Genomic DNA, 57,671 nt, shown 5'->3' with positions numbered 1-57,671 from the left:
TGCGCAGCAAGGGTATTGATGTATTGCTGATGGACGAAGCCAAAGCGCGACTGGGTGCTATGCTCGCCGATGTGGAGCTGATCGGTATTCCCCATCGCATTGTTATCGGCGATCGCGGCCTGGAAAAAGGTGTGGTGGAATATAAAGGTCGCGGAGATGCGGAAAGCCAGGAGTTTGCCGTATCCCAGCTCGAAGAAGTGTTATTGGAAAAATTTAATCAATAATTGTCGAGCCGCCCGGTCTGCCCCCAAGCAGGCCGGGACCTCTTACGGCAAAAGTGCTTTTTATCGGCGGCGTCACAAAATCACGCTGCCCATTTTGCCGGGCTTTTCGTAGAATCACCCCATGATAAAAAAAGCCACCGCCCTCTTGTTGCTCTGCCTTACCTGCTGTGCCGCCCAGGCTCAAAGCAGTAGAGCCGAGATCGACCCGGAGTTGCGCCTCGCCCTGCAGGACGCAGTTACCCAGGCCGACAGCTTTGTGGACCGCTTCGATGCGGAAGTGTGGCTAATGTCTAAATCCCAGCCTCTGTCCCGCTATATCAAAGATCCCAAGCGGCGGATGCACGTACTGAAAGCAGTCCACCGGGAGGCAACTCGGGCCGGGCTGCGCCCGGAAATTGTATTGGCGGTTATCCAGATTGAGAGTGCTTTTGACCCCTATGCGATATCCCGCGTTGGCGCTCTGGGTATGATGCAGGTAATGCCATTCTGGAAAAATGAAATCGGTCGACCCGACGATAACCTGATCGATATGGACACCAATCTAAGGTACGGATGTACCATTCTTAAACACTACATCAAAAAAGCCAAAGGCAATCTAGCCAACGCCCTCGCCTATTACAATGGTAGCTACGGCCGCCATACTTATAGCAGCAAGGTCCTGGATGCCTGGGCCGAGCGCTGGAGATAAACGATGACCGCCGGCTACTTATTTTTCTCCGGCGGCGCATGCGCTCTTCTTTTATTGGCGGCAACCAAGGTTGCTATACATCACTACCGGCTTGTTGCCGGGCGCTGCTTACTGGCCCTGCTGATAGCCGTGATCTGCTATTTACTCTGGCCCATCCTGCCACAATTGAGTGGACCTACTGCGCTCTTGCTTAACCTGCCAATTACTCTGATTCCCGCAATTTTTTGGCTGTTTACTCACCTGTTATGCCGCGAGGAAGAGCCTTTTCCCCTGTGGGGCTGGATTCCGATTGGTATTACCCTGGTCATCGGCATAGTGGCCTACCACGCACCGTTGCCATTGACGTCAGATCAGCAATCCCCACTATTTACCCTTTCGCAGCTACTCAAACTCGGCTTAATCAGCCTCGGCCTACTGACACTACAACGGCAGTTTCACCTGGACTTGGTCGCAGAGCGCCGACGCCTGCGCACAACCCTACTTATCGCCGTCGGCGCCTATATGCTGGTGGTAATTGGCGCAGAATCTATCTTTGCTTACCGCCCGCTTCCCAACGGTGTGCCGACACTGCACGCACTATTTGCCAGCCTGTTGTCACTGGTTGCCTGCCTATGGTTGCTGGCCCTTTCCCCCAGCGCTCTGGGAGAATCCCTGCCGCGCCCGAAGAGCAGCGAGCCAGAGGAGGAAGAACAGCCTTTAGCTCCGCCACCTGAACTGGATGAACAACAGCAAACCCAGCTGCAAAAATTACAGGAACATATGCACAACGGTGGTTATCGCCACACCGGACTCACCATCAGGGAGCTCGCGGAGCAGTTGGATATTCGCGAACATGTGCTGCGTGTGCTGATTAATCGCCACCTGGGTTATCGCAATTTTAACGAATACCTAAATCAGTTTCGTATTGATGAAGCCAGCAACCGGTTGGCAGATCCGGAACAGGCCCATTTGCCAGTACTCACCATTGCTCTGGACATCGGCTATCGCTCCTTGAGCCCATTTAACGCTGCTTTCAAGCGCCGTCACAGCCAAACCCCCACTGAGTACCGCCGGGAAAAGCTGCCCGCCTGAATCTCCTCTCCTGAAAGAATCCGTCAGCATTTTTTCATATTCCGTAAGCCCGCAAAGTAAAAGGCTCCCAGACTGGGAGCGCGGTGAAAGCGATTTTCCCGCTGCGTGCCCGGCTCACCGAGACCCGATTTAACACCGGTGAGTCTCCCTTCAATAGAAGAATAATGATGGTGAGAATATGGATTTTTTAGTCGACATATCCCAGGACGGAGCCAAACATTTCCAGTTGAGTTTATTTCGCTATGTGCTGGCCGCTTCAGTAATGAGTATTTTGGCCGGCTGGCTATTTCGCTCCTGGATGAACCGGCGCCGTATCCAAAAGCGTCGTGCCGAGTGGAAAGATATTCGGCGGGAGGTGAGTTATTCACTATTAACGGTGTGTATCTTTACCCTGGTAGGGGTTATTACCACCATGATGCACGATCTGGGACTGACCAAATTTTACTGGCAGTGGAGCGATTATCCACTCTGGTGGAGTATTGCCAGCCTGCCAGTGGTGATTTTGATCCACGACGCTTATTTTTACTGGACCCACCGAGGTATGCACCATCCCAAGGTGTTTAAACACTTCCACCGCCTACACCATCAGTCCAGAACACCCACGCCCTGGACGGCATACAGTTTTTCCGTAGGTGAAGCGGTCCTGATGGGCGCTTTCTCTCCCCTAATTGCGCTGATACTGCCGCTTAATCCAACTATTTGGTTCACCTTTTTATTTATCAGCATCTTCCGCAACGCCATGCTGCACACTGGCCGCGAGTTCCACCCGCGCAGCTGGGTCGACGGCCCTATGGACAGGCTCACCACCACGACTCACCACGACTTGCACCACCAGCGCTTCCAGGGCAACTACGGCTTTTACTTCACTTGGTGGGATCGCTGGATGGGCACAGAATTTAAGGACTACAAGCAGGTCTTCCGGCAAGCGGTGGATGGGCAATTACACGGGGGAGAAAAAGAGATGGAAATAGACAATGGCGCAGCGGAAGGCGCAAAAGCTCACGCTTAACCCACTCAAATTACTTAAATGGGTGCCGGGGTTCCCCCGGCTCCTTTCTACTAGCCGTAACAACCGTGTTAATGGCCATGCTGTAAAGGCAACCAGCGGGATTCTCGGTAACAGTAAAGTCCCCAGATAACAAAGACGACTTCGATAGCAAAAAGCACTAAATTGCGCTGGTCAAAACCACTGATAAATAACATTCCGTAGAGGCGCCCAAGAGCGAAGCCGATATAGGCGATAGACATCGCAGCGTAAGCAACCCTGCGGTGCGGGCGCATAGCCAAGGCCACCAGTAGAATCACCGCGATGGCCAACATAAACCCGCCATAAGTGGCCATAAACTCGGGCATGGCTTCGGGGGTATCAAATGAAAAATCCACTTCATTCGCAAGGCTCTGCGGTTTAAACAGGGCCCAGAGGCCAATAGAAGCAAAAACCAATAGATTGAGTGTCAAATAGACTCTTCCCAAATATTTCAATCGATTCTCCCCTCTAATTTCTGTTACTCACCCCTATACAAGGGGAACACCGCTTTGGAGTACTGTCACAGTATATATGAGCCACACCCCGCCATACGCCGGAACAATTCACCAATTTGGTACAAAGCGATGGATTTATCAATATTTTCTTACTGGCAAACTGAGAATGTCTTTCCATAATTAGAATCCACAGCGCAACTCCGACCCAATCCAAAATAAGGGCCGCGCTTTTGAATACCACTACCTTCCTCAAGTCATTGGCGAAAGAGCCCCTGCTGTATTTTATTGCGATCGCCCTAATCCTATTGGGATTGGGAGAAATCCTGGAGCCGCCTGCACAAGAGATTGTTATCAGCGAGGGGCGCGTCGAACATCTACGTTCGGTTTTTGAGCGCAAGTGGCACAGGCACCCCACTGATAGCGAGCTGGAGCAACTTATTGAGAATTACCTAAGAGAGGAAATACTTTACAGGGAAGCGCTTGCCTTGGGATTAGCCGAGAACGACACAGTAATCCGCCGCCGCCTGCGAATGAAAATGGAACTTACGGCGCGTAATTTCGCTGACACTCAAGACCCAGGCGATCGAGTATTGGAGAAATTCCTTCAAGGCCAGGCCGATAAATACCAGCTTCCCCCCACCCTATCTTTCCAACAACGATTTTTCTCAGTGGATCTGGCCTCATCAGATTCACGTGATTTTAACGACTTACTCATGCAGCTAAACAGCGGTCAGGCTTCGCCAATGATTGGAGACTCAACCCTACTGCCAGCTGCTTTTATCGACACTTCAGAGCCACGAATAGACAGGCAATTTGGGCTGGGATTTTCCGCTCAATTGTCCAAGTTGCCTATAGGCAAGTGGAGTGGTCCAGTCCGCTCGACCTTCGGCGATCACCTGGTCCTCCTTGAGGAAATCAAGTCCACCCAGCTACCGGCATTGGCTGAAATACGCAGCCGCGTACTAAATGATTGGCAATCCCAGGCGCAAAAGAAGATTCTGCAGGAGCAGTATCTCCAATACCGTAAAAACTACGAGGTCACTGTCCACAAGCCGGATAACTTCTCAGCCGAGGTTGCCGTCAAGTGATGCACATCCGGCCACTCCTGTTCATTCTGCTCCTCAGCTTTACCCCAATACTATCTGCCCACGAACTGCGCCCGGCTTACCTGGGCATAACTCAAGTTGATGCACAATTATTTAAAGTACTTTGGCGATTGCCCGCACAAGGCGATCTTCGCCTAGCTCTGAATGTCCATTTGGACCAAGCTGCCTCCCCCCTAAGCCAACCCAGAGCGCAAATAAGTAAGGGCTACTACACAGAGCACTGGACCATCCATCACCCCAGGGAGCTACAACAGCTATCTATTCATATCGATGGCCTACAGAGCACAATGACCGATGCGCTAGTGTGGCTCTCCTGGCTAGATGGGCGCGAGCAAGTTATCCGACTGACACCGGACCAGCCAGAATGGACCCTTGACCAACCCACCAGCGAGTTCCAAATCGCTCAAACTTACTTTGTGCTGGGCGTTGAACATATTCTTCTCGGTGTCGATCACTTGCTGTTCGTTTTGGCCCTGATCTTACTCAAACAAAGCCTTCGCCAGCTGATCGGCACTATCACTGCTTTCACTATCGCCCACAGTATTACCTTGGCAGCTGCCGTACTGGGCTATATCCATCTGCCATCAGCGCCAGTGGAGGCGATTATCGCCCTCAGTATTTTACTGGCAGCCAGAGAGGCTGTACGCCAGAGGCATGGTGTTTTCAGTTTGACCAGTCGCTACCCATGGGCAGTTGCCTTTGCTTTTGGACTTTTACACGGTTTGGGTTTTGCCGGTGTACTGGGGGAAATTGGGCTTCCCCAGGGGGCTATTCCCCAGGCATTACTGACTTTTAATCTCGGTGTGGAAGTGGGGCAATTAGTATTTATCACTGCTGTTCTTACAGCAATCAACTTGTATCAAAAGCTCCTTAAACTCTGGCCAGGGTATGCCATTCGGAACCGCGAACAATACTCTTTCGGGGAGGGTGGAGGTATCGGAATACCAGTCGCTACGGTGGTCGCGTATACGCTGGGGGGCATTGCCTGCTACTGGGTGATTGAGCGCATCCTGCTTATTGTTTTCCCATAACAGAGAACATTAACCGGCGCCCTGCAAATCACGGGCACCGGTTAATTTAAGGCTCAGTCCTGAAACAAGAGTTCCAGTGGGTAGCCGGTAAAAGGCTTGGTTTTCTCAATCACCAAATGAGAAGTCATACGGGAAATCGCCGCCTCTTCATTGGCCAACAACTGCTCTGAGACTCGATTAAAATCTGCCGCGTCCGGGCAGACGAAATGCAGCATATAGTCGAACTCACCAGACATCTTCACACAGGAAACAATCTGTGGAATATCGCTAATAATGCGGCGAAAGTTCTCACTGGTACGGGCATCCTGCCGCTTAAGCGCAACGTTTACATAAAACTCTGCATGCCGAACTTTATCCAGGTTTATCTCGGCAAAGAACTCGCGGATATAGCGCTCACTGGTCAGGCGTTTAACCCGGGCCAGGCAGGCACTTTCCGATAATCCAATTTTTTCACTCAAATTCAGGTTACTTGTACGTGCGTTTGATTGCAGGGCCTGCAAAATACGCAAATTATGCCGGTCAATTTTCACGGAGCTATTTTCTTTTGAATCTGAAAGGGGGCAAGGATAGCGGTATTCGCCGGTGGCATAAACATTACAGCCACCGGCATGGGAAACTTGTCATCACTTCAAAGGCGAATTTGGCGACAACCAGCCTCCCGGCAAAGGCCTAACCGGCCTGGCGGTTACCACTGGTGACGAACTGTTCAATGCGATCCAAGGCCCGCGACAACTCGGCCTCATCAGCCGCCAGGGTGAGGCGAACATGATTCACTGAACTGCTACCAAAGGGCGCGCCAGGCAGTACCGAGACCCGCTCAGCATCCAAAAGAGCTTCAGCGAAGGTTTGCCCGGAGCTGGATACCTTGGAGACATCCACCATTACAAACATCCCAGCCTCAGGGCTGTAGCAACTCAAGCCTGGTATCTGGCCAATCCTCTCAACAATCAGGTCTCGACGCTGCTGATAGGCATCCCGCATCTGCTTGACGAAGTAGCTATCAAACTCCAGGGCAAAGGCTGCAGCCTCCTGGATGAACTGAGGGCATCCAAAAATTGTCGCCCCTGCAAAAGCAATCAAACGATCTACCAGGGGACCACGAGCCACTGCCCACCCCAGGCGCCAGCCACTCATGGCGTGGGATTTGGACAAGCCATCAACCACAACAATATTATCCAGCGACTCCGCTGCCGTACGCAGAGAGGTGTGGCGGCGGGCAAAGGTGATCATTGAATAAACTTCATCACACACCAGCCAAATATTGCGCTCGCGGCAGTATGCCGCCAACTCGCGCAATTGTTCAGGGGTAGCCATCGCGCCAGTCGGGTTTACCGGCGTATTGATCATAACGACCTTGGTCTGCTCACTGATGGAGGCCTTGATAGCATCAACATCAAAAGCGAAATTGGTCTCCGCCGGGCAAGTCACTCGCTTTACGGAGAGGCGCAAGGCATCACAAATGGGGACATAGCCGATATACATCGGCTCGGGAATTACTATCTCCTCACCGGGGTTTAGCAGGCAGGCAAGTACTGCGTAGATAGCGTTGGTTCCACCGGGGAAAACAACAACATCATCCGGATTACAGGGGTGGGGAGAGACCTTGCTCTCGATATCCGCGATAGCCCTGCGCAACATTGGCTCCCCGGCCGCAGGGGAATAGTGGGTGCGCCCCACTCCCAGGCGAGCGCGGGCAAAGTCGAGGATCGGCTCGGGGGTGTCAAAGTTGGGATCACCTACACAGAGAAAGATGACATCCTCCCCTTTATTGGCGAGATCGTGAGCCCGGTCACTCACAGCCCAAACATTGGCGTCCTCACCATTCAAAGCCTCACTTTGCAAGCTGAACCTGGGGGTAAAATTTGTCACGTTTTTCACTATTTAGCAGCCATTTATAGGGGCTAAGGTAACAACCATCTGGGTAATCGGTGCCGCTATATGACCGTCAATTTCGCATTAGAGGGAGCTTTTCTCAGGTATTCCCGCAGATAATGCGGGGGCCAGTGTGTTCGCGCGGATCGCGACTAGAAATAGATTTTTAGTCTCAGTTACTCAGGTCGATCCTGGCGCCCCAGAGAGAGCGAGTAATGAGTAAAACTTAAGCAAGGTATCACCCCATCCCACTGCAATTGAATACTATTAACCGGAGCCAGGAAAATCCCAGGGCTATGGACAAAGCTTCATTACGATATTCTTTTTTGACATCCCGTCCGCGCCCCATACCCCCTTTCACCTGGCTCGCAGCAATCTCCCTCAAGTTTTCGCTGTATTTAGATTAACTTTAATCTTCAAAGATGGAGGGCAAGCTCCAATCCCGGTATAGGTGCAAAGCTGGCCCCTTAGCGCCTCTGGATATACTTAATGTTAACCAGCTTTGGGCTTCGGAGACTATCTATTACGGCTTGATTGCGTGTTATCGTTAACACCTGAAAACCAATAAGTAAATATAAATCATGGATAAGATGAAACAATTACTAACCTAACTTTTGCTCTCCTGTTCACTTACGGCAATCGGCACTGAAATTTCTCAGTAAAGGAAGTTGAAGCTTATTAAATCTATCGAAAAAAAGATTGCCTCCAACTATGTCTTGCAAGAAAACCTGGAAGCGATTCACTCTTCATTAGATAAAATAGCAATCCCTATCGCCAAGGCAGTCAATCCGATCACCAAAACTAACTGGGAGGGGACTGGTGTAAAACCAGATATCGAGACATCTCGGGAGAAAGCACTTTCAACAGCCTATAGACTCGCTTTACAAGAGGCCAAAATCTCTACTGCACACCCGGAACATTTAAAAGAAATCCAGCAAAAGCTACAAGATCTCGTTAGCCTTTAAATTACCTCACCCTCCTTACAATAAGTATTCAGTCTATTAAATCAGGAGGGAGGCCTAGTCATTAGCCTCCCTTCCCAAATTAATTTAATATCTTACAAACAAAAAACGGCGTTTAAAAATTTTGAAGAACAGTCATTCACATTAAAATTCTAATGTAAACCTCATCTTATTCGTATTATGAGGCAAGTCAGATGTTTCAGTTTACCCAAATTCGTAGACATATCCCTGAGGATCTTGAGGACAGCTTTGCTCGACTCCCTCCAGATGAATATTTAAAATCCCAATATTCATATCGTTATCGAACATATTGCTCAGGATTATATCGTGGCAACTCAATCGAATGGAACTCTAGTACCATTTTCATGCAAAGTAAAACGATTAACAAATACCTCGGGGATATAGAGCGTCACTACCCCGCACTGGAACCAAGTGCTAAAATATTTTCGCAGAGCATTGTAAGGCACCTAGTATCCAGCCAATATATACCGGCAAACGAGTATCAGGTCGGATGCCACCAGATAAGAGTTCGTGCTACAGATGAATTCAACGCTTATCCCACCCCTGAAGGTTTTCACCAAGATGGGTTTGACTATGTAGCGATTAATTGTATTAATAGGAATAATGTCAATGGAGGCGAGTCATTCATCAGCAGCTTGGATGAAAATGAAATTATATTTCATGGCACACTAACCCCAGGAAAAGCTTTAGTTTTGAACGACAGGTCACTCAAACACTACGTAAGCCCCATCACCCCTCTTTTTCCAGGGGAGGCTGTTAGAGATGTTGTGGTAATTACATTACACAGCAATACAATCAATATATAAAAATATGAAGTTTACCCAATCTAGATCACAGGGAATTATTTTTAGATCCAAAAGACTGGCCATCCAAATCAGTCTACCTTTATCTCTATACCTAACACTAGCTTATATATTTAAAGCCCCCCAAGAAACGGAAGTCCTAGAAATATATCTAGTAGGATTATGCTTAATCCCAGTGCTGACCACACTCTGGCTATTAATATTTAACTCAGGAAAAGGAAAGGTAGACGAGTATAGCCTTGAGTTCACGAATAGTCACATCATCTATAGATCACTCTATGGCAATATAATCATTCCAATGTCAGATAAACTTTCAATTAAAACACACGGCAAACCACCTAACTCCATTTCCATAACAGGACACAACCACTCAGCCCATGTTGATTTAAACCTATTTTCATTACAACAGAGAAAGGAAATTCTTAAACAATGTCATTTTCTAAAAAATAACTGTCAAGATTAACCTTAGATACCACCACCTTCACTGTCTAGAGCCATAACTGCATAAACTCATTAAGGCTCACACTTCTCAATTACAAGAAGTTGATTTTTATCATACAATCTGGAGTTAGCTCTCAGATGGTTAGCATACCCTATCAATTCACCTAGAGCATTAACAAAAACCCTTTTGACTTTTAGATTTACATTTTTATAGTCATCAACAGATTGGAAAGCCCCACTTTCAAAATCAACAAAAGCTCTCTTTAAGTCTGAACTTGAAATACTCTGGGCCATTCGTACCCCTGAGAGAGTTACAATATAGGTACCTTCATCATACTGGCCAATATATAGGGAGCTACATTTAATGGCCCCATTCTCGATATCGTAAAACCCCTCCTCCATATCTAAAAACTGTTTGTAATCACCAAGAATTAGTTTAACCTCATTACAAATATTGTATTCTATTAGAGGCAATAAATCTAATTCATTCTTATCAACCCCTTGTGCAACAAGCCCATACTCAATTACTGAGCAAAACTTCGCAGCCTCTTCTTTATGGATTAAAGACAGTTCCCCATCATTCCCCACTTGAATAGAAAAGGAGAAACTAAACTGATTTAGAAAATCCACTTTCGACAGGAAATGGGAGTTTCCTTGAAACGAGGTTAACCAGGTACCAAATGCATTAGGATACTCAACCAAGTAGATACCCGGTTCCACTTCTGCCAAATCAAGTATATAGCTACTATCGATTGGCTGCCGCTCTGAAGGAGAGCCTGACTTCATTTTAAATACGTCTTTTCTTCGTATTTCAAATTTTTGTGAAAACACTCAAACAAAATCTCTTATTAACTTAATATCCACATCAAGATGCTTGCAGGACCATATAGTAAACCACCAGATAGCGTAGACATTTACCCGTGGCAACCAATAACAAAAACCAAACCAAGCGAATTCTTAGAATACCAGCCATTACAGTAAGGGGGTCACCAATAATAGGCACCCAGGAAAAAAACAGGGAGAATACCCCATATTTTTTAAATCGCTGTTCAGCCTTTACAAACTCCTCTTCAGACATTCTCAACCATTTCTTGATCACGCCCAAACTGGCCCAATAGCCTAATGCATAATTGAGAAGAGAGCCCGCTACATTCCCAGTAGTGGCGACTATTATCAGGGCCCAAGGGGGGAGCCCCTGGAGCAATAGACCAGTCATTACAATTTCTGAGCTTAGCGGCAGAATGGTCGCTGCCAGGAATGCTGATACGAAAAGCCCCAAAAATCCAAACTCAAGAAAGTACCCCATAATGACGACTCACGCCCAGCTAAACTCGGCATTCCTTCTATCTATATTTATAATTGCGCCACTATAATCGAAAAAGGCGGACTTCCCAATAAACCCCTTCATCAATGAGGGCGATACTAGCCACAAGCCTCTACTTTTTTATTCACCCTTGTTAACGCGTTTTAGAATTCATAACCTTACCAAGACTAACTTAGCCCCAAGTACAGATCCTCTCACTTGAAGAAGGAATCAATGTCCACCCCATAATTCTCCAGCCACCTTCCAGTTTTGCTAGCGACAAGATATTGCAGGCAGCTTTCCTATGTCTTTCTTTTGATTTGGATCGCTGAAAAACGACAAGTGATGTTGCGGAGCCATCCTCTGAAACATAAATCTTCTCTATGTACAAGCCGGAAAATGGATATACCCCAAGATCCATAGTTTTACGCAGCTGAGTGATCATTACGGGAATTAAATCTGGATGATTAGATAACCCCGGCTGTTCACCGATAAAAAATAACGGGGATTGAGCAAAGTATTTCTTCAAGCTACTTGGCGGAGATGAGCTATTAAATGTGCGGTAAAAATTTTTTATAAGGTCAGAAACTTCACTGCGAGAGTTTGCATACATTTCAGATGAAAAGACAATAAATACGACAACCAACAGCATCTTAGCAGTTTTCATGGTTACCGCTTCCTATTTTGAGGAGTTTCTGAGTAACTCTGCAATTAGAGGGGACTGACTAAAGGTTGAAGTATAGTTATGCTATTAATTCGCATGGACTAAAGAAGGAAATCTGACAATCGCCAGACGGAGTTATCCTATGCCAGAGGTAATAGTGGAGAGAAGCATTTACTGCCCTTATTGTGGTGAAATCATAAAAATACTGGTTGATTCATCCGTTTTGCCTCAACAGTATACTGAGGACTGCCAAGTTTGCTGTAGACCTATCATTTTCTCCGTGGAACTCGATTTAAATGGCGAGTTATCTGTTGCGGCTCATACTGAGGATGAAGCGCTCTGAGTCGCATTGCCGCTCCCAAATTCACTTCAAGTTGGCAAAAACCTCAATGGCCCGCTTCCGTCCAGCCCCCACGTCGCAAATCACTTGTGGATAACCCTGAGTGGGCGGAGGGTCGTGTATGGCTTTATCACTCAGACCTTTCAACTCCGGTACATATTTGCGGATAAAATCTCCATTGGGATCAAAACGTTGCGACTGGCTATAAGGGTTAAATACACGGAAGTAGGGTGCGGCGTCAGTGCCAGTGGAGGCAGTCCACTGCCAGCCCCCGTTGTTGGAGGCAAAGTCAGCATCGATCAGGTGTTGCATAAAATAACGCTCACCCCAGCGCCAATCTATCAGCATGTTTTTGCTGAGAAATGAAGCTACTATCATACGCAACCGATTATGCATCCAGGCAGTCTTATTCAACTGCCGCATCGCAGCATCGACTATCGGAACCCCAGTCTCACCCAAAGTCCAACGCTCAAACTGACCCTTGTTGTAGGACCAGGGGATTTGGTCTGTCTCCTGCTTGAATGGTTTCCCCTTACTCAGACGGGGAAAGTCCACCAGCAAATGGGTATAAAACTCCCGCCAGATTAATTCGCTAATCCAACAGGCCGCCCCATCATCACCACCCAGCCAAAGCCCCTCGTTCATACTCAGTGCCATGGCTATACATTGGCGAATTGAAACAGCACCACTATTTAGGTAAGGAGACAAGCAGGAGGTGCTATCAAGTGCAGGAAAATCTCTTTCTTCCTGATAAGCAGAAATCTTTCCACTGAATTTTTTTAGCTGTTTTTGTGCTGCCTTTTCCCCTGCCTGCCAACCTTTAATATGGCCCGCATCGCCAATCCTATTTATCGAATATGTCGACAGTTGCGTTGGAATTTTTTGGTTAAGTTTCTGCCCGTCAGATAAGGAAATCCACTTTGGCCAATGTGCCCCATTTTCTGGGGAAGGAATTTTCCGGGGCTTGGGTAAGACTTTTATTTCACTATCGGCACACAATTGGATCAGTGCTCGCTTGAAGGGGGTAAAAACTTTGTAAGGTTCGCCTCCGCCAGTCCTTACTGCCCCCGGTGGAAGTAGAGTACGATCACTGTAGTATTGAACTTGAACACCGTCTTTTGTCAGTAAATCTTTTACTGCATTATCACGGCGCAGCTCATTGAGAGGATATTCAGCATTCGCATAGAGCGCATTGATATTCAGGCGCTCAGCTATTTGCTGCAAAACCCCTGGAACCTGTACAAAAAAAGGAACTTCAACGAAGTACAGCGGGATATTGCGCCCTTCTAATTCAGCCTTTAACTCCCGCAAGCAAGCAATGCGAAAGGCCACCAAGGAATCACCTTCATCCTGGCTCTGCCAGGTATCTGGACAGGCGATAAAGATAGCCGCTAACTGCTGACACTGCAGACTGGCCTGGTAAAGCGCTGAATTATCATTAAGGCGCAAGTCGCTGCGCAGCCACACCAGGCCGCGCTGAAAAGTCACTGGGCGGCTCATACTTTTAAAGACTCCCGCAGTTGCACGACCACACTTTCCGCATTTCCGGCAAGTATCTTTGTTAAAGAAAGTTGATTTAGCTCCGCCAATGCCAAGCCTTGCATGTCAATAAAATCACCCGCCAGCCACAGGGGAGCCTCCATACTACGAGCGGCATCGGGTAACTCTCGCCCAAGGATATTTCTTGGGAGTGCTTTGTGGCTGTAACAAACCACTCCCTGAGCACCAAACTCTCTTACTGTGGTTCCAAGCCCAGATAGCCAAGCCGGATACGCCAGGGTGACGACCTCTATCCCTGCTGCAATAAGTGCAGCGATAAACATCTGTATAAATGCCTGTTGGTCCTGACCGGTAACTTCCAATAGGAGAAGGCGGGGTTTCGCCACGGACTTTTCTTTGTACAGGTTTTTTCTGGCAATGCCATTAGCCAGTAATAACTGCTCTTGTAACAGGGGCCAAAAAAATAACTGCGCTCTCTGGCTTTCAGGTAAGCGAGATCGCTCGAGTCGCACATGGAGAGGTTTTAGCCAATACTCCAATAGCAAAGCTGCGGGGAATGAAGCAAGCCATTGATCGATACAGCGACGCAACTGAGGTTCGGCGTATTCCCGAATAAGGCAGGCAGCCTCATCCTGCATCGCCTGCCAACTGCTCTTCTCATCGCCAGCCTCCGTTGACTCCCCACTTTTGCTCTGCTCTCGCGCTAATAGATCACGCACCTGGCCGATAGAAACACCCCGGGCGAGGCACTGCAGAACCCTTTCGATTTGCAGGACTTCCTCTTCACTATATAAACGATGTCCTTTGCTGGTGCGCATGGGTTTTAATAAACCGTAGCGACGCTCCCAAGCCCTCAGGGTCACCGCCTGTACTCCGGTCCTTCGGGCTATTTCGCGGATTGGAAAGTAATTTTTTTCTGCAACTTCTGATTCGGCCATAACAATCATTATCGAAATTCACACAAACCCAACTCTGCCGGCTCGGCAGCGAGTAAGACCTGACTGTGGATAAAGTGGTGTGGGCTTCTCGGCAAGTAATGACGGAGCATAGTGAGCACCGCCGAAATCGGTTTATGCCCCTGCCGGTACTCCTCGATAAGCTGAGCCAACTCTGCTCGTTCTTCCCTGCTCAGGTAGCCTTTTAAATGCCCCTGGCTATGCATTAAGGCATTGGTGCGATCTTTACGCGATGCGTGCTGGGAGAGAATCTCCATCATCCGCCCCCTGATTTCATAGGCAAACTTTTCGGGGGTTACCGCACGTGAATTAGAGACAAATTGGCCCAGGGCTCGGGTCATTGGCTGGCTATGAGCCAGCAACAGGTATTTATAGGCAGTATAAAATTCAATCACCTTGGCCGGCCGTGGGTCGGGCGAAACGTAGCGATGCCAGGCATCATAAGCAAACACGCGGGTTAAGAAGTTCTCACGAATGTCACTGGCATTCAGGCGCCCCACTTCCTCCATGGGCAGGTGAGGAAAGTTCTCACGCAAGCGCGCGGCAAACAATCCGGCTGAGTGCGCCAGTACACCGCGACCATCTTCCTTGTAGTGGGGTGTAGTACGCACGCCACAGCTGGGAGATTTTTGCATCAGGATAAAACCGCGCAACTGCTCCACTTCAGGCCCTATCTCATCGGCGTAGGCTTCAAGGTCTTCCGTCACATCAATATTGGTGTCATCGCGCCCGACGGCGCGCAGGCGATCACTGACAATCAAATGAATAGGCGGGCGCGGCACTCCGAGACCTATTGCTACTTCTGGGCAGTACGCCTGCAGATCAAAGCAATTTCCCAGGAGCTGGGTGCAGACTTTACTGTGCTTGTGGCTACCGTTAAACCGCACAGGGTCGCCCACAGCACAGCGGCTAATACCGACGGGGATCTTATCTGGCAAGAATTGGATATTCATAGTCACGAGGTGCGCAAGTGATGACCTATCCTTGTTATAGCCCGCCAGTAAAACTTATACAAGAGATCTCTTTGTATAAGTTTTTAAAGGGGGCTAGCGCGAGGGCCCCGGCTTGCGCAAATACAAACCAAAGCTACAATGCAAAGCCGCGTTCATTCCGAGATTTAGCGCTGTGCGCACTATTATCGCCAGTCCCCGGTCTGCGATGCGGCCCATACCTCCCGGAAAGTACGGATTAGCTCATGATTCCAGCATTGCGCGAAGTCGACGAGGTTCAGGCGCTCTATTTGCAGTTCTTGCAGGAACTGAAGGACGCAGGTTTCCGTGGCGATACCACCCCCAGTTATGCCAGCCGCACGGTCCTGGCTACCGATAATTCGATATACCAGGTCCTCCCCCAGGCCGTTGTTTATCCCCGCGACAGTCGCGACCTGCAGCTGCTCGCCGAGCTGGCTGACAGGGAGGAGTTTCACTCGGTAGTGCTATCCCCCCGTGGCGGTGGTACCGGTACAAACGGCCAGTCCCTGACCGATGGACTGGTTGTGGATATCTCCCGCCATATGAACCAGATCCTCGAAATCAATGTTGAGAAGCGCTGGGTCCGGGTACAGGCCGGAGTGGTCAAAGATCAACTGAATGCAGCACTCAAACCCCACGGCCTCTTTTTTGCTCCGGAGCTTTCCACCAGTAACCGGGCCACCATTGGCGGCATGATCAATACCGATGCCTCAGGCCAGGGTTCATGTGTCTACGGCAAAACCCGCGATCACGTGCTGGAGTTACACACCGTATTATTGGGCGGTGAGATTTGGCACTCGGCCCCGATCGACGATGAGGAGCTGGCACAAGTCAGTGTCGGGGATAAACGCTCTGCACAGGTTCACCAAGTCTGTGATTCTATCGCGCGTACAAAAGCAGAGTTAATCACAGCAAAGTTTCCCAAGCTCAACCGCTGCCTCACCGGCTACGACCTGGCTCATATTCGCGACGATAAAGGCTTTAACCTCAATAGTGTTCTCTGTGGCTCAGAGGGAACCCTGGGTTTTATCGCCGAGGCAAAACTCAACCTGTTGCCAATTCCCAAATGTGTCGCCCTAGTCAATTTAAAGTACGACCATTTTCAAGAGGCGCTACGCGACGCCAAAGACCTGATGCTGGCCGGTCCCATGTCTATCGAGACAGTGGACAGCAAAGTGTTGCAGCTGGCGATGGAAGATATCGTCTGGCACAGCGTCAGTGAATTTTTCCCAGCGGACGATCGCCCGGTCAAGGGCATTAATTTAGTCGAGTACGCCGCCGATAGCGAAGAGGAATTGGAGCAGGCACTAGCCCAATTTACTGCTCATATTGATGAAGCTATTGGCCAGGCAAGTAAAAGTTTCGGTTATTCCATTGCCCGTGGCCACGCCGAGGTCAATCGAATCTGGGCCATGCGCAAACGGGCCGTGGGCTTACTGGGAAATGCCCAGGGAGAAAAACGCCCAATTCCCTTTGTCGAGGACACGGCAGTACCACCGGAAAACCTGGCGGATTTTATCGCTGAGTTCCGAACGGTATTGGATGAGGCCAATCTCGACTACGGTATGTTTGGCCATGTCGATGCGGGCGTGCTGCACGTGCGTCCGGCAATTGATATGAAAGACCCCCGGCAAGCCGCACAAATTCGTCCGATCACCGATCAGGTGGTCGCCCTCACTCAGAAATATAAGGGCCTTTTGTGGGGGGAGCATGGGAAAGGTGTCAGGTCTGAATACGCACCGGAATTTTTTGGCGAGCTCTACCCTGAGCTGCAAAAAATCAAAGCCGCCTTCGATCCTCGCAACCAACTCAATCCAGGGAAAATAGCTACCCCCAGTGATGACAGCCAGCTGCTGAAAATTGACGAGGTATCCACCCGAGGCGAGCGGGACCGGCAAATTCCCGCCCAGGTCTGGGAGGGCTATGAGGAAGGTGTGCACTGCAACGGCAATGGTGCTTGCTTTAACTGGAACCCCGACGATGCCATGTGCCCTTCCTACAAGGCCACTCGCAACCGTATTCACTCTCCCAAGGGGCGCGCCTCTTTAATGCGCGAATGGCTGCGATTGCTCAGCGAAAAAAATGTTGATGCGGTCTCCAGTGCCCAGCGCCTGCGGGAACGCTCCTTTTTTGTCGGACTCCCCAAGCGCATTATCAATTCCCTGGCAAAAACCCGTGGCGAGTACGATTTCAATCACGAAGTTAACGAGGCAATGCAAGGCTGCCTGGCCTGTAAATCCTGTGTGGGGCAGTGCCCGATAAAAGTGGATGTGCCGGAGTTTCGCAGCAAATTCCTTGAACTCTACTACAGCCGCTATTTGCGTCCGCTAAAAGATTACGCCGTCGGTGGGCTGGAATTCCTGATGCCACACCTGGCCAAGCTACCTCAGTTATACAACTGGCCACTAAAACTCAAGCCAGTTTCCTTCCTGATGGAGCGCCTGTTCGGCATGGTGGACAGCCCACTGTTATCGGAAAAAACCTTGAAAGCGACTATGGCGGAGCTGGGTGTGCCTGTCGCCAGTGCCGCCTGCCTGGAGTCCTTGGGCCCGGCACAGCGCAGTCGCGCAGTGGTGATAGTGCAGGATGCTTTTACCAGTTACTTTGATGCCCAAGTGGTTGCCGACATCGTGCGCTTGCTAAAGCAGCTCGATTTTGTCCCCATGCTGGCGCCCTACCGCGCCAACGGCAAACCCCTACATGTGCACGGTTTCCTGCGCCAGTTCCAGAGGGTCGCTGAATTAAACAGCCAGATGCTTAACGACCTCGCCGCCAGCGGTATTCCCCTTGTGGGCATCGACCCCTCAATGACCCTGACTTATCGCTCCGAGTATAAAAAGCTGATGGGCGATGAGGCACCCAAGGTCCACTTGTTACAGGAATGGCTGGCTTCGCAGCGGGAGCACCTGGAACAACAGCGCCACCGCATAGCGCCCGCCAACTTCCAGCTTCTGCCCCATTGCAGTGAACAAACCAATGCCACCGCCTCGGTGAAAGACTGGCAAAATGTTTTCACTGCCCTGGGCCTGGAACTCGCTACCGAGAGCCTCGGCTGCTGCGGTATGGCCGGTACCTATGGCCACGAAGCAGATCACAAAGAGACCTCACGAGTCATTTTCCAGCAATCCTGGGCGCCCCGATTGAACAGTGGCGAAAACCAGTTGGCCACCGGCTATTCCTGTCGTTGCCAGGCCAGTCGCTTTGCAGGCGTATCCTTGCGCCATCCGCTACAGGGGCTACTGGCACAACTGGATAAATAGGCATTTACTGACGTAAGAGGCCCATATCTCCGGGTCTCTTACCGTCCACCCAAAGTAGCCTGCGGGAAGTGCCTATGCACAAACATCTCTCAAACCTGCTCATGCTGTTTTATGCACTGCTTGGCATCGCCGTATTGCTAGCAGCAATATCCATAAGCTCAAACTCCGGGAAACAACAATTAGGGCACCATCTATCCCAAGCCCAACACTCCCTGGCATTGGTTACTGAGGCTGAAACCTACGCCCGCACGGGCAACTACGCCGACGCACTGCCACTTTACGAAAAGGCCATCTCCTCACTGTCCGACTATCCGGATCAACAACAGGCCCTGCGCTACCGCTACGGCATTGTGCTCAATGCATTTAGCGCCCAAGCGCGACCTGACCTCTACCCCCTTGCCCGCGCACAGTTCGAATCGGTCCTCAATTACCTGGATAAGGGCGCGGTGCTACCGCAGTCCACCGCGAGAGTGCGGTCAGCCATGGCACACACTTACCATCAGCAAGCAGCAACAGAGAAGGAGCACACTCAGCGAGCTCATCTTTTACGGTCGGCTTACCTTCTATATAAGAGTGCAATCCAAGGCCTGCGCGAACAGGCGGAATGGCAGAACCTTGCCATCACCTATTTCAACCTGGGGCAAGTCTGTGAATGGCAGGGCAATCTGGAGGAAGCCATCATCTGGTTGGAAAAAACGGTGAAGCTGGACATGCAGCACAAGCTGCCGGACCTCCAGGAAGACAGTGACTACTTATCCGCATTGCGCAGCCAGGTGGAACCGATACTGGAAAACCCCGAAACCGCGCTGTAAGTACTGGGGATTCCCTGCACTTTTTAATGTGACGCACCGGTTTTTCCGCTAAAACCTGCTGTTTTTTGTCATATCAGCAATATATGGAGAATAAGTCACAAATAATTTATAAGGAATTTTTTACTGTTCCAGTCATGCTAAGCAATGCCCTCCACCACTCCTAGCACGACTCTTTAGAATGACATCGCTGTCACGCAATTTTTCTCTTTTGAAACCATTTACCAAGGAGCTGGGTTCTATCCGGCCATTTCCTCCTGTACAAAATATATACAGTGCAATTTTATTGTTCTTTATATCTTAAAATTAATCCATTTTTTTATTTTCTGTAAATAACCCGCCAATTCATACGGCTTTTTCTCGCTTTGCAGGAAAAAGTTGATACCTCAGGAATCGCCGGTAATATAGCCAGCGTTGATTAAATATTGATCAACGATTTCCAAACAAACTTGGAAATTTCACAAGCAGCCCTTGGCTTGTGACCATTTATGACCTGGAGGTAATGGGACATGATGAAACAGACTCTGCGAAATACTGCCTTTTTTATTGCTGCCTTGCTCGCTATCGGTGTAAGCGTTAATGCCTCAGCAGCACTTAAGAAAACCATGATTGTTGACGCAACTGCTTACAACTCTGTACCCGGACAAACTGACAGTGATCCCTGGGTAGCAGCTTGGAACAACCGCCTGCGCCCCGGTGACAAAATTATCGCCGTATCCCGTGACCTGGAAAAACACGGTCTGACTAACGGCGCCAAAGTTAAAATTGAAGGTCTGCCTGGCACCTATACCGTGCGCGACCGTATGAACAAGCGTTTTACTAACCGAATCGATGTTTGGATGGAGAAAGACATTAAGAAAGCCCGCGCCTGGGGCAAGAAAAAACTGAAGATTGTTTTTGAACCCGTAAAGTAATTAGACCTAATTTCAACAGAGCTTGTGACCCCGCCCTCCAGCGGGGTTTTTTTATTGTTAAAAGAATTTATATCTAATCCACCAAAAAGCAATCAGGGTTCCATCTCCATTAAAAACCCTTCTAGCTCTGTACAATTTGAATTTCCGATATAAAACAGGCTCGGCTGCTGGTTCTCGGTATAGCGATGTTTTAATCCATCCTCGCCAATTAATATTAAGTATTCTGATTTTACCCAGCGCTCACCCTCCCTGTATTCCGTTAGCCATAAAAGCGATGGCTGCCCCTCGTGACAGAGCCCATAAAACATGCGGGTTTTTTCCACCAGTTTCTTGGTCATGTAATCTAGATAGCGGCCGGGATAGGTATAGCGATCAGCCTCAATACCAATTTTCTCTGGGTTTATCCCCATATCGGCGCGGCCAACTCTCTGTATATAAATTGCCAGGTTCTCGTCGCAATCGAGACAATGGCGCCCGGCAACGATGGCATAGCCACTCAATTCGGAGATAAGTCGGGCTTCTTTCAGGTCAGTGGTGAGCAGCTGTCGATTGGAAAGGCGGATGCTCTCTGCGGATACCAGTGGACTTAATATAGTCACCAGCAGAATAAGGTAGCGCAGGTTCATGGGGAGGGTAACCGCAGGTTAGGTAGTACCGCCGGAGACCTGGATTCCACCATTGTCTCGCGGCGGCACTGTGATTGGGTGTGCTGTTACACAGTCGCGATTCCCTTCTCACATTAACCATAGCAGTTTGAACAGATGTCAGCCGACTTTTGCCACAACTCCCGCTGGGAATTGCCAGTCAGCCGATTCATTCTGCAGAGGGCTTACCAGCTGCCATCGGCTTCCTGAACTGGCCCAACAAAGGTAGCGATCCCCTCCTCTTTAAGAGCATCGAGCGCTTCATCCAGCGCTTCCCGCTCAGTCTCAAACGCGTCTTCCCAAACGGTTGAGTTGTTGTGTTCATCGACGATTTCAAGCAGCCAGCCGCCCTCACCATCTTCATAAATATCGATCTGGACGGAAACCTCGCCCTCCCGATAGATCTGGCTCAACTCCGACTCTTTCGGTGCAAACTCTTCGCCCATGGGATTCGCCTCGCTGTGACCTTGAAATTTCGGCCAGAACTTTGACAACTTGCGGCCCGACGGTCAACTACAAATCCCTTTTCTTGCAGATGCGGACCGCCTGCTTACTGTACGACAAGCTCCTTTTTTTGCGATAAAATGCGCGGCGATTTTTTCTGCTCCGGATTTGCGATCCGGCCCGCAACTGAGGAAGTACCATGAACCAATTTGTTGTCTGTGCACTGTATAAGTTCGTTACCCTTGAGAACTTTGAAACGCTTCGCACCCCACTGCTGGATGTGATGCAGGAAAACAGTGTTCGCGGCACCCTGCTGTTGGCCCAAGAGGGCATCAATGGCACCGTAGCCGGCTCCCGCGAAGGTATCGACGCGGTATTAGCCCATCTGAAGTCAGACGAGCGCCTCACCGACCTGGACTACAAAGAGTCCATCACCCAGGCAATGCCCTTCCTGCGCAGCAAAGTGAAGCTAAAGAAGGAAATTGTCACCATGGGTGTAGAGGGCATTGATCCACTGCGCACCGTCGGGACCTATGTTAAACCCAAAGACTGGAATGCCCTGATCAGCGACCCAGAGGTTGTTGTCGTGGACACCCGCAATGACTATGAATTCCAGGTCGGTACTTTCAAGAATTCCATCAACCCGGAAACTGAGACTTTCCGCGAGTTCCCGAAGTATGTAAAAGAGAATATGGACCCGGCCAAGCACAAGAAGGTCGCCATGTTCTGCACCGGCGGTATCCGCTGCGAGAAGTCCACAGCCTATATGAAAGAGCAGGGCTTTGAAGAGGTATATCACCTCCACGGCGGTATTTTGAAATACCTGGAAGAAGTCCCAGCAGAAGAATCCCTGTGGGAAGGCGAGTGCTTTGTTTTCGATGAGCGGGTGACAGTCAACCACAACCTGGAACGCGGCAAATACGATCAATGCAATGCATGCCGCATGCCCATCACTGAGGAAGACCAGCAATCTCCCCTGTTCGAGCAGGGCGTAAGCTGCCCGCACTGCCACGACAAGGTACCGGAAGCTGACCGAGCCCGTTTCCGCGAGCGCGAAAAGCAAATTCAACTGGCCAAACAGCGCGGTGAAGTACACATTGGCCAGGACGCCCGCGCGCAAACCGTCTCCCGCCGCGAGCAAAAGAGAGAGGAGCGTCGCCGCCAGGCTGAAGCCCAACAGGCGCGCAGCCAGCAGGCCTAACTCCTCCCCTAGAGAGCAAGAGGCTGAGGTACGACCTTTATCTGGGCTAGCCAGGCCTCTGCCTCGGCCTCCACAACGAACTCCCTCGAACTGAGCCTGCACAGGCAGGAGCCATGGCTGGGCAGCGGACAGGTCCAGCGCCCTCGCGGATGTAACACCGCGATAAATGCCCGTCGCAGTACAGGGTTCTCAGCAATAAAGTGAATAAACTTCTGGTGCTCCTCCAGTGTGGTTTTGCTGCGCGCATAACGCAGGTCGAGTAGTACACGTAGGGGTTTTCGGTGGCGATACTTTTCCACCAGTAGTGCAATGGCTTCTATTTTGTCCTTATACCCCACCGGACCAAAAAAAAGCACACGCGCTATTCCACCCGCCGGCCGATAGCTAATATGAAAATTCATTGATAACAGCACCCGTGCGCTTGTCTTTTTTATTTTTATCGACTACAGCTTCCGCAATGCCTCTTTTTATTGTCTTACCTGTATTGAAAACGCGAAATAAGGCAGACTTTTTTCTCGTACACTCCTGATATTTACTTCTACCTCAACGGCAACCCAACATCCGTATAAAGGGTTTGACGTTTGTCGGCGAAAATACTGCACCTGTAAACCCGTTTTAATACCCTCAGCCCCAACTACATTTAATAAGCGACAAAAAACCTGCAAATACTGCCACCTAAAAATCATAAGCGGTCTATATCGCAAAAAAATATCGGCTTTATGATTTTTAAAGCAATAAGTAACTAGTACGATCAAAATACCCCTGTTTTTTACCAGGTAATTCTGTGAAATATTTTGAAACTTCTAATTTACCCAGGGCGCGACAGAAGTGGGCTATCGCTAAAAGGAAATCTGTACCATAAAACAAGGAACAAACTAGTACGGCTTACTTCAATGAGGGACACCGGGCTGCATCAATATAGAAATATTGGAGCCCGGTAAAAACAGAAAAACAAAGAAAATTATTTCTTTGTGATCAATATCGCGAATGGGTTCAACTTATTTCGATTTCCGGCATATCGCTGTCATCACTGCTGTTTAACCAGATCTGGGCAGCAGCCTTGCGGGCAATTTCGCAATAAAAACCAGCAATTTCACTATCTGGATCGGAAATAACACTGGGTTGCCCGCTATCCACATCGGCGCGGATTTTCTGTGCCAGCGGAAGCTCTCCCAGTAAATGGGTATCGTACTCTGCAGCGATTCGCTCACCGCCACCGGTACCGAAAATTGGCTCGCTGTGACCACACTTGGAACAAGTATGCAGCGCCATATTTTCCACAATACCCAGCACAGGTACCGATACCTTGCGGAACATCTCCACGCCCTTAATGGCATCTTTTAGTGCCAGGTCTTGAGGGGTAGTTACAATTACCGCACCGGCCAATGTAGTTTTCTGTGCCAGCGTCAATTGAATATCCCCGGTACCCGGGGGCATATCCACAACCAGGTAATCAAGCCCATCCCGACTTTCCCCCCACAGGGTTTGACTGAGAATCTGGTTGAGCGCGCCGCTGGCCATAGGCCCGCGCCATACCGCTGGGGTCTCCTCGGTCATCAGGTACCCCAGAGACATTGTCTCTATTCCGTGAGCCTCTACCGGCACAAAGAATTTCTGTTCTTTCACATGCGGGCGCTGGTCTTCAGTTCCCAGCATGGTGGGCAGGCTCGGGCCGTAGATATCAGCATCCAACAAACCAACCCGGGCACCTTCCGCCGCCAGGGCCAGGGCCAGATTGACCGCAGTCGTGGACTTGCCAACCCCGCCTTTGCCCGACGCCACAGCAACAATGTTTTTTACCTTCGCCAGAGTTTCCGGCGCCCCGGAAGTCGGCGTAGCGGGAATATCGCTGAACAGCTCAAACTGTAACTTGGAGCCTTTGAGGGGCCCGGCTTTCAACAGCGGCTGACAGCTCTCCTCCACCCGCTGGAGCCAATCTGCCTCCTGGCTGGCACACGGATATCCCAGGGTAATCCCGGCGAAAACAGTTTCGTCCTCATACCCAACTTCAATTTCTGCGTCCAAATCATCCAGCGGCAAGCCACTGGCAGGATCATGCAACTGGCCGAGGCACTCCGCCAGTCGCTCCAGTTCAGCCTGAACTTCCTGTGACAGCTCGTCATGATCGTGATGATGATCGCTCACGGTATCTCCCTCTCAGCGCTTCTAGATTGGCTCGCATTGTGTCGGATGACGCGGCCTAACACCAGCCACAGCAGCCAAACAAGGATTCACATAAGCCAGCTTGATCCCTCCACGACATAGTGCAAATCTGCTATATTCCGCGGTCTTTTGACGATCTTCGGCCCACTCTCCGTGAGTCCCTGGCCGCAACCCCACAGCGATGGAAAAACCGATGTCCGATACGCGCAACATTCTCGTCACCAGCGCACTGCCCTATGCCAATGGCTCCCTACATCTGGGCCATGTGCTCGAATATATCCAAACCGATATTTGGGCCCGCTTTCAGCGTGCGCGCGGTAATAACTGCCTGTATATCTGTGCCGACGATGCTCACGGCACTGCAATTATGCTGAAGGCTGAACAACTGGGCCTGACCCCGGAACAGCATATCGCCAATATGCAGGCAGAACACGAGCGCGACTTCGCCGACTTCCTAATTGGTGTAGACAACTACCACTCCACCCATTCAGAGGAAAACCGCGAGCTGTCGGCAATGATCTACCGCCGCCTCAGCGAAAACGGCCACATCGCATCGCGCACTATTACCCAGGCTTTCGATCCAGAGAAACAGCTTTTCCTGGCGGATCGCTATATCAAGGGAACCTGCCCCCGCTGCAGCACGCCCGACCAGTATGGTGATAACTGTGAAGCCTGTGGCGCCACCTACAGCCCTACCGAACTGATCGATCCGGTATCAGCAATCTCCGGCGCCACTCCGATAGAAAAGGAGTCAGAGCACTTCTTCTTTACCCTGCCCGCATTCACCGAATACCTGCGCGAGTGGACCCGCTCCGGCACTCTCCAGGATGAAGTAGCCAACAAGCTGGCCGAATGGCTGGAAGAGGGCCTGCAAGAGTGGGATATTTCCCGCGACGCCCCTTACTTCGGTTTCGAAATTCCCGATGCGCCGGGCAAATATTTCTACGTGTGGCTCGACGCTCCCATTGGCTATATGGCCAGTCTCAAAAACTACTGCGACAGCAAAGGGCTGGACTGGCAGGAGTACTGGAAAAAAGACAGCGACGCCGAGGTCTACCACTTTATCGGCAAGGATATCGTCAACTTCCACGCACTCTTTTGGCCAGCCATGCTGGACTCAGCGGACTTCCGCACCCCCAATAAAGTTTGCGTACACGGCTTCCTTACCGTAAACGGTAAGAAGATGTCCAAGTCCCGCGGCACCTTTATCAATGCCCGCAACTACCTGGATCACTTGAGCCCTGAGTATTTGCGCTACTATTTCGCCGCCAAACTGACCGGTGGCGTCGATGACCTGGACCTGAACCTGGATGACTTTATCGCCAAGGTGAACTCTGACCTGGTGGGTAAAGTAGTCAATATCGCCTCTCGCACCGCCAAGTTTGTCAGCAAGTCCGGTGGCAAGCTGGCCAGCGAACTGGCCGACGAACAATTGTGGAACCAATTTGTAGAAGCGGCTCCACGAATTGCTGAGTATTACGAGCAGCGAGAATACGCCCGTGCCATGCGCGACATTATGGCTCTGGCCGACGCCGCCAATGCCTGGATCGCCGACAAGGCTCCCTGGTCCCTTGCCAAGCAGGCGGGCACCGAAGCTGAGGTTCTGGCTATTTGCTCCCAGGGTGTGAATATGTTCCGCGCCCTGATCACCTGGCTCGCCCCGGTATTGCCCAACACTGCACAAAAAGCGGCGGAGTTCCTCAACAGTGAGCTGGATTGGAACAGCGCAACCAAACCGCTGACAGATCACGAAATCAAGAAGTTCAAGCCGCTGCTGCAACGGGTGGAGAAAACCCAGGTAGATGCGGTTATGGATGCGGCTGCGGAATCCCTGGCCCAGCTACAAGCGGAAACCAAAGCTGCTACCGGCCCTCTGGCGGAGGACCCCATTGCTGAGGAAATCCAGTTTGATGACTTCGCCAAAGTAGACTTGAGGATCGCCCTGATCGCCAAAGCTGAGCATGTTGAAGGCGCCGGTAAACTGCTGCGCTTAACCCTGGACCTGGGCGGCGAAACCCGCCAGGTATTTGCCGGTATTAAAAGCGCCTACGCCCCTGAAGACCTGGAAGGTAAGCACACCGTTATGGTCGCTAACCTGGCGCCGCGTAAAATGCGCTTTGGTGTCAGTGAAGGCATGGTTCTGGCAGCGGGTCCCGGAGGTAAGGACCTGTGGATACTGGAGCCCCACGAGGGAGCCAAACCCGGTATGCGCGTAATGTAATTCCCCTACGCTAACGCAGGGAAACTGCAATCAAGCCGGCACACACCAGCCCCACTCCCAGCAGCTGGGGCCTGTGTGCCGGCTCCTTGAGTAACCAGACCGCCAAGCCCACGCCCAGGGGAATACTCAACTGCCTTAGGGCGACTACATAACTCACATTTTCAGTCATTGTCATCGCCAGCAGTACCAGGCCGTAAGTCGCTCCCATCATGGCACCGGTCAGAGCCCCGACCTTCAAGTCCCGAAAACTTTGGATCAATGGCGCAGTGCCACTCTGACCCAAGCAACCCAGAAGCAGCCATACACCACAGGCGAGAAACTGCATCCCCAAATAGCTGTAGGCCAGAACAAGCGCAGGGATAGTGCCTCCCGCAGCATCCCCCAGGTAAATCAGCGCCCCTTTATCCGCCAGTGAATAGCCCACAGTGCCAATGGCTGCTACCAGCGCCCAGGCGCAGTCCGCGCGCCAATAAGCTCTCCAGTGCCACTCGCGGAAATACACCAGCGGTACCAGCAGGCAGCCAATTGTCACCAACAGCATTCCCACCCAGGCGAGTGGAGGCAACGATTGCCCCAACAATACCGTTGCCAGTGCAACCAGCAATACCGGCAATGCTCGAGCAACGGGATAGACCAATCCCATATTGGCTCGCTGGTAGGCGAGGGATAAGCCCCCCATATAAATCATTTGAAAAAAACCACTACCGATAAGGAGGATCCAAAAACTTCGCGGGAGTGAATCAACCTGATATAGCAACCAAAAATTTAGCGGTAGAAGAAAAATTCCAACACTGAGAGTCGCGATACAAAAAAAGGCGGGAGTTGGTGTGCGGGACTTCCCCAGTAAATTCCAACCCGCGTGTAGAAATGCAGAAATTAAAACAAGACTGGCAGCGGTAAACGATATTCCCATAGAGGCCCTCTTCAATTGCGACAGAAAGGCCCCGACAAACCAACCGTAGCCACGAATATGCGCAGTTAAGGCCGCTGGCCAGCAAAGTTTTGCATTCCTTCTTCACTGCCGTAGCATGTCCACCACACTGCAAATCTATCGAGGAGATGTCATGCGCGGCGTATTTCTGGACACTTTGACAATGAAGCTTGAGGAGCTGGATACCTCGGCCCTAACAAATAGTCTAGACCAGTGGGACTTCTATGAAACGACTCCCGCCGAAAAAGTCGCGGAGCGAATCGCCGAGGCCGAGGTGGTAATAACCAATAAAGTCATAATAAGCCGCACATTATTGGAGCAGGCCAGCAAATTAAAAATGATTTGTGTTTGTGCAACCGGTACAAATAACATCGATCTCGCCGCCGCACAGGAATTAAATATTCCGGTGTACAACGTTAAAGGTTATGCGGGGGCTTCTGTACCACAGCACACTCTTGCCCTGATCCTGGCTCTTGCTTCCAAGTGGCACCGCTATCACAACGATGTTTTTGCCGGACGCTGGAGCCAATCTACAATTTTTTGCCTGCTCGATCACCCAGTGGTTGAACTCGCAGGAAAAACACTCGGTATCATTGGCTTTGGTGCCCTCGGGCAGAAGGTGGCAAAACTGGGGGAAGCCCTGGACATGCGGGTACTGGTGGCTGAATCATTTAGCAGCACACCCGCTGAAGGCAGGACGCCACTGCAACAATTGTGTGCAGAGTCCGATGTCATCAGTCTGCACTGCCCGCTCACAGAAGAAACCGATCAGCTGGTAGACGAGCAATTCATCGCCGCGATGAAACCCGGCGCACTCCTGGTCAATACGGCTCGGGGCGGGCTGGTCAATGAACAGGCACTGGCGGATGCTTTGCGCAGTGGACACCTTGGGGGGGCGGCGCTGGATGTCCTCAGCCAGGAGCCCCCACCCGCCAGTCACCCACTATTGGACAGAGATATCCCCAATTTGATTATCACCCCCCACAACGCCTGGATCAGCCGTGAATCACGCCAGCGCCTACTCAACGGCGTCGTAGAGAATATTGAAACCTGGAAAAGTGAGAGTACCAGCCATCCATAAACAACTCGCTTTTATCTAACCCAAGCCATCTCAGGCATCTGCCGGTCCGAGGACTAATCCCCTCTGTGAACTCAGGCCGGCTTTTGCCGTTTGAAACTACGACCGGGCCCGAACAGCTGCCAGCCATAGTCCAAGATCAGTAGCAGAGACAGGGACTTTTTCCTGCAAAAATCGCGTGAAAAAAACCCCTTTTTCAAGTGGGAATTACCACGCGGGACTATAGACTTCCTCGGCAATTAAACCCCGAGAGGAGAAACCTGATGGCAACCGCAAGATCTCCACATACGAACTCCAGTAGGGAGAAGCTGCAACAGGCCTATAATCTTGCTGGAGAGGCCGCTTCACAAGCTGCTGGCAGCTTGAAAGAGAGGGCCCGGACCTCTGTAGAGTCCCAGAGACAACGTGCCACCGATGTAATGGAAAAAGCGGAGTCCTCACTTCGGGAGCGCCCCATTCTCGCTGTTGGCTGTGCATTTGTTGTTGGCTGGGCAATTGCGAAGCTCTTTAAGTAACGCTTCTCTCTTTTTTTCGACTGGTAAGGACACCCCCTGATGGGCAATGAAAAAAAGTCCCAAGCGTCTGGCGAGAATGCCGATTCCGCTGCGCAGGAGCGCAGCCCGGGTCAGTCTTCACCTTCTCCCTCAGGGAAAGACTCTGATGGAGAAGGTGAAAATAGCCTTGAAGCTACCCTCGCTCGCGCCGAGGCAACACTGACCCTACTGACTGCCTGGTTGGCTAATATTCAAAAGCTATTCCAGTTGGAGTTGGATAGAACAATTGCAGCCGGCAAGCGTATTGTTGCCCTGCAACTAATGTTACTGCCTCTAAGTGCGGCCCTCATCGTCAGTCTCTGTGGAGGCGTTGGGCTGATTGCCTACTATTTTTCCCAGTCTATTTATTTGGCATTTCTGGTATTTATTCTTATCCAGGTCGCTATTTTGGCGGGAGCTATCGTTTATCAAAAGAAGCTGGTGCCCCTACTGGGTTTTGAAGAGACCAAGCGACAAGTTAAAGAGGCTTTAAACGATGTCACTGAAGTCTTTAAATAAACAGATCGAACAATGCAGCCGGGATACGGAGCGACAGCGGCTCAGTGTATTGGCAATCGTAAATCAGCAACAGCAAGATGTTCAGCAGCGTTTACAGGGAATTCCCCTGCCATTGGTTTTAGGCCTGGCTTTAATCGCCGGCTTCGCGGCGGAAAAATTATGGCAATTGCCCCGCACCTCACAGGTGGTTCAGTTTATGCTGTCTATGAGGGCTTTTTAGCCGACGCTACTCTTTATATAAATATTAATTCAACGGCCACTTCTAAAAAGAGGGGCACCGGAAAATAACCTTAGAAAATAGATACTGGCACATCCTTGTGCCAGCCTTACCTATTAATACCCTGTATTAATCAACATCCTTATCGGTCACTTTATCTTGGGTGTTATTGTCAAAATCACCAGCGCTGTGGCGCTCATGTAGTTGTTCGCTGGGCTCACCCCAGGTTCGATTGACCATTCGTCCGCGCTTTACTGCTGGCCGCTCTGCAATTTCCCCCACCCAACGATTGAGATTTTTATAACTCTGGGTATCGAGAAATTCCGCCGCACTATAAGCTTCATTGCGCACCAGAGCCCCATACCAGGGCCAGATCGCAATATCGGCGATGGTATAAGTCCTTCCCGCCACATACGGATGCTTTGCCAGCTGTTGGTCCAATACGTCCAACTGGCGCTTTACTTCCATAGCAAATCGGTTGATCGGGTATTCATATTTTTCCGGTGCATAGGCATAAAAGTGTCCAAAGCCTCCCCCCAGGTAAGGGGCCGAGCCCATCTGCCAGAAGAGCCAATTCAAAGCCTCGGTGCGCTGCTCGGGCGTATGAGGCAAGAAGACATTAAACTTTTCCGCCAGGTAAAGCAGTATGGAGCCACTCTCAAATACCCGGATTGGTGGCGTAGTGCTGTGATCCACTAAGACCGGAATCTTGGAATTTGGGTTTGCCTCTACAAAACCACTGCCAAACTGCTCTCCTTCAGTAATACGGACTAAATGGGCATCGTATTCGGCTCCCTCAAACCCGAGTTCCAATAACTCTTCTAACATCACCGTCGCTTTAACCCCGTTCGGCGTGGCCAAAGAATAGAGCTGCATCGGGTGCTGCCCCTGCGGCAGCGCTTTATCATGGGTCGCACCCGCTACCGGCCGATTGATACTGGCAAAAGCGCCCCCGCTTTCCTTATCCCACTGCCAAACCTTGGGGGGAGTGTAGGTTTCGTTCGACATTAAACTGCTCCAACTGAATTTAAGGTTGCTCTCAAGCAAAAACACGCATGCCGCGTCAATATACTGTATTGCCTCTACCCCACGCTTAACACCAAGTACCAAACTGGGTTACCCATCTTGTACCTATCGTTTCAAATTGGCAAAGGTACTGCAAATAGTATCCACAAAGACCTCCACCTTTACTCCAAGTGGAATCCTTTTGATCCAGAGGTGGCCCTTTGTCGGCCCTTTTCCCCTGCCACCCTCCTCACGAGTTGAAGCCCCCAAGCGACTCAACCATAATAGCCGCCCTGCGCGGCATTCGACGGTGCTCACAAGGAAGGTGCTAGTCTCACCTTAACCCTGCCGACGCCATTGCCGCTGTTCGCGCCACTCCGCCCTCGGGCTTTAACCGGACCTGTTATGACCGAATTTGCCGTCATTCTGCTCAGCACCATCTTGGTCAATAATTATGTGTTAGTGCAGTTTCTCGGCCTGTGCCCGTTTATGGGAGTCTCCAATAAACTGGAGACCGCTGTGGGTATGGCCGGCGCTACCACCTTTGTACTTACTTTGGCCTCTATTTGTTCATACCTGGTCAACACCTATCTGTTGGCCCCTTTTGGTATTGAAGATCTTCGCACCATCTCATTTATTCTGGTGATTGCTGTCGTCGTACAGTTCACACAGATGTTTATCCAGAAGACCAGCCCCTTGATGTACAAGGTGCTAGGCGTTTTTCTACCGCTGATCACTACCAACTGTGCCGTGTTGGGTGTCGCCCTGCAGAACACTATGAAAGCGCATACTTTTATACAATCCACTCTTTACGGATTTGGCGCAGCAGTGGGTTTCTCCCTGGTATTAATCTTGTTCTCCTCGATGCGCGAGCGCCTCTTTGCCGCCGATGTCCCGCTGCCATTTCGCGGCGCCGCAATCGGTATGGTCACTGCCGGACTGATGTCGCTGGCATTTATGGGCTTTAGCGGTCTGGTATAGGGTTTCGAAATGCTGGACTGGATTTCACAAATTTCTTCTCCCCTGCTGGTGCTCGGTGGCATGGCATTGGTATTCGGTGCCCTGCTGGGTTTCGCAGCCGTTCGCTTCCGGGTGGAGGGTGACCCCCTCGTTGAGCAGGTCGATGCCCTGTTGCCACAGACTCAATGTGGCCAGTGTGGCTACCCCGGCTGTCGCCCCTACGCAGAAGCGATAGTGCACGGCGATACCATCAACAAGTGCCCCCCCGGCGGGCAGGCCACTATCAATGAGTTGGCCAATCTGCTGGATATAGAGCCCATGCCACTGGACGCCGAGCATGGCGTTGAAGATGTAAAAAAAGTGGCATTTATCCGCGAGGCAGAGTGCATCGGTTGCACCAAATGTATTCAGGCCTGCCCGGTAGATGCCATTGCGGGCGCCGCCAAATATATGCACACGGTGATCACCGACGAGTGCACAGGATGCGACCTTTGTGTCGAGCCCTGCCCCGTTGACTGTATCGATATGGTTCCCCTGGAAACCGCTTTACAGGATTGGCATCCACACAAGCCCAGCGATAGCTCGGTGCTAATTGCCAGCGATCGCCGCACTATTCAAGAACATACCGGGGGAGGCGCGGTTTGAACCCCGTAGATAGCAAGACCAAACAAAGAGAGGCCGTTCAGGAGAGACGCGCAGCCCGCGAGGCACAACTGATTGCCAGTGAAAAAGCGCGCGAGCTGCGCCCCAACGACTTCCCCGGCGGAGTGCACCCTCCCGAGAACAAACACCAGAGTACCGGTGAGCCTATAGGAGTGATCCCCCTCGCCGAGGACTTGATCGTACCACTGCTACAGCACTCCGGTACCACCGCCATACCGCTGGTGAACCTCGGTGATAAGGTATTAAAGGGGCAAAAGATTGCCGAAGCCGACGGTTTCATTAGCTGTCCAGTGCATGCTCCCAGCTCCGGCAGGGTTATGGCCATTGAACCCTATCCAGTTCCCCACCCTTCGGGTCTGCTGGAGGACTGCATTGTCATTCGCACAGACGGCGACGATGCCTGGTGCGAACTCACCCCCTGCGAAGATTACCTCCAGATTTCACCGATAGAGCTTCTGGACAAGATCCGCGACTGCGGTATTGCCGGCATGGGCGGTGCAGGGTTTCCAACCGCTGTGAAGCTAGACCCTCACGGCGGCGCCGAAATTGATACTTTGATTATCAATGGGACAGAGTGTGAACCCTATATCACTGCCGACGATATGCTTATGCGGGAGCGTGCCGACGAAATTATTGCCGGCGTGGAAATTCTTGCCCATATCCTCGACCAGCCCGAACGGGTATTGATTGGTATCGAAGACAATAAGCCCAAAGCTATCCGCGCGATGCGCAAAGCTGTCGAAGGCACTCGATTCGATATCGTGGTATTCCCCACAAAGTATCCGTCCGGCGGCGAAAAACAGCTGATTCAAATCCTTACCGGCCGAGAAGTGCCCAACAAAGGGCTACCGGCCAATGTGGGGATTGTATGCCAGAATGTCGGCACTGCTCGCGCGGTATATCGCGCGATTCGGTTTGGCGAACCCCTGATCAGCCGAGTGACGACTGTTGTCGGCAAAGCACTGGAGCAGCAGCGCAATATCGATGTGCCTATCGGCACTCCCATAGAACATATCCTCAAATACCACGGTGTCCATCGGGGCCTGATGCAAAAGGTGATCATCGGCGGTCCGATGATGGGTTATACGATTGACGATCAACGCGCTCCGATCGTAAAAACCACCAACTGCCTGCTGGTACCGACCCGTGAGGAGCTACCGCCAGCACCGGTGGCCCAAGCTTGTATTCGCTGCGGTTTTTGCGCAGAGGCATGCCCGGCTTCCCTGCTGCCGCAACAACTCTATTGGTATGCCCGCGCCGACGAACGGGAGAAGTTACAGGCCTATAACCTGTTTGACTGTATCGAGTGCGGTGCCTGCTCTTACGTCTGCCCCAGTACGATTCCCCTGGTTCAGTACTACCGCGCTGCCAAAGGTGCAATTCGCACTGCTGAAGCGGAAAAAGAAAAGTCCGATCGCGCACGTGATCGTTTCGAATTCCGCAAGTTGCGTCTTGAAAAAGCTGAAAAAGAGAAGGAAGCGAAACGCGAAGCCCGGCGCAAAGCCGCTGAACAAGCTCGCCAGCAAAGGGAACAAAACCCTGAATCTCCGACTGCCAAAGCTGAAAAGCAGGAAGCAGACGTTGTCGCCGCCGCCCTCGCGAGAGTTAAGTCCCGCCAGGAGGATCCTAAGCAGCTTTTGGCCCGCGCCCAGCGTACTTTCTCCAGTGCCGAGAGCCGGGTGGAACGCATGCGCAATAAACTGGAAGCTGCCGATGAGAGCCAGCGCGACCAATTGGCAGCGCAACTCAAAGCTGCTGAAGTGAAATTGCAGGAAGCACAACACAAGTTGACCCTTGCCGAACGACGCGCCGATAGGGATACCACCCGGGAGCCCAACCAGGAAGAAACCAATGCAGCTGTGCGGGCAATTACCAAAGCCCGTGCCTCCGCAGAGGCGCGGGCCCAGATGAGTGACGCCGACAGACTTGCTGCAGATATCGAAGCACTGCGCAAGCGCGTCGCCAAAGCTGAGACTCGCCTGCAAAAGGCTCGGGATGAAGATGATGCCAATCTGGGCGCATTCGAAAGTGCCCTGGAGAAGCTACAAAAGAAACTGGAAGACAAAATGCGCGAACAAAAAGCAGCACAGGACGGAAAGCAATAATGTCTCTGATGCGCGCCACCTCCCCTCACGCCCGTTCCGGCAATGACACCACCAAAGTCATGCTACAAGTCGCCGCGGCCACCATACCCGGTGTGCTGGCGATGGTGATTTATTTCGGTATCGGAGTACTGATCAATATTGCCCTGTGCACAATCACAGCGCTTCTGTGTGAAGCAGCGGTAATGAGATTGCGCGGCAGGCCGGCAGCATTCTATCTGCGGGATTGCAGTGCTTTTGTAACTGCACTGCTGCTCGGTATCGCGCTTCCAGCCTACTGTGCCTGGTGGCTGCCGATAGTGGGCACTGCGGTGGCAATTGTCCTGGCCAAGCATCTTTATGGCGGCATGGGGTACAACCCATTTAACCCCGCAATGGTGGGCTATGTTGTCCTGCTGATTAGTTTCCCGGTAGATATGACCCGTTGGGTGGGAGCTGCAGAGGTTATCGGCGGGACACCCAGCCTGGAAGAAGCCTTCTCTCTGGTAATCGGTACCTACAATGTCGATGGTTTTACCCGCGCTACACCACTAGAAATCGTGCGGTTAAACGAGTCAGTGCTTCTCTCCCAGCTCTATGAAATGGAGCCGGTCCTCAATAAAGGCACATTTGCTGGAGTCGGTTGGGAAACCGTCAGCTTCGGATTCCTGTTAGGTGGGCTGTTCTTATTATTTCGCGGCATTATTACCTGGCATGCTCCGGTTGCCATGCTCGCCACCCTCACTCTGATTTCCCTGTTTTTCTACGACAGCGGCAGTTCCTTGTCAGAGGGATCCCCCGTACTGCATTTATTTTCTGGGGCCACCATGTTTGGGGCCTTCTTTATTATTACCGACCCTGTCAGCGGTGCCACCAGTAACCGGGGCCGCCTGATTTTTGGGGCCGGTGTGGGGCTGCTCACTTATGTAATCCGGGCCTGGGGCACTTACCCCGATGCGGTGGCTTTTGCTGTATTGCTGATGAACTTTGCAACACCAACCATTGATAACTACACGCTTCCACGGACCTATGGCCACAAGGGCTCCCGCCGCGCTACCGACCTGGAGGAGAGCTGATGCTTAAACAGTCAATGGCCTCCAATGCCGCCGTTCTCACTCTTATCGCCCTGGTCACTGCAGGTACACTCGCAGTGACCCAAATTACGACTAAAGAACCGATTGAGAGAGCTATCCGGGAAGCTTCGGCGAAAGCACTACTGGAAATTATCCCATTGGAACGCCACAGTAATGACATGTTGGTAGACACCTATCCAATTCCAAAGCCTTACTGGAATCAGCTAGGCCTGCAACAAGGTGGAGATATCAATCTCGCGCGGGAAGAGGACGGAAAAGTCTCTGCAGTCATTGTGCCCGCAGTCACACCGGATGGATATTCCGGCCCGATAAAAATACTCGTTGGTGTGAATCGCGATGGCACTATTGCTGGCGTCAGGGTAACAAGCCACACAGAAACTCCGGGGCTGGGCGATAAAGTCGAGCTGAAGAAAAGTAACTGGGTGCTCCAGTTTGACGGCTTGTCACTAAAAAATCCGCCCTCAGCCGATTGGAAGGTACAAAAGGATGGCGGCGTTTTTGATGAATTTACTGGCGCAACAATTACTCCTCGCGCTGTCGTCAATGAAGTACACCAGGTGCTTGAGTTTGTAGCCCAGCACCACGAACAAATATTTAATGCGCCAATGTCCAAGCGAGCAGTAGAGATTGAGAACTCTGAAATCGACTCGGAACAAGTACCTGCGGCGGTTGAGGAGCAGAACTGATGGCAACTCCCGGCTACACAGAAATCGCCCAAAATGGGCTGTGGAAAAATAACCCTGCGCTGGTGCAATTGCTTGGCCTCTGTCCCCTGCTAGCGGTCACCGGTTCCGTGGTGAACGGCATCGGCCTAGGCTTGGCCACTACCGGAGTTCTCACCTGCTCAAACCTTGCGGTCTCCCTGATTCGACGACAAATTCCGGATACTGTCCGTTTACCAGCCTCCGTTATGATCATCGCCACTTTCGTTACCTGCGTTGAGCTATTGATGAAGGCTTATACCTACGAGCTTTACTTGGTACTAGGTATTTTTATCCCGCTAATCGTAACCAACTGCGCGATCCTGGGACGAGCAGATGCTTTTGCCAGTAAAAACCCCGTGCTTCCGTCCCTGGCAGATGGATTTATGATGGGTATAGGTTTCACTGCAGTACTCATCGCCATTGGCGCAGTCAGAGAAATTCTTGGCCAAGGCACGCTATTTTCAGATATGGACTTGTTATTTGGTTCAATGGCAAAAGATTGGGGTATTTCAATTTTTGGCAGTGACTATCCAGGCGTTCTTGTTGCCGTGCTTCCTCCCGGTGCGTTCCTTGTCGCCGGCTTATTGATCGCAGCAAAAAACGCCATTGATATCGGTATTGAAAGGCATAAAAGCCAGAAAGTTAAGATCATTCCAGGCTCAAAGCGCGTACGTGTTACCGGAAAAATCTCTTAAGATAAGCAGCAGCTAACCAATTTAATTCTGCAATTGAATGGCTATTTGTCCTGCCAATCGATTGCAGAACTTAACTTTTTCACCAAAAGCCAAAATGTGAACCCCCTCACTAATCTGTATCTTGCGGATTTTTCATCTTTCACTTTTTCAGTATGATGAGATACATCATCAAATCCCCACTTTTTTACATTAATTGCGCTGTACCAGTGCAATATTCGTGTAATCGAATGTAATAGCATTATTCCCTTTTTTTAATTTTGTTTGGCTAGAATGGCACGGCCGACCAGCTTCACCTTGCTATCGGCGCCAACGCAATAAGACAGGGATAATGCTATGACTGTAGACACTGGAAAGTCTGAATTGGTCTACCACGGCCGCCGGGCCCAACGCGCAGATAGCCGTCTGCGGCGCAAGGCGATTCTAGAGGCCACCCTGAGACTGATCGTTAAAGAAGGTATCCGCGGCATCAGGCACCGTGCAGTCGCCCGCGAAGCTAACGTTCCTCTCGCGGCTACTACTTATTATTTCAAAGACCTGAATGACCTGATCAGCGATTCATTTACTTATTTTGTTGAGCAGGGACTCGAGGCTACACGCCAACTGCATGAAGAGAGTTTTAGTGCGGCACGGAATTTATCCGCACAAGAACGGGCGTCACATAGCAGTCGTAAACTGCTGATTCAACAATTGACCCGTTTTATTCTTACTCATGTCCGCACCCAGGCTGAAGACCGGGATCGCAGATTGGTTGAACTGGCATTCCGCAATGAAGCGCTTCGCAATGAGCAGCTGACCCGCGCGGTGCGGATGGCCAATCACGCCAGAGAGTCAATGATCAAGGAATTCTTCCAATTACTGGGTCTGGCTGATTCTGAAGCGGCTGCACAAATTGCTCACGGTACGATCCTGAACCTTGAGTATGAAATTTTGAGTGGTGCTATTGCTATCGACTCACCGCTGTTGGAACGCACCGTCACCTTGATGATCAACGGATTAATTCCAGCGGCAACAGTTGTTGCTGAAACTGCAGCATACGGCTGAATCTTTCTGAATTACTCGTCTCCAGGAAACGGGTATGGAGTTGTCCCCTCCATACCCAACTCCTCTTCATATAGCTCTTTCCAGATAGCTTCCAATAAAGATTAAGTGCAGCTTCCCGGTAGGGAGCTTACCCACTGCTTTAGTAATTCAACGCCCTCTGTATGCACCATGCTTCTACCTAATTCAGGCATCATGGCCCCAGGCGCGGTAGACTCTACACGAAAATTCAAAATAGAATTTTCAGGCTCTCCCGGTACTATTGCGAATAAATGCCCTCCACTGCCTGTACCCGCAGCAATAGGCGGTTTACATAGCCCAAGTTTGCGCCAATCAGTTTCGCCATGATGCAACATAAGCCCTGAGGTATCTGCCGGCCCAGTGGGATTGTGGCAGTGGCCACAATTAATATCCAAATAAGCCCTGGCGCGGTCTTCCAGCGACACAGTTGCATCGTAAATATTGGCATTTCTCGGCAAACTTTTCAGATCAGGCAGCCCACGTAAATAGCCGGCCTTCTGCCAAAACAGCAATTGATTCTCTACTCCGCTACCGTAGGGATAGTCTTTATTCAGATGTCGAGCTTTTGGGCCGAGAGGAGAAATGGCTTTTTCAGTAAACTTTTCTGCATGGCAACCAGCACATTGATTAGCGTCAGGTACTACATAACTAAGGTTTTCCTGTTGTCCGTTCAGGCCAACCAACTGAAAATTTTTCACATCTCCAGCAATCTCAAGAGTTGCCTCAGTCTGTTCTTTATTCCAGACATAGGGCAGCGCCTGCCAATTTTCCTTCCTGCGGATTAAAAGCCGCGTCTCAACGAGACGGACTCGATTTAAATCAAGTGCCTGCCCAAAGCGCCCCTCAACATAATCTGTAGAAAAGTCATCGGTACGACGAACTACACCACTACTCTCCTGTGGATAGTAAAATGTCTTGCTTAGGATAGTTCCGACAGGGTAATTAAACTGTTCTTCTCCGTAGGTTGCAAAAGCCCCCTCAGGCAGCCAGACAGTTCTGAACTTATGAGCATAATCGGTAAATAACCCCGTATTTAAATCGTAAGGTAATGCTCTTTCCGCAGGGAAGAGCACACCTTTCTCCAGCCTCAATAAATTCCATGCACTGAGTTTTTCGGGTACCTCTTCTACTGGAAATAAATGAACATCCTTTTTGTATGATTCACACCCCGCAAGGCCAACCAATAATATAAGACTCCAAATAGAGTAGATAAGCTTCCTACTTATTTGATTATTATTCTTCATTAGCTACCTCTATCACTGCCAAATGGTCTTCATTTTCCAGCTTTGAATCAAAGTCTAAAACTACTTTGGCAAGCTTTTCCAAATGACATTGATGAGGCGCTATATCCGTGGATATATTCTTATACTCATTTCCAAAATCTATGTTGAGAATTCCTGCAGGTTCGTTATCAATACATAACTTTAATGCCTCAGGTATTTGACCATCCACCAGTTTACTTTGATCAACAACCCCATCCCAAAGAATATCCGGCAATGTACCTGAGATTCCAAACATAGCTAGCTTCAGAGCTTTTAACTTAAGATGATCTGGCGATGTACCACCGCCAGAAAAGTTATTGGCATAGATATAGATCCCCTCTGGGTATGGGTCAAAATCAGCCTGCGTAGACTTATCACTATAGTATCCAGCCGTAAAATAGCTGCTGATCAATATGTTAGCAGTATCATTATCAGAAATATCATTTTCAAAAATCTCCACCCGATCATTCGAGTTAATAACCACCCCAGACCCTGCTGGCACGGCAGCAACCGGCGTGCCCTCATGACCAAAATTTCCAGTATTATTATTCTTTATCTGGTTGTTGTAGATACGTGTACTGTGCCCTGGCTGCGGAAGATTAGGCATATTAAAAACAAGAATTCCCCCAGTGTTATTCACAGCAATATTGTTGTAAACATCTGCACCGATCGTATTCTCTACCTCAATACCCGCCACATTAAATTCTGCACGGCTATTGCGAACAATAACATTCCGCGACTGACCGACATAAATTCCGGCATCTGAAGCACCAATAGCTACCACACCATCGATTAAAGTATTTTCAGTCTGTACAGGATAAATACCATAGGCACCATTTTGGGTAGACGGGCCATTGGTCCATTCAACACGAACATCCCTGATGATAATGTTTTTGCCCTCATTAATTTTCAGGGCATCGCCTATGGTATCCTCAATAGCCAACCCCTCAATAGTAAAGTTACTGGCATTAACTAATATCCCCTCAGCACCCTGAATTTGCCCCTCAAAGGAGAGGACAGATTTATCCATGCCAGCTCCACGTAGCGTTACCCCATCAATATTCAGGGATAAACTACGATTAATATGGAATTTACCCTCAGGAATAGTAATAACATCCCCAGTCTTTGCAGATATCAGTTTTTTTAATAGTTGCTTTTGAAAATCAACCTTACTGGAACTGTCCTCAACTCTGGATTCAGGCCGTTCAGAACATCCAACGGATACTATTAAAACCAGAATTACTCCCATATACGCTAAAGTCTTCATAGCCACACCTTTTATATAAATTATTGTCAATTGAGCTACTCAAACCTCAAATTGGTACCTTTGTACCAATTTAAAGGTGAAAACAGGACTAAATACACACTTTGATACTATCCAACCAACACCTCGTTATCAAGGCGCTATTATTAGTACAGAAGACAACCCTAGAGATTCATTTAAGCGCCATACTCCCAAAAACAAAAACCACTTATTGAAATCAAGATGGCCAGCACTTCAATTAAAAAATGTCAGTTTTTGTGTTTTCTTATTTACGTATTCTGCTCACTTGACGCTGCTGCCGAAATGATAGCGATACAGATCTCTGCTCCTAATGGATCAAACCTCTACACAGAACAACCTATCGATAAAAGTACAGATATCAAAGGAAGCGAGCCTATCTATATCAAAATATCATCAACTCAATATCAAGCAATAAAGTGCAAAGGCCCGTGGGGCGCTACAAAGTACAAAAAATGGATGACGGAGGGACCTGGTTTCAAGCTCTACCAAAGTGATAAGCAGCTGCTCATTCAGGTTGTTGAACACCGGGTAATTAGCGCTGACATGGCCATTAACTCCATGAGCATACATTGCATGGACGCAGAACCTAAACAAGTTATTAAATCAATAGCGGAGATAGTGATCGAAAGATCAATAAATTCAGAAGAAATACTAGAGTTTGATAACGGGTATAAATTATCTTACCAGTACTCAATTACAAAAGGAAAGCCGTAAGTTTAGTCATTCAGGAAACTATTCATGCCGGCATAAACTTTTGCGCACTCCCCTTTCACCAAGTCTTCAAGAATCAAAAATGGATGAATCATATCGGAAAAGTGAACATTTTCAGATCTAACACCCACCTCTTCCACTTTCCTGTAGTAAATATCCCCAGTATCCCGGTGCGGGCAAAACTCCACGGTAAAAACTAAGGTTTCAGGAAGAGCTGCCGTAAAATCCATAAAAAGAGGGGATGCTTTTTTTCTACACTGCCCCTCAGCAAAATATTGCCCCAAGTACCAAATTGATTTTCGTGCCTCTAAAAAATAGCCTACTGCATTCTCTTCATGGGACCGTAAATGCATGGTGTAATCGAGAACCGGATAAATTAAAACCTGCTTTTTAATCTTAACGCTGTAGTCAAATTGAGCCAGGTGAGACATTGTGGCGGCCAGAGCGCCACCTGCAGAGTCCCCAGCGACAGACAAAATCGGTTGATAATATAGGCCCAATCTATCCAGTGCCGCCCAAACCCCAATAACTGCAGCATAGCAATCTGTTACTGCGCTCGGATAGCGATTCTCAGGGGCCAACCGGTACTCAGGCGCAACAACAATATGTCGAGTCTCCCGGGCAATCTTTCTGCAAATCGGGTCAAATGAATAAACGTTTCCAGCTACATGACCACCGCCATGAAAATAGACAAGAACAGGTAGAACTTCATCGGGATAGGGGACAAAGACTCTTACAGGTACGTCATATCCAGAGGCATAGATAATGCCGTCTTGTACTGCGGCAACATCTGGAATATCGGTCACATATTTGTCTATAAACTTTGTGGTCGATTCCCGAACATTGATGGGGTTGAACTCAAAGCCCTTCGAGTAGAGCTCTTTCATAGAGCTGTTGAATTCTTCGAGAAACCCCGAAAGGCGGTCATTTACTTTACGCATTGTCGTTACAGCCAGGATAGAAGAGACTTCGCCGTACCCGTGAATATGAGCCCCTTCACCGGGTACGACGTTGATAGCTTGTATCCCCACCACAACAACAGCCCTAAATCTCCTGGCGAAAATGCCTGAAACGACATTTCATCTAGTGATAGCTACGAGCCCAAACTACTCAAGAGGAGTAAAAGACCGGTGCGGATACATAACTCCAGAATAGAACTGTAGCAACCATAATAATGACTGCCATGACGAGTGACACCGTAATAATCGCACTGGCAAAAAGGAAGCCACGCTCTTCAGAAACACCCATCACAATAGGAATTCCCAAATAAAGCAGATAGACGGCGTAAGCAACCGCCAGAGTTGCGAGTAGTATGTCCAGCCACAACACAGGGTAAACCCCTGCAATACCCACAATAAAAATAGGCGTGGCAGTGAAACCCGCTACAACAACGCCTTTAAGGGGGTGAGTTTCGGCTCCGTAAGTCTTGGCCATCCAATGGATGAAATAACCAATAGCAGTGACAGCCAAAACCATTGTGCAATAAAATACGGCGACCAATTCCAAAGCACTTTGTCCCGTAATTCTCACCGGGGTACCAGTGCCAATCGTCCAGCCAACTTGTGTCGTGCCAAAATACCACGCAGCTGCAGGAAGTAATGCCAGAACGATGACATAAGGAACCTGTCTACGCAGATTACGTTCAGAGAGACTGCCAATAAGCTGCCACTGTCTACGTGGTTGCAGCATAAGGCCAAGCATATGGGTCAACATCTCGTTATCCTCGACTGTGCAAGGAACTATAAGCGAGACCTATTAGCTCAAATTGATCTTGGAACTGCTGGTCAAAATGAGGTGTACCGCAATCAGGCCACTCTCAAGCTCCAATTTATTTCTTATTTAACCCCTTCACTTTTAGGTGTTAAGGTCGCACAAGTCAACAAACTCAATTAAATTGGCGGGAATGTTTACGCGAGCGTTTCGCTTGGAAACAAGTAAATAGAAAACACTGCTACAAAAAAACCCGCGAAGGATAAAGCAGGATTTATGGTGGGGAAAAGCTGGTTACTAGACCCAGGCAGCCTTGGAAACTGCCCGGGTACGAAGATTTAGTACTTAAACTACAGGCTCAACAGAGTGCATCCACCCGTAAGCATCCTCAGAACGCCCCTCCTGAATATCCAGCAGTGCTTGTCGCAAACGCTCTGCAACAGGACCTGGGGCATCGGCTAGTTCGTACTCCCTATCGCCATCACCGATTACGCTGATAGGACTGATTATTGCAGCAGTACCACAAGCAAAAGCTTCGCTACAGTCTCCAGAAGCTACCTGCTCTAACAGTTCATCAATGGGGATCGCCCGCTCAACAACCTTGTACCCCAATCCCTCCGCAAGCTGGATCAGAGAATATCGGGTGATGCCCTCGAGAATTGAGCCGTTCAACGCTGGGGTATATATAGCGCCATCAATGACCGCAAAAAAATTCATCCCTGACAGCTCATCGATACTCTGCCGATTAGAGGGGCTCAACCAAAGCGACTGATCATAACCTCGCTCTTTAAGGCGGCCGATACTAAGTAGAGAACTGGCATAATTTCCGCCAACTTTAGCATCCCCAGTTCCCCCTACTGCAGCTCGAGCATCTTCTCTCTCAACCCACAAACGCATATTGCCGGAATGGTAGGCTTCCGAGGGACTAGCTATTACATAAAATTCATAGGCATTACTGGCTGAAACCGTTAGGTCCGGCTGGGTTCCCATTAGGAAAGGACGCAGGTACAGGGACTCACCGCTGTTGCTCGGGAGCAGGCCAGCGCAGTAAGCAGTCACAACACGAACGCCATCCAGGAACAGGGACTCAGGAACCGGAGGCATACATAAGCGCTTCGCTGAATATGCCATTCGTGCAGCATTCATTTCGGGCCGGAACAGTGCAGCTCCCCCCTCGGAAGTTCGATAGGCCTTCATTCCTTCAAAGCATGACTGCGCGTAGTGAAGTACCTTTGCAGCAGGGTCGACGGTCAGAGGCGCATAGGGGATCAACTCTCCACTACTCCAGCAACCATCCTGCCAAATGGCGCGAAACATTACTGGGGCCATGGCGGTTCCAAAGCCCAGCTTCTCGGGTGCTTCATAGCCCCGAAGGCTTACCGCGATCTCTGGATCGATATAGATACTCACTGAACTCTCCTCTGAATTCGAATCAGCTGATTATGGCGCTTGTTACGCTGCAATCCAAATAGATCAACCTCTGATACAGCAACAGCAGTAATCTAACCCCAAATTCAGCATACTTGTTAGGACGATGATCCACCTATTTAGCTTCCGCCATCCTGATGTGGCACCCGCGCCAACCAAGCCACTCGCTACACTTCGCTGCCAAGTCGCGATATCGGACGTAATCAACAAATTTTTGGCATCTACTTACAGTCCCTCACCCCTAATTTGCACTCCCAACTGCTAAACCAAAAGGGTGGTCACAGGCATGCTGGCGCAATGGGCATTAAGTGGCTGAAGTACCCGCCGCAGCTTCCTTCTTGGCACATAGTGCTAGCTATACTGACTAATACGCGGCCAGGCAGGCATTTATAAGCATCCAGTCGCGCCGTCACTGTGAGCTTGAGGATACCCCCTCAATGCGCTCAGGGTCGAGAGAACCACATTCAGGAGAGAACTTCCGCCGTATTCGCTGTTGCAGTGGGCGAGCGGAAATAAGACCCGAAAACTGACAGGTGCAGGTTCCAACCTCAGCTGTTTGGTATTCGGTGAAGCCAAATATGAAACGGAAGTGGTTCAATCGTGACACAGATAGATACCAGCAATTCCTTTGCTATCGGCTTGATGTTTACAGCCACAGCACTGCTGTGTAATGGCGCCCTGGCCGACGATGGCGCACCTGTGGCAGTCCAAACTAATGCACCTCCAAAAGCCTTTATTGAAGCCGCCTCGAAACCACTCAAGAAAACCCCTCGACAGCTAAGGCCCTCCGAGGCTGTAGAAAATTACCGTGAACGTATAGAGGAGCTCGAAGCCCAATATGGTGCTTATGGCGCCGGTATTGATGAACAGCTTTTGGGGCTGGCCACCGCATTACAGAAAGCTGGCGATCATGAGCAGGCTGTCACTGAATTTCGTCGTGCAATGCTGATTAGCAGAGTCAATGAGGGGCTCTATTCCCTAAGCCAAATCCCTATGATCAAGCGCTTGATCGAGAGTCAAATAGCGCTCAATCAGTGGGAAGAAGCTAACGACAACCAGCAGTACCTCTACTGGCTCTACCAGAAAAATTACGGCGAAAAAGACCCCCGTATGCTGCCAGTAATCAACAACTTGAGTCGTTGGCATTTACAGGCTTATGTGGAGGAAAAAGGGGACACGCTATTTGAGCATCTAATTAGTGCAACCAATCTTTACAGTTTGGCGGTAGATATTATTACAAAAAACTTTGGCTCCACCGACCTTCGCCTTGTTGATGCCCTGCGCGGATTAAAAGCAACTAACTATTATCTGGCCACCTATAAGGGTGAACCCAACTCTCCAGTTTTTGTTAACGCCAGCTTTGGTGGTAGTGGCCCCGACTCACATCAGCGAACCAAATTAGATCACTACCGGATGAAGAGTTTTAACACCGGGAAAAAAGCCATTACCCGTATCGTTGATGTCTACCAAAGAAACCCCAAGTCCCCCCCGGCAGCCTCAGCCAAAGCCAAAGTTGAACTCGGCGACTGGTACATGATGTTTAACAAGTGGCACTCCGCACGCCAAACCTACGGCGAGGCCTACAAGGCACTTTGGGATAACGGTGCCTCTAACGATGAAATTGAGGACATATTTGGACGGCCTGTGGCTTTACCCGCGCTCCCCGTTTTGGAGTCGGACAGCAAAGCCCTAGCCAATTCCCGGATTACGGTCTCCTATGATGTCACGGCTTTTGGCAAGGCGAGGAATATAAAAATACTCAGGGCTTACCCTTCAGATAAAGTGAAGATCCGCTCAAAAGTTAGAAACATTCTAAAACGCGCCAAATTCAGACCAAGGTTTGAAGATGGAGAGGCGGTGGAAACCCGCGGAATTGTGCAACGCTTTATATTCGACTGAGAAACCTATCACCACTGACACCGGCTCGATGTGGAATCTACGCAAATAATCAAATAACAACTATTTTTAAAGTTCCACATTGAGCATTTGCTAGTACCGGAAAAACACTTCATGTGTCTCACGCGGTCACACCGGCAAACAGTCTAGGAGAGAAAGAGATGACACCTCGAGCAGCGGTAGAAAAAATTCACCGCCACAGCTGTTTGTCAAATGTACTGGTACCAATTGCTTTGGCGGCGATCTTAACCGGTGGGTGCAAGAGCCAACAAACTCAGTCACAGCCACCAGCAATGCCATCTCTACCATCCTCCAGTTCATCTTCCAGTTCTGCATCGCAATCACAATCGCAATCGCAATCGCAATCTAGTAGCAGCAGTAGTTCGCAAAGATCTGGCCAATCAACGGCTTCGAGCAGTGGGCAGCCTAGTAGCAGCTCTTCCAGCCAGCCCAGTGCGAATATGCCTACAGCGAGATCAGAACAGAGCCAGTCCTCCAGTAGTGGAAGTAGCGGATCAGAGTCGAGGGATCAAAGTTCACCTGGGGATCAAATGCCGGACCCAAACGGTTCAAATGATCCATCGTCACCAATTTATACAGATCCCGAACAAACCAGCCAAAATGGAGAGAAACCTACTGATCCTTCGTCTGGTGAAGATGGAACGCCTCCCGAAGAAATTGATTTTTCTGAGGAGGAGCAATCATCTTCGTCTTCCAGCGCATCATCTAGTAGCTCAGCTTCTAGCAGCAGCTCATCCAGTAGTAACTCAGCGGCCAGCGGCGCGCCTGCCAGCAGTTCAGCTTCTGGGCAACCCGGCGGTGGTTCGCCACGTTCCGGCAGTGCCCCCAATGAAGCTCCCACTTCATCGGCAGATCGCGTTGCAGAACTTGAGGGCCAGTTTGAATCCACTATGGTCAGCTATGACGGCATGATTTTGCGGGAGCGCGACTTTGTAAGAAACAGACCGGGGTCAGCCTCCGAAGAAAATAAAGAAGAGGCGATGGATGAGGCACCACCAGCAGGGGAATCCCTAGAAGACTTAATTCAATCTGCAGAAGCCGAAATTCCACCTCCCCCCAATGCAGGCCCAACATCAGGTAACGGCCCCAAAAATAATAACTCCAGTGGACAAATAACCGGTCCCGGACTGCCCGCCTCTGGACGTAAAGGTGATTTTAATCACGGTGGTTCACAGGCAGTTGTGCCCGCCGATATACCCAGTGGTACAGATGATGACGTCGTAGCTCGACAGATTCGTGAAGCTGCCACACGCGAGACTGACCCCGAATTGCGCGAAAAGCTTTGGGAAGAGTATCGCAAGTATAAAAGTGCAACGCAGTAGTCTTGGAGAACGCCGATATGTCGACCAACCAAAAAACCCGACCGGTTAAGTATCAGTTCATAACAAGAGTCGCAGCATTTTTTCTAACTCTTGTTGTTATCAATGGCTGTACCACTACCGAAGTCAGAACTACCGCATTTACTCCGCTAACAATCGAAGATAACAATGTTCCCGAAGAGAGACTGCTGGATGTCGGCGTTATTCAATTCAATCCAGGTCTCGATACAGCACAAGCAGATGAAGATGAGCTTGTTTTTCCCGAGCTTCGTCAAGCTGAATCCCGCTATATGGCTGTCACCCTTGCCGATTCATTGCAGTCTAGCCTGGGGTGGGGAGCTGTAAGGGTTATTCCATCGAGCCGCACCAATATTGATGTGACCGTATCCGGGCGAATTTTACAATCTGATGGAGAAAAGCTGACGGTGGAAATCACCGTATCCGATTCCCGGGGACAGTTGTGGTTTACCAAGCAGTATTCAGAGAACGCTTCCCACTATGCCTACGACCGAAAGCACCCTACTGAAGGAGATGCTTTTCAGGGAATCTATAACCGTATTGCTAACGATATGCTGAATTACCGACAAAAGCTTTCAAATCAGCAAATCGTAGAGCTGCGCACAATTTCTGAGATGCGGTTTGCACGGGATTTTTCTCCCCAGGCATTCAATCGCTATTTAACTCAAAGTGCTGAGGGTGTCTATTTTTTAAGTGCTTTACCCGCAGAGAATGACCCCATGTTACAGAGGGTAAGAAAAATACGGGAAAGAGATTATCTGTTTGTCGACACTCTGCAGGAGTACTACGGCACCTTCGCCAAAAGTATGGAAGTTCCCTATCAGGAATGGCGAGCCCGCAGCTATGAAGAAGTAAGGGAAATGCGAGAGTTAAAGCGCAAAGCCCGCAATCACACAATTATGGGAGCAGCAGCCATTATTGGAGGTATTGCAGCTGCTGGCGCTGGTACTGGAAGCGCCCAGGCAGCTGGGCAGGTTGGGATCGGTGCCGGGGGCTATCTTGTTAAAAGTGCATTTGACCGAAAATCCGATGCCAAGATGCATTTGGAAGCTCTGCAAGAATTAGGAGACTCCATCGAGGCAGAGGTAGAACCGCAAATTGTTGAGCTGGAAGATCGCACTATTACCCTCACAGGTACTGTAGAAAATCAGTATCGGCAATGGCGGGAAATTCTAAAGGAAATCTATGAAGCCGAAACTGGCGCAGTCAGTAACAGCATTTAAATCACGTTAGAGGTACCCAAAAAGCACGCTAATCATTGTGATTAGTTATTACTGAATACCCAACATCTTCACTGGGTCATTGAATAACACGGCGGAATCACTATGCAGCACCGCGATAACTCCAAGGAAGATACAGTTCATATAGAGCCCGCAGAATTCACATTCGGCGGAGAGGAAAGCTCTAAATCCCCTAAGTCAACGACTGCCAACGCTATTCATCAACGGGAGCAAAGGTCCTACTGGCCCGCCGTTCTTGGGGTGATAATGGTAAGCGCACTGGTCGGTGTATTTTGGGGGCTTCCTCAAGTTGTAAAACCACCAAAGCCTTCAGCCGATACAATTGTCTCCGTACAGCCTGGAAACAGCGCACCTGTGGAGAGCAACCAAAAATCTCCTTATAGCGATGCAGAAATAATGCAGCAGCGCAGGGAGGTTCAAAAGGTTCTCCAGGAAATTCTTGAAATCAAAGAAGAGCTCAAAGATCGAAAGGTAGAAGTATGGGCTTTTGAAGAATTCTACTCTGCTGAAGACTTGGCTCTAAAAGCTGATGAAATTTATCGCAAACGCAATTTTATGGCAGCGCTCGAAAAATACCGGGAATCACTCCAGGCATTAGAGTACCTGAAAGATAGTATTCCCGAGCGCATTGAGACGCATATTAGTGAAGGTAATCGAGCTCTGAGTCAGGGGGATAAGGATTCCGCTAGCGATGCTTTCAAGATGGTATTAACCATATCCAATAACCATCCCAGAGGCCTTAAGGGTATTGAGCGAGCCGACAAACTCCCCCTCGCTTGGTGGTACTTAACTCAAGGAACAAAGGCATTTAAACAGGCCAAATTGGATTTGGCTCAGGAACAGCTCAAGAAATCTCTCGCGATCGACTCAGAAACAGCCGATGCTCAGGATCTATTGGCAAAGGTTGAGGGTGCAATTACAGAAAGGGATTATCAAAGCGCGATGTCATCTGGCTACGGTGCAATTGCCGAAGAAAAATTTGAATCGGCAAAATCCTATTTTCATCGAGCAAAGAACTTAAAGCCAACAGCAAAAGCCCCCGATATCGGCTTAGCACAAGCACAAAATGAAGCTGACAGAGTGCAGATAGAAAAACTCCTCCAACAAGCCCGCATGGAAGAAACCAAGGAAGAATGGCACAGAGCCCTAAAAAGTTATACAGACCTGGTCAAGAAGGACTCCAGCCTGGTGGACGCAATAACAGGCAAGGCTAGAGCTGCTGCCAGAGCAAAGCTGGATGACCAGTTAAAAGACTTAATTCAAGATCCATTAACCCTTGGCGAAGGTAAAAGGAACTATTTTGCCCGACAAGTACTAACAGACGCTCGCAAACTCAATACTAAAACCCCAAGGCTGCAAAGACAAATTGAAGACCTTGAAAATGCCCTGACACAAGCCCTGATCCCCTTACCGGTTAAATTCAAGTCGGATCGAACCACCAGTGTCACCATTTACCATGTAGGGAAATTAGGTAATTTTGACCAACGGGAAATCGCGCTGAAACCTGGGCGCTATATCGCCATTGGTACCAGAGAAGGTTACCGGGACGTTCGCCAAGAGTTTGTTGTAAAACCAGGTAAGCCCACAACGGAAGTTGTTATCCAATGTGCCGAAAGGATAAACGGTGCCAATAATAGTTAAATGAGAGAACCCAGACAGCAGCATAAACTCTAAAAATAAGATTTTCCGTAATGAGCTGCGATGACAACAGACACCTCGTTGAGCTGAGCGAAACGAGGTGTTCTGTGACAAACACCCTATAAATCCCCATGCAGATTACGCCAGCAAGCTAAGCTTTCTGCAGATAGAAAAATGTGTACCCACCTTTGGTCAGGCTGACTGAGCATAAAGCGATGCGTGCCAAACCAATGCCATTGCGAAAAATCTATAAGTACCAGCAATAGGGAAACATAAATGACAGTGAAGGAAGCAGTACCTGTCCAGGATGAAAAGCCGCCAGTTCAGGAACAAAGCCTGATTGAGCCAGTTGGATTCACCCCGGTACAAATAAAATCTACCCGCGCGCGACTCTTTCTTTCTAAGCGAGCATTGATTGTCGCAGGTTGCCTTTTACTCGCTATTTTTGCACTCAGCTATCTGATTATGGCGCGGTCATTAATCTTTGATACCAACCCGGTTGATGCCCGCATCAAAGTCAGTGGGTTCGCCATCCCTCTGGGCGATGGACATTTGGTTTTACCTGGTAATTATCAATTCACGATCAGTGCTGACGGCTATTTGCCCCAGAGCGGCGAAGTCGAAGTAAAACGTGACGGGCACAGTCGCCACTCCGTTTCCCTGGAAAAACTTCCAGGCCACCTACAGGTTAAAACAACGCCCCCTGTACCAGTAAAAATCCTTATTAATGGACGGGAAGTACCCAATAAAAATGGTCTTGTGGAAGCAATCAACGCAGGTCCTATGCGTGTGACTGTCCTATCAGACCGATACTTGCCGTTCACCCGTGAAATCAATGTTGAGGGGCTAGACAATACCCACACACTGGAGGCCGCACTTCGACCGGCCTGGGCCAATATCACCGTCAGCAGCAACCCTCCCGGGGCCACGGTCACGGTTGAAGGAAAAGTTCTCGGCAGAACACCACTGACCACTGAATTAGTTCAGGGCGACAGAACCGTATCCATTTCACTGCCGGAACATAAAACTGTCGATATTCCTGTCGCTGTTACAGCCGGTGTCGATCAAACGCTAGCAACCGTCAGCCTGGGACCCGCTGATGGACTTTTACGTGTTGTTACCACCCCAGAGGGAGCGGGAGTGACGGTCAACGGAGAGTTTCGCGGTCATACCCCGCTGGAACTGGAATTGGCCTCCGGCCACAGGCATAGACTTCGCTTCTTCAAGGATGGCTACGCCTCTATTGAGCACACAGTTGACCTCGGTGCTGGAACACAGCGGGACCTGAATATAAACCTAAATGCTGTGTACGGCAGGGTTCACGTCAGTAGCGTCCCTCCAGATGCGGAAGTTTACATTGATGGTCAATACGCCGGGAACAGTGGACAAACTTTCAACCTGCCAGCCCGCAGCCATAACATTGTCGTACGTAAACAGGGCTATCAGGAATTTGACACTCGTGTCATTCCCAGCACCAAACTGGAGCAAACTGTCAGAGCGGTACTGCTTACATCCGAACAAGCGCGCTGGAGAGAAACCCCATCAACTTTGCGTCACGCAGCTGGCGGCACCATGAAACTCATGCGCCCCAACGCCGTATTTACCATGGGATCATCCCGGCGAGAACAGGGGCGGCGGGCAAACGAGGTTATGCGTCAGGTATCTCTAAATCGGCCTTTCTATATTGGGACCACTGAAGTTACTAACCGGGAATATCGGCGTTTCAAGCGCCTGCACACCTCAAGCCATGTCAATGGTGTCAGTCTCGACAATGACAATCTGCCAGTTGTAAATGTCAGTTGGGTAGAGGCAGTGCTATTTTGCAATTGGCTCAGTGAAAGAGACGGTCTCGCACCGGTCTATTTGACAGAAGCCGGACGTGTTGTCGGCTTTGATGGCGCAGCCAACGGTTATCGTTTACCGACTGAAGCCGAATGGGCCTGGGTTGCACGATACGATCAAGGCACCATGAAAAAGTTTCCTTGGGGAAATGAGCTACCAATAAAGAGCAACTCCGGAAACTACGCAGATACTACTGCCACAAAACTAGTTCCTGCAGTCCTTCGCACCTACAGTGATCGTTACGCGGCTACTTCACCGGTAGGTAGCTACAGTCCTAATGCTTTTGGTATTTATGACTTGGGTGGAAATGTCTCTGAATGGATTCACGATCTATACACGATAGGGACCGGATTATCCCGACGTATCGAAGAAAACCCTGTCGGTCCAGAGGATGGAGACTTCCATGTAATCCGTGGCTCCAGTTGGCGCCATTCGGGATTGACTGAGTTGCGCCTCTCCTACCGTGATTACGGAGAATCCGCTCGCAATGATATTGGCTTCCGCCTTGCCCGCTGGGTGAATTAGGAGACTAGTGTGAAATTTTTATTACTTACCTTACTGCTTCTATTTATCAACTATGCGTACGCAGAAGATGAAAACAAGCCGGAAGAGAACCAACAAACAGCGGCAGTAATCCCAAAAAAGGAAGCACCAATAACTAGGAATAAAAGTAATTCAGATGACTATAAGGCCTCGGAAGAAATCTCCGAAGACTTATCGGTTTCCTTTCCCGTAGATATATAGAAATAGCTTCTAGCGAGTATCGCCATGAAATTTAAATCATCGGATTTTGTCTTCCAGGTCTTTGCTCTTCTGGGGTCTATTATTTTGATCCACGCGATTTATGTCGCCATTATTCGCCCTAATGCAGATGCGCTAATTGAGGAGCAACTGGCGAGGGAGGCCGCTGGAGAAACCTACGTTCAACAACGCTCTATCTACATTGTGATGCGCGACTATGAGCAAGAGGCCTGCTTTGTTCTGATGTTGTGGGCAATGGCCATTATGGGACTAAAGGCACAGAGAAGCATTCGCGAGCGAAAATTACTGGACAAAGCTCTACTTAATATCAGCGAGGGAACTCCTATTCTTCCCGAGGATACCCGTGATTTATCCCGCCCGATACAAGCCCTTCCTGAAGAGGAACGACGATATTTAGTTCCCAGGGCACTACTCACCGCCCTGCAGCGATTCGGTTCTACTAAGAATGTCGCCGCCGTTTCCAACTCTGTAAAAGAGGTTTGCGAAACTGAGGGAGACAGACTCGACTCTGAATTGGCAATGGTTCGCTATATTACCTGGGCTATTCCATCTATCGGCTTTATTGGCACGGTACGAGGTATCGGCGAAGCATTATCACAGGCGCATAGAGCCGTAGAGGGGGATATAGCTGGCGTGACGGTAAGTCTGGGGGTCGCGTTTAACTCTACCTTTATCGCCCTGGTAATTAGTATCGTCATTATGTTTTTCACTCACCAGCTACAACTCATGCAGGAGCGCCTGGTGTTGGATACACAAAGTTACTGTGACAACCGCTTACTGCGTTTTCTGAAAATCAGCTAGCGGTTTTACCTGAATAAGTCGTAGCGAGGAATAAACCCATGGGACAAGGCGTCCTGGAAATAAATGACTGCGGATTACGTGTATTTTCAAATACTAACGAAGTACTGGAAAGTCCTGGAATTGCAGTTATTGAACACAATAAAATTCATATTGGTACCTCAGCTCAAATGCGTGCCAGGAGCCATCCGACTCAGGTTAACAACCAGTTTTGGAGAAGACTGAGCCTCGAGTCGCTAAAGTCAGAAAATCAACGCTGCCGCCACCATGCCGACTTGGTCTACTGCCACCTTCAGGAAATAGCGGAGCACTGTGACCTTCCCGATGAAATTGTTCTCGCTGTTCCCGGCAATTTTACCCACGAACAACTGGCCTTACTTCTGGGAGTTATTAAAGTCAGCGATATCAATATCGTAGGCATTGTTGATGCAGCAACCGCGTGCCTGGGTAATTTGGCTCCTGCAGGAATCCAACTGCATATCGACCTACAACTCCACCAGACACTGGTAACAAAGATTGCTGTGGATAAGCAAGCCACGGTGAAAACGGTAGAAACTGTTGCCGACGCAGGACTACACAACTTCCAGGAATCCTGGGCTCGCGTATTTACCGATGCATTTATTATGCAGTGCCGATTTGACCCTCTCCATTCAGCTGAATCAGAACAGCAACTCTATGATTTGATGCCCCAGTGGACTGATCGAGCGATGCGTCACGGAGAAGTTCTAGCTGAACTTGATGATCGAACAGCAAAGATCAGCCTGCGGCAGCTTCAAGATGCAACAACCCCTCTCCTTTCTCGTATACGAGCAATGATTGAAAACCTGGAGGAAAGTCAAAGTGTGAGTTTTATCTCCCATCGCTGGGCTGATATCCCAGGGGGAATTCAATTGGCCCAACGTGTACATCTTCTCTCAAGAGACTCCATTGCACATGCAATAAATCACCGCTGGAAAGAATTACGCAGTGATAGCAGTACATTGAAACTGATCAACTCTGTCACTGCCCTCCCCCCCAACGAGGTCAAGGTGCATGTAGAGAAATCCTCAGAAACCGTAGCGACACATTTACTTTTTGGCCACAAGGCACTGGCCGCCCAGGAACCTCTATTCGTTTTCTGGCATGACGAGAAATTTCAAGTCACCCCAACACCACCGGAGCACCCAGCCGCAACAGTCACAAATCATGCCGGCAGACTTGCTTTGCGGGTGGATGCTGGAATTCAGCTCACACTCAATGGAAAAGAGATTGAGTCACCCGTTAATCTCAATGCCGGCGATACAATTGGAGTTGCAGATTATCAAGATGTGATAACTGCGATTAGCGTGGAGCGATATGGGGCGTAAAAAGCGTCGTTTTTCCACATTTAGCCTGTCCTTCCTCGATATCATGTCCTGTGGTTTTGGGGCAGTAGCGTTAATTTTTCTTATTATCAAACACGGCTCCGATCACCAGGTTGAAGTAGAGACTGAAGATCTCACTGCCGAGGTGAACCTTCTGGAAGAGGAGGTGGAATTTGGACAGGAACACTTAGTTCAAGCCAGAAATACTCTGGATGTCGTTAGTGATGAACTGGTTGAGGCTCAAGGGCTTGCCAGACGCATTTTGGAGCAAATAGAGGAAACCAAAGGCAATATCGCTGAAATCGACAGTATCGATGAAGAAGAGGATATCAAGAGGCTACAAGATAAACTCAAAAAACTGGAGCAGGCGAAAAAGAACCTTGAGGAAGAAAATAAAAAGCTGGGAAATAACGTTCGCAAATTTGTCGGTGATGGAGATCGTCAATACCTCACCGGCCTGCGCCTAGGCGGTAATCGCATCCTGATACTATTGGATTCATCGGCGTCTATGCTCGGCGACGAGCTTATTAAAATAATACGCGCCCGTAACATGTCTTCACCGGTAAAACGCAAAACTGAAAAATGGCGCAGGGCCGTCAGCACAGTCTCCTGGCTTACTGCTCAGTTCCCCAGAGATAGCCAATACCAGATCTATACTTTTAATACCTCTTTTCGTGCCGCAATCGCCGGTACAGAAGATCGCTGGCTCAATGTGGATGACCGCGACCAGTTGGACCAGGCTATCAAGGGGCTAGATGAAGTAGTGCCGGAAAATGGTACCAGTCTAGAGAGAGTATTTAACGCTATTAACGCTATGACGCCACTGCCCGACAACATTATTCTCATTACCGATGGGTTACCGACCCAAGGGATGAGTGCGCCCAGAAAACCCACTATTTCGGGTAGAGACAGGCGCAGTCTATTCAAGCGCGCGGTCAAAGTGCTCCCCAAGAATATTCCCATCAATGTCATTCTTGCCCCTATGGAGGGGGACCCATTTGCGGCTAGTGAATTTTGGAAGCTGGCGATGCAAAGCAAAGGCTCTTTCCTTGCACCTTCGAGGGACTGGCCATGATAGGAGCACAAAAAAAGCGTCGCCAGGAGGAGTTCAGCATTTCCTTCCTGGATGTTATCTGCTGTGGATTTGGCGCAATTGTTTTGCTGCTGATGATCGCCAAGACTGCAGAACCGATTGTATTAGAGGAAGCTGAAGTTGACCTCGAAGGGCAGGTATTGGAACTACAGCAACAGCTGGCAGAAATCCGTGGTGAGACCACAGTTATCAACCGGGACCTAAATTCAAAGCGAGAACAAATCGATATCGAGCGCAAGAGAATTGCCAACCTACGCGGTGAGTTGGAAGCACTTCAAGCGGAATTTGCCAGTAAAACCGAAGGGCAAAGTGAAGATGGCAAACTCAAAGGTGAGCTGACCATTGCACTACAATCCATCACTGATGAAATGCGTCGCCTACTGGGCGAGAACTACCAGCGTAAAAACAATGTTATTGGCGGAATCCCTGTCGACAGCGAATACATTCTCTTCATTATCGACACCTCCGGCAGTATGTTTAATTACGGCTGGGACCGAATGATGGCGGAGATGGTCAATACTCTAGACCTTTATCCCAATGTTAAAGGTATACAGGTCATGAATGATATGGGGGACTATATGTTCTTCAATTATCGAAACAAGTGGATACCAGATACCCCTGGGCGCCGCCAAGCGATACTAAAGCGGTTGAAGTCCTGGAATCCTTTTAGTAAC

General features: G+C 49.7%; 56 protein-coding genes (2 of these 56 only partly in view). 36 read left to right on the top strand and 20 right to left on the bottom strand.

Annotated features, from left to right (window positions below; translation table 11 throughout):
• The 4 genes from ACJJII_RS09825 to ACJJII_RS09810 all read left to right on the top strand — a co-directional run.
• Nucleotides 1-224 carry the 3' end of a proline--tRNA ligase gene (locus ACJJII_RS09825; protein WP_444919002.1) on the top strand. It extends 1,504 nt beyond the left edge of the window, so the window shows 224 of its 1,728 coding nt (coding positions 1,505-1,728); the start codon falls outside the window, past its left edge; it ends in the stop codon at nt 222-224.
• Between the two features lie 121 nt (nt 225-345).
• On the top strand, nt 346-912 hold the full coding sequence (locus ACJJII_RS09820; protein WP_108731817.1) for a lytic transglycosylase domain-containing protein: 567 nt from the start codon (nt 346-348) through the stop codon (nt 910-912).
• Nucleotides 913-915: 3 nt separating this feature from the next.
• Nucleotides 916-1,983: a helix-turn-helix transcriptional regulator gene (locus ACJJII_RS09815; RefSeq protein WP_108731816.1), complete on the top strand. Its 1,068-nt coding sequence runs from the start codon at nt 916-918 to the stop codon at nt 1,981-1,983.
• Nucleotides 1,984-2,161: 178 nt separating this feature from the next.
• Nucleotides 2,162-2,992 (top strand): sterol desaturase family protein, encoded by an 831-nt coding sequence (locus ACJJII_RS09810; protein ID WP_444919001.1) that lies wholly within the window; start codon nt 2,162-2,164, stop codon nt 2,990-2,992.
• 68 nt (nt 2,993-3,060) lie between these two features.
• Here ACJJII_RS09810 and ACJJII_RS09805 read toward each other — a convergent pair whose 3' ends face one another.
• Nucleotides 3,061-3,465, bottom strand: coding sequence for a DUF4345 family protein (locus tag ACJJII_RS09805; protein ID WP_282934243.1), 405 nt, complete (start codon nt 3,463-3,465; stop codon nt 3,061-3,063).
• A 230-nt stretch (nt 3,466-3,695) separates the two neighbouring features.
• On the opposite strand from ACJJII_RS09805, the gene ACJJII_RS09800 reads away from it, so the two are divergent.
• Together ACJJII_RS09800 and ACJJII_RS09795 are read left to right on the top strand one after the other, a co-directional pair.
• Nucleotides 3,696-4,553 (top strand): peptidylprolyl isomerase, encoded by an 858-nt coding sequence (locus ACJJII_RS09800; RefSeq protein WP_444919000.1) that lies wholly within the window; start codon nt 3,696-3,698, stop codon nt 4,551-4,553.
• Complete coding sequence (locus ACJJII_RS09795) at nt 4,553-5,602, top strand: HupE/UreJ family protein (protein WP_413665842.1); 1,050 nt, start codon at nt 4,553-4,555, stop codon at nt 5,600-5,602. The genes ACJJII_RS09800 and ACJJII_RS09795 overlap by 1 nt, the downstream gene beginning before the upstream one ends.
• A gap of 53 nt (nt 5,603-5,655) precedes the next feature.
• On the opposite strand, the gene ACJJII_RS09790 is transcribed toward ACJJII_RS09795, so the two are convergent.
• Together ACJJII_RS09790 and ACJJII_RS09785 are read right to left on the bottom strand one after the other, a co-directional pair.
• Nucleotides 5,656-6,132, bottom strand: a complete 477-nt coding sequence (locus ACJJII_RS09790) for an Lrp/AsnC family transcriptional regulator (protein ID WP_108731811.1) — start codon at nt 6,130-6,132, stop codon at nt 5,656-5,658.
• A gap of 139 nt (nt 6,133-6,271) precedes the next feature.
• Nucleotides 6,272-7,471, bottom strand: coding sequence for a pyridoxal phosphate-dependent aminotransferase (locus ACJJII_RS09785; protein WP_413664405.1), 1,200 nt, complete (start codon nt 7,469-7,471; stop codon nt 6,272-6,274).
• Between the two features lie 671 nt (nt 7,472-8,142).
• Here ACJJII_RS09785 and ACJJII_RS09780 point away from each other — a divergent pair.
• Both ACJJII_RS09780 and ACJJII_RS09775 read left to right on the top strand, forming a co-directional pair.
• Nucleotides 8,143-8,439, top strand: coding sequence for a hypothetical protein (locus ACJJII_RS09780; protein ID WP_444918999.1), 297 nt, complete (start codon nt 8,143-8,145; stop codon nt 8,437-8,439).
• 191 nt (nt 8,440-8,630) lie between these two features.
• Nucleotides 8,631-9,263: a 2OG-Fe dioxygenase family protein gene (locus ACJJII_RS09775; protein WP_444918998.1), complete on the top strand. Its 633-nt coding sequence runs from the start codon at nt 8,631-8,633 to the stop codon at nt 9,261-9,263.
• Nucleotides 9,264-9,773: 510 nt separating this feature from the next.
• Here ACJJII_RS09775 and ACJJII_RS09770 read toward each other — a convergent pair.
• The 3 genes from ACJJII_RS09770 to ACJJII_RS09760 all read right to left on the bottom strand — a co-directional run bounded on the left by ACJJII_RS09770 (nt 9,774) and on the right by ACJJII_RS09760 (nt 11,671).
• Nucleotides 9,774-10,532, bottom strand: a complete 759-nt coding sequence (locus ACJJII_RS09770) for a hypothetical protein (RefSeq protein WP_444918997.1) — start codon at nt 10,530-10,532, stop codon at nt 9,774-9,776.
• Nucleotides 10,533-10,566: 34 nt separating this feature from the next.
• A complete protein-coding gene (locus ACJJII_RS09765) occupies nt 10,567-11,007 on the bottom strand; it encodes a YqaA family protein (protein WP_444918996.1) in 441 nt (146 codons plus the stop codon).
• Nucleotides 11,008-11,197: 190 nt separating this feature from the next.
• Nucleotides 11,198-11,671, bottom strand: a complete 474-nt coding sequence (locus tag ACJJII_RS09760; RefSeq protein ID WP_444918995.1) for a hypothetical protein — start codon at nt 11,669-11,671, stop codon at nt 11,198-11,200.
• Between the two features lie 139 nt (nt 11,672-11,810).
• Between ACJJII_RS09760 and ACJJII_RS09755 the strand changes: the two genes are divergently transcribed.
• Complete coding sequence (locus tag ACJJII_RS09755; protein ID WP_444918994.1) at nt 11,811-12,011, top strand: CPXCG motif-containing cysteine-rich protein; 201 nt, start codon at nt 11,811-11,813, stop codon at nt 12,009-12,011.
• 21 nt (nt 12,012-12,032) lie between these two features.
• Here the strand turns inward: ACJJII_RS09755 and ACJJII_RS09750 are convergent, their stop codons facing one another.
• From ACJJII_RS09750 to ACJJII_RS09740, 3 genes are read right to left on the bottom strand one after another with little or no spacing between them, the layout of a single operon-like run.
• Nucleotides 12,033-13,508, bottom strand: coding sequence for a cryptochrome/photolyase family protein (locus tag ACJJII_RS09750; RefSeq protein ID WP_444918993.1), 1,476 nt, complete (start codon nt 13,506-13,508; stop codon nt 12,033-12,035).
• Complete coding sequence (locus tag ACJJII_RS09745; RefSeq protein ID WP_444918992.1) at nt 13,505-14,446, bottom strand: MerR family transcriptional regulator; 942 nt, start codon at nt 14,444-14,446, stop codon at nt 13,505-13,507. The genes ACJJII_RS09750 and ACJJII_RS09745 overlap by 4 nt, the downstream gene beginning before the upstream one ends.
• A gap of 8 nt (nt 14,447-14,454) precedes the next feature.
• Nucleotides 14,455-15,417, bottom strand: coding sequence for a YbgA family protein (locus ACJJII_RS09740; RefSeq protein WP_444918991.1), 963 nt, complete (start codon nt 15,415-15,417; stop codon nt 14,455-14,457).
• A 242-nt stretch (nt 15,418-15,659) separates the two neighbouring features.
• On the opposite strand from ACJJII_RS09740, the gene ydiJ reads away from it, so the two are divergent.
• The 3 genes from ydiJ (at nt 15,660) to ACJJII_RS09725 (ending at nt 20,418) form a co-directional block, all read left to right on the top strand.
• Nucleotides 15,660-18,695 (top strand): D-2-hydroxyglutarate dehydrogenase YdiJ, encoded by a 3,036-nt coding sequence (ydiJ, locus tag ACJJII_RS09735; protein WP_444918990.1) that lies wholly within the window; start codon nt 15,660-15,662, stop codon nt 18,693-18,695.
• 74 nt (nt 18,696-18,769) lie between these two features.
• Nucleotides 18,770-19,507 carry a tetratricopeptide repeat protein gene (locus ACJJII_RS09730; protein ID WP_444918989.1) on the top strand — a complete coding sequence of 246 codons (738 nt, stop codon included), beginning with the start codon at nt 18,770-18,772 and terminating at the stop codon, nt 19,505-19,507.
• Nucleotides 19,508-20,013: 506 nt separating this feature from the next.
• Nucleotides 20,014-20,418, top strand: a complete 405-nt coding sequence (locus ACJJII_RS09725) for a 3D domain-containing protein (protein WP_238152122.1) — start codon at nt 20,014-20,016, stop codon at nt 20,416-20,418.
• Between the two features lie 92 nt (nt 20,419-20,510).
• Here ACJJII_RS09725 and ACJJII_RS09720 read toward each other — a convergent pair whose 3' ends face one another.
• Both ACJJII_RS09720 and ACJJII_RS09715 read right to left on the bottom strand, forming a co-directional pair.
• Nucleotides 20,511-21,044: a hypothetical protein gene (locus tag ACJJII_RS09720; protein ID WP_444918988.1), complete on the bottom strand. Its 534-nt coding sequence runs from the start codon at nt 21,042-21,044 to the stop codon at nt 20,511-20,513.
• Between the two features lie 203 nt (nt 21,045-21,247).
• Nucleotides 21,248-21,508, bottom strand: a complete 261-nt coding sequence (locus tag ACJJII_RS09715; protein ID WP_108731798.1) for a hypothetical protein — start codon at nt 21,506-21,508, stop codon at nt 21,248-21,250.
• A gap of 197 nt (nt 21,509-21,705) precedes the next feature.
• On the opposite strand from ACJJII_RS09715, the gene trhO reads away from it, so the two are divergent.
• Nucleotides 21,706-22,707: an oxygen-dependent tRNA uridine(34) hydroxylase TrhO gene (gene trhO / locus ACJJII_RS09710; protein ID WP_444918987.1), complete on the top strand. Its 1,002-nt coding sequence runs from the start codon at nt 21,706-21,708 to the stop codon at nt 22,705-22,707.
• Between the two features lie 8 nt (nt 22,708-22,715).
• Here the strand turns inward: trhO and ACJJII_RS09705 are convergent, their stop codons facing one another.
• On the bottom strand, nt 22,716-23,108 hold the full coding sequence (locus ACJJII_RS09705) for a hypothetical protein (RefSeq protein WP_282934259.1): 393 nt from the start codon (nt 23,106-23,108) through the stop codon (nt 22,716-22,718).
• Between the two features lie 592 nt (nt 23,109-23,700).
• Nucleotides 23,701-24,852 (bottom strand): iron-sulfur cluster carrier protein ApbC, encoded by a 1,152-nt coding sequence (gene apbC / locus ACJJII_RS09700; protein ID WP_444914753.1) that lies wholly within the window; start codon nt 24,850-24,852, stop codon nt 23,701-23,703.
• Between the two features lie 211 nt (nt 24,853-25,063).
• Here apbC and metG point away from each other — a divergent pair, with 211 nt between their 5' ends.
• A complete protein-coding gene (gene metG, locus ACJJII_RS09695) occupies nt 25,064-27,091 on the top strand; it encodes a methionine--tRNA ligase (RefSeq protein WP_444918986.1) in 2,028 nt (675 codons plus the stop codon).
• Between the two features lie 10 nt (nt 27,092-27,101).
• Here the strand turns inward: metG and ACJJII_RS09690 are convergent, their stop codons facing one another.
• Nucleotides 27,102-28,004 (bottom strand): EamA family transporter, encoded by a 903-nt coding sequence (locus ACJJII_RS09690; protein ID WP_444906413.1) that lies wholly within the window; start codon nt 28,002-28,004, stop codon nt 27,102-27,104.
• 151 nt (nt 28,005-28,155) lie between these two features.
• On the opposite strand from ACJJII_RS09690, the gene ACJJII_RS09685 reads away from it, so the two are divergent.
• The 4 genes from ACJJII_RS09685 to ACJJII_RS09670 all read left to right on the top strand — a co-directional run bounded on the left by ACJJII_RS09685 (nt 28,156) and on the right by ACJJII_RS09670 (nt 30,372).
• A complete protein-coding gene (locus tag ACJJII_RS09685; protein WP_444918985.1) occupies nt 28,156-29,103 on the top strand; it encodes a D-2-hydroxyacid dehydrogenase in 948 nt (315 codons plus the stop codon).
• Nucleotides 29,104-29,363: 260 nt separating this feature from the next.
• Nucleotides 29,364-29,615 carry a hypothetical protein gene (locus ACJJII_RS09680; protein ID WP_282934265.1) on the top strand — a complete coding sequence of 84 codons (252 nt, stop codon included), beginning with the start codon at nt 29,364-29,366 and terminating at the stop codon, nt 29,613-29,615.
• A gap of 39 nt (nt 29,616-29,654) precedes the next feature.
• Nucleotides 29,655-30,152, top strand: coding sequence for a hypothetical protein (locus ACJJII_RS09675; RefSeq protein ID WP_413664388.1), 498 nt, complete (start codon nt 29,655-29,657; stop codon nt 30,150-30,152).
• The gene (locus ACJJII_RS09670; RefSeq protein WP_413664387.1) at nt 30,130-30,372 is read left to right on the top strand and encodes a hypothetical protein; all 243 of its coding nucleotides are present in this window, start codon (nt 30,130-30,132) and stop codon (nt 30,370-30,372) included. The genes ACJJII_RS09675 and ACJJII_RS09670 overlap by 23 nt, the downstream gene beginning before the upstream one ends.
• A 126-nt stretch (nt 30,373-30,498) precedes the next feature.
• Here ACJJII_RS09670 and yghU read toward each other — a convergent pair whose 3' ends face one another.
• Nucleotides 30,499-31,377 carry a glutathione-dependent disulfide-bond oxidoreductase gene (gene yghU, locus ACJJII_RS09665; protein ID WP_444918984.1) on the bottom strand — a complete coding sequence of 293 codons (879 nt, stop codon included), beginning with the start codon at nt 31,375-31,377 and terminating at the stop codon, nt 30,499-30,501.
• 402 nt (nt 31,378-31,779) lie between these two features.
• Between yghU and rsxA the strand changes: the two genes are divergently transcribed.
• The 7 genes from rsxA to ACJJII_RS09630 all read left to right on the top strand — a co-directional run bounded on the left by rsxA (nt 31,780) and on the right by ACJJII_RS09630 (nt 38,612).
• Nucleotides 31,780-32,355, top strand: coding sequence for an electron transport complex subunit RsxA (gene rsxA / locus ACJJII_RS09660; protein ID WP_108731788.1), 576 nt, complete (start codon nt 31,780-31,782; stop codon nt 32,353-32,355).
• Nucleotides 32,356-32,364: 9 nt separating this feature from the next.
• Nucleotides 32,365-32,979 (top strand): electron transport complex subunit RsxB, encoded by a 615-nt coding sequence (rsxB, locus tag ACJJII_RS09655; protein WP_444895199.1) that lies wholly within the window; start codon nt 32,365-32,367, stop codon nt 32,977-32,979.
• A gap of 71 nt (nt 32,980-33,050) precedes the next feature.
• On the top strand, nt 33,051-35,102 hold the full coding sequence (rsxC, locus tag ACJJII_RS09650) for an electron transport complex subunit RsxC (protein WP_444919271.1): 2,052 nt from the start codon (nt 33,051-33,053) through the stop codon (nt 35,100-35,102).
• Entirely contained in the window at nt 35,102-36,154 is a 1,053-nt protein-coding gene (locus tag ACJJII_RS09645; protein ID WP_444906414.1) for an RnfABCDGE type electron transport complex subunit D, read from the top strand. Before rsxC ends, ACJJII_RS09645 begins: the two co-directional genes overlap by 1 nt.
• Entirely contained in the window at nt 36,154-36,858 is a 705-nt protein-coding gene (gene rsxG, locus ACJJII_RS09640) for an electron transport complex subunit RsxG (RefSeq protein ID WP_413664384.1), read from the top strand. Before ACJJII_RS09645 ends, rsxG begins: the two co-directional genes overlap by 1 nt.
• A complete protein-coding gene (locus ACJJII_RS09635) occupies nt 36,858-37,571 on the top strand; it encodes an electron transport complex subunit E (RefSeq protein ID WP_282934271.1) in 714 nt (237 codons plus the stop codon). Before rsxG ends, ACJJII_RS09635 begins: the two co-directional genes overlap by 1 nt.
• 333 nt (nt 37,572-37,904) lie before the next feature.
• Nucleotides 37,905-38,612, top strand: coding sequence for a TetR/AcrR family transcriptional regulator (locus ACJJII_RS09630; RefSeq protein ID WP_282934272.1), 708 nt, complete (start codon nt 37,905-37,907; stop codon nt 38,610-38,612).
• Between the two features lie 101 nt (nt 38,613-38,713).
• On the opposite strand, the gene ACJJII_RS09625 is transcribed toward ACJJII_RS09630, so the two are convergent.
• A complete protein-coding gene (locus ACJJII_RS09625) occupies nt 38,714-39,874 on the bottom strand; it encodes an SO2930 family diheme c-type cytochrome (RefSeq protein WP_444918983.1) in 1,161 nt (386 codons plus the stop codon).
• Nucleotides 39,864-41,159 (bottom strand): parallel beta-helix domain-containing protein, encoded by a 1,296-nt coding sequence (locus tag ACJJII_RS09620; protein ID WP_444918982.1) that lies wholly within the window; start codon nt 41,157-41,159, stop codon nt 39,864-39,866. The genes ACJJII_RS09625 and ACJJII_RS09620 overlap by 11 nt, the downstream gene beginning before the upstream one ends.
• A 219-nt stretch (nt 41,160-41,378) precedes the next feature.
• Between ACJJII_RS09620 and ACJJII_RS09615 the strand changes: the two genes are divergently transcribed.
• Complete coding sequence (locus ACJJII_RS09615; protein ID WP_444918981.1) at nt 41,379-41,891, top strand: hypothetical protein; 513 nt, start codon at nt 41,379-41,381, stop codon at nt 41,889-41,891.
• A 2-nt stretch (nt 41,892-41,893) separates the two neighbouring features.
• Here the strand turns inward: ACJJII_RS09615 and ACJJII_RS09610 are convergent, their stop codons facing one another.
• From ACJJII_RS09610 to ACJJII_RS09600, 3 genes are all read right to left on the bottom strand, one after another.
• Nucleotides 41,894-42,922, bottom strand: a complete 1,029-nt coding sequence (locus ACJJII_RS09610; RefSeq protein ID WP_444918980.1) for an alpha/beta hydrolase — start codon at nt 42,920-42,922, stop codon at nt 41,894-41,896.
• A 76-nt stretch (nt 42,923-42,998) separates the two neighbouring features.
• Complete coding sequence (locus ACJJII_RS09605) at nt 42,999-43,601, bottom strand: Yip1 family protein (protein WP_282934278.1); 603 nt, start codon at nt 43,599-43,601, stop codon at nt 42,999-43,001.
• A gap of 342 nt (nt 43,602-43,943) precedes the next feature.
• On the bottom strand, nt 43,944-45,008 hold the full coding sequence (locus ACJJII_RS09600) for a branched-chain amino acid aminotransferase (protein ID WP_413664378.1): 1,065 nt from the start codon (nt 45,006-45,008) through the stop codon (nt 43,944-43,946).
• A gap of 618 nt (nt 45,009-45,626) precedes the next feature.
• Between ACJJII_RS09600 and ACJJII_RS09595 the strand changes: the two genes are divergently transcribed.
• The 10 genes from ACJJII_RS09595 to ACJJII_RS09550 form a co-directional block, all read left to right on the top strand.
• On the top strand, nt 45,627-46,925 hold the full coding sequence (locus tag ACJJII_RS09595) for a hypothetical protein (RefSeq protein WP_413664377.1): 1,299 nt from the start codon (nt 45,627-45,629) through the stop codon (nt 46,923-46,925).
• 548 nt (nt 46,926-47,473) lie between these two features.
• Nucleotides 47,474-48,265, top strand: coding sequence for a hypothetical protein (locus ACJJII_RS09590; RefSeq protein WP_444918979.1), 792 nt, complete (start codon nt 47,474-47,476; stop codon nt 48,263-48,265).
• 17 nt (nt 48,266-48,282) lie between these two features.
• Entirely contained in the window at nt 48,283-49,503 is a 1,221-nt protein-coding gene (locus ACJJII_RS09585) for a hypothetical protein (protein ID WP_444892784.1), read from the top strand.
• A 102-nt stretch (nt 49,504-49,605) separates the two neighbouring features.
• Nucleotides 49,606-51,162 carry an ABC transporter permease gene (locus ACJJII_RS09580; RefSeq protein ID WP_444918978.1) on the top strand — a complete coding sequence of 519 codons (1,557 nt, stop codon included), beginning with the start codon at nt 49,606-49,608 and terminating at the stop codon, nt 51,160-51,162.
• 273 nt (nt 51,163-51,435) lie between these two features.
• On the top strand, nt 51,436-53,526 hold the full coding sequence (locus ACJJII_RS09575) for a PEGA domain-containing protein (RefSeq protein WP_444892782.1): 2,091 nt from the start codon (nt 51,436-51,438) through the stop codon (nt 53,524-53,526).
• A 9-nt stretch (nt 53,527-53,535) separates the two neighbouring features.
• Nucleotides 53,536-53,745: a hypothetical protein gene (locus tag ACJJII_RS09570; RefSeq protein ID WP_444918977.1), complete on the top strand. Its 210-nt coding sequence runs from the start codon at nt 53,536-53,538 to the stop codon at nt 53,743-53,745.
• A gap of 24 nt (nt 53,746-53,769) precedes the next feature.
• Nucleotides 53,770-54,564, top strand: coding sequence for a MotA/TolQ/ExbB proton channel family protein (locus ACJJII_RS09565; protein ID WP_444918976.1), 795 nt, complete (start codon nt 53,770-53,772; stop codon nt 54,562-54,564).
• 38 nt (nt 54,565-54,602) lie between these two features.
• Nucleotides 54,603-55,907, top strand: coding sequence for a hypothetical protein (locus tag ACJJII_RS09560; RefSeq protein WP_413664371.1), 1,305 nt, complete (start codon nt 54,603-54,605; stop codon nt 55,905-55,907).
• Nucleotides 55,897-56,979, top strand: a complete 1,083-nt coding sequence (locus ACJJII_RS09555; protein ID WP_282934290.1) for a vWA domain-containing protein — start codon at nt 55,897-55,899, stop codon at nt 56,977-56,979. The genes ACJJII_RS09560 and ACJJII_RS09555 overlap by 11 nt, the downstream gene beginning before the upstream one ends.
• Nucleotides 56,976-57,671, top strand: partial view of a VWA domain-containing protein gene (locus ACJJII_RS09550; RefSeq protein ID WP_413664370.1) — the 5' portion only. It continues 309 nt past the right edge of the window; the window shows 696 of its 1,005 coding nt (coding positions 1-696); the start codon lies at nt 56,976-56,978; its stop codon lies off the right edge, out of view. The genes ACJJII_RS09555 and ACJJII_RS09550 overlap by 4 nt, the downstream gene beginning before the upstream one ends.

It is taken from the genome of Microbulbifer maximicatervae (SeqCode) (genome assembly GCF_052467825.1).
The sequence above is the reverse complement of the archived record's forward strand: the minus strand, read 5'-3'. Positions and strand labels throughout refer to the sequence as shown.

What these genes read in the sequence shown, in the direction of transcription:
- ACJJII_RS09645 (WP_444906414.1), top strand. Translation starts at nt 35,102, where the DNA reads ATGTCTCTGATGCGCGCCACCTCCCCTCACGCCCGTTCCGGCAATGAC.
- ACJJII_RS09615 (WP_444918981.1), top strand. Translation starts at nt 41,379, where the DNA reads ATGGCCAGCACTTCAATTAAAAAATGTCAGTTTTTGTGTTTTCTTATT.
- ACJJII_RS09720 (WP_444918988.1), bottom strand. Translation starts at nt 21,044, where the DNA reads ATGAACCTGCGCTACCTTATTCTGCTGGTGACTATATTAAGTCCACTG.
- ACJJII_RS09810 (WP_444919001.1), top strand. Translation starts at nt 2,162, where the DNA reads ATGGATTTTTTAGTCGACATATCCCAGGACGGAGCCAAACATTTCCAG.
- ACJJII_RS09625 (WP_444918983.1), bottom strand. Translation starts at nt 39,874, where the DNA reads ATGAAGAATAATAATCAAATAAGTAGGAAGCTTATCTACTCTATTTGG.
- ACJJII_RS09580 (WP_444918978.1), top strand. Translation starts at nt 49,606, where the DNA reads ATGCAGCACCGCGATAACTCCAAGGAAGATACAGTTCATATAGAGCCC.
- ACJJII_RS09630 (WP_282934272.1), top strand. Translation starts at nt 37,905, where the DNA reads ATGACTGTAGACACTGGAAAGTCTGAATTGGTCTACCACGGCCGCCGG.
- ACJJII_RS09715 (WP_108731798.1), bottom strand. Translation starts at nt 21,508, where the DNA reads ATGGGCGAAGAGTTTGCACCGAAAGAGTCGGAGTTGAGCCAGATCTAT.
- ACJJII_RS09590 (WP_444918979.1), top strand. Translation starts at nt 47,474, where the DNA reads ATGCCGGACCCAAACGGTTCAAATGATCCATCGTCACCAATTTATACA.
- metG (WP_444918986.1), top strand. Translation starts at nt 25,064, where the DNA reads ATGTCCGATACGCGCAACATTCTCGTCACCAGCGCACTGCCCTATGCC.
- ACJJII_RS09635 (WP_282934271.1), top strand. Translation starts at nt 36,858, where the DNA reads ATGGCAACTCCCGGCTACACAGAAATCGCCCAAAATGGGCTGTGGAAA.
- ACJJII_RS09730 (WP_444918989.1), top strand. Translation starts at nt 18,770, where the DNA reads ATGCACAAACATCTCTCAAACCTGCTCATGCTGTTTTATGCACTGCTT.
- ACJJII_RS09560 (WP_413664371.1), top strand. Translation starts at nt 54,603, where the DNA reads ATGGGACAAGGCGTCCTGGAAATAAATGACTGCGGATTACGTGTATTT.
- ACJJII_RS09605 (WP_282934278.1), bottom strand. Translation starts at nt 43,601, where the DNA reads ATGTTGACCCATATGCTTGGCCTTATGCTGCAACCACGTAGACAGTGG.
- ydiJ (WP_444918990.1), top strand. Translation starts at nt 15,660, where the DNA reads ATGATTCCAGCATTGCGCGAAGTCGACGAGGTTCAGGCGCTCTATTTG.
- ACJJII_RS09775 (WP_444918998.1), top strand. Translation starts at nt 8,631, where the DNA reads ATGTTTCAGTTTACCCAAATTCGTAGACATATCCCTGAGGATCTTGAG.
- ACJJII_RS09675 (WP_413664388.1), top strand. Translation starts at nt 29,655, where the DNA reads ATGGGCAATGAAAAAAAGTCCCAAGCGTCTGGCGAGAATGCCGATTCC.
- ACJJII_RS09760 (WP_444918995.1), bottom strand. Translation starts at nt 11,671, where the DNA reads ATGAAAACTGCTAAGATGCTGTTGGTTGTCGTATTTATTGTCTTTTCA.
- ACJJII_RS09685 (WP_444918985.1), top strand. Translation starts at nt 28,156, where the DNA reads ATGCGCGGCGTATTTCTGGACACTTTGACAATGAAGCTTGAGGAGCTG.
- ACJJII_RS09820 (WP_108731817.1), top strand. Translation starts at nt 346, where the DNA reads ATGATAAAAAAAGCCACCGCCCTCTTGTTGCTCTGCCTTACCTGCTGT.
- ACJJII_RS09680 (WP_282934265.1), top strand. Translation starts at nt 29,364, where the DNA reads ATGGCAACCGCAAGATCTCCACATACGAACTCCAGTAGGGAGAAGCTG.
- ACJJII_RS09705 (WP_282934259.1), bottom strand. Translation starts at nt 23,108, where the DNA reads ATGAATTTTCATATTAGCTATCGGCCGGCGGGTGGAATAGCGCGTGTG.
- ACJJII_RS09740 (WP_444918991.1), bottom strand. Translation starts at nt 15,417, where the DNA reads ATGAATATCCAATTCTTGCCAGATAAGATCCCCGTCGGTATTAGCCGC.
- ACJJII_RS09815 (WP_108731816.1), top strand. Translation starts at nt 916, where the DNA reads ATGACCGCCGGCTACTTATTTTTCTCCGGCGGCGCATGCGCTCTTCTT.
- ACJJII_RS09555 (WP_282934290.1), top strand. Translation starts at nt 55,897, where the DNA reads ATGGGGCGTAAAAAGCGTCGTTTTTCCACATTTAGCCTGTCCTTCCTC.
- trhO (WP_444918987.1), top strand. Translation starts at nt 21,706, where the DNA reads ATGAACCAATTTGTTGTCTGTGCACTGTATAAGTTCGTTACCCTTGAG.
- rsxB (WP_444895199.1), top strand. Translation starts at nt 32,365, where the DNA reads ATGCTGGACTGGATTTCACAAATTTCTTCTCCCCTGCTGGTGCTCGGT.
- ACJJII_RS09755 (WP_444918994.1), top strand. Translation starts at nt 11,811, where the DNA reads ATGCCAGAGGTAATAGTGGAGAGAAGCATTTACTGCCCTTATTGTGGT.
- ACJJII_RS09725 (WP_238152122.1), top strand. Translation starts at nt 20,014, where the DNA reads ATGATGAAACAGACTCTGCGAAATACTGCCTTTTTTATTGCTGCCTTG.
- yghU (WP_444918984.1), bottom strand. Translation starts at nt 31,377, where the DNA reads ATGTCGAACGAAACCTACACTCCCCCCAAGGTTTGGCAGTGGGATAAG.
- rsxG (WP_413664384.1), top strand. Translation starts at nt 36,154, where the DNA reads ATGCTTAAACAGTCAATGGCCTCCAATGCCGCCGTTCTCACTCTTATC.
- ACJJII_RS09750 (WP_444918993.1), bottom strand. Translation starts at nt 13,508, where the DNA reads ATGAGCCGCCCAGTGACTTTTCAGCGCGGCCTGGTGTGGCTGCGCAGC.
- ACJJII_RS09620 (WP_444918982.1), bottom strand. Translation starts at nt 41,159, where the DNA reads ATGAAGACTTTAGCGTATATGGGAGTAATTCTGGTTTTAATAGTATCC.
- ACJJII_RS09585 (WP_444892784.1), top strand. Translation starts at nt 48,283, where the DNA reads ATGTCGACCAACCAAAAAACCCGACCGGTTAAGTATCAGTTCATAACA.
- ACJJII_RS09565 (WP_444918976.1), top strand. Translation starts at nt 53,770, where the DNA reads ATGAAATTTAAATCATCGGATTTTGTCTTCCAGGTCTTTGCTCTTCTG.
- ACJJII_RS09670 (WP_413664387.1), top strand. Translation starts at nt 30,130, where the DNA reads ATGTCACTGAAGTCTTTAAATAAACAGATCGAACAATGCAGCCGGGAT.
- rsxA (WP_108731788.1), top strand. Translation starts at nt 31,780, where the DNA reads ATGACCGAATTTGCCGTCATTCTGCTCAGCACCATCTTGGTCAATAAT.
- ACJJII_RS09575 (WP_444892782.1), top strand. Translation starts at nt 51,436, where the DNA reads ATGACAGTGAAGGAAGCAGTACCTGTCCAGGATGAAAAGCCGCCAGTT.
- ACJJII_RS09795 (WP_413665842.1), top strand. Translation starts at nt 4,553, where the DNA reads ATGCACATCCGGCCACTCCTGTTCATTCTGCTCCTCAGCTTTACCCCA.
- ACJJII_RS09765 (WP_444918996.1), bottom strand. Translation starts at nt 11,007, where the DNA reads ATGGGGTACTTTCTTGAGTTTGGATTTTTGGGGCTTTTCGTATCAGCA.
- ACJJII_RS09690 (WP_444906413.1), bottom strand. Translation starts at nt 28,004, where the DNA reads ATGGGAATATCGTTTACCGCTGCCAGTCTTGTTTTAATTTCTGCATTT.
- ACJJII_RS09745 (WP_444918992.1), bottom strand. Translation starts at nt 14,446, where the DNA reads ATGGCCGAATCAGAAGTTGCAGAAAAAAATTACTTTCCAATCCGCGAA.